The organism is Paraburkholderia sp. DHOC27 (assembly GCF_003429005.1).
Taxonomy (GTDB): domain Bacteria; phylum Pseudomonadota; class Gammaproteobacteria; order Burkholderiales; family Burkholderiaceae; genus Paraburkholderia.
Genome location: NZ_QVQV01000001.1, coordinates 1,478,141 through 1,535,811, shown reverse-complemented (window position 1 = coordinate 1,535,811; position 57,671 = coordinate 1,478,141). Strand labels below are relative to the sequence as shown.

Genomic DNA, 57,671 nt, shown 5'->3' with positions numbered 1-57,671 from the left:
TCAAGCAGGCGCTCGATCACGGCATCAACTTCTTCGATACCGCCAACGTCTACTCCGATGGCACCAGCGAAGAGATCGTAGGCCGTGCGCTCAAGGACCTCGCCAAGCGCGATGAGATCGTGCTCGCCACCAAGGTGCATGGACGCATGCATGCGGGGCCGAACGGTATGGGCCTGTCGCGCAAGGTCATCATGGCGGAAATCGACGCGAGTCTGAAGCGTCTGGGCACAGACTATGTCGATCTTTACCAGATTCACCGCTGGGACTACACCACGCCCATCGAAGAAACGATGGAGGCGCTCCACGATGTCGTGAAGGCCGGTAAGGCGCGCTACATCGGCGCATCGTCCATGTACGCGTGGCAGTTCTCGAAGGCCCTGCACGTGGCCGAACAGCACGGCTGGACCCGCTTCGTGACGATGCAGAACTACGTCAATCTGCTCTATCGCGAAGAAGAGCGCGAAATGCTGCCGCTGTGCGAAAGCGAAGGCATTGGCGTGATTCCGTGGAGCCCGCTGGCGCGTGGCCGTCTTACGCGTGACTGGAACACCAGTAGCGCCCGTTCGGAAACCGATGAATTCGGCCGCTCGCTGTATGCGAACACCGAAGATACGGATCGCCGCATCGTCGAACGCGTGGGCGAGATTGCCACGGCGCGCGGTGTGCCGCGCGCCCAGGTGGCGCTTGCATGGGTGCTGCAAAAGAGCGCGATCAGCGCGCCGATCATCGGCGCCAGCAAGCCGCATCATCTGGACGATGCGGTTGCAGCGCTCTCACTCAAGCTCAGCGACGAGGAAATCAAACAGCTCGAAGAACTGTATGTGCCGCATGAGGTGACGGGCTTCAAGTAAGCGCTTAACCTCGCGTTGTGTGTCAATGCGCAGACGCGGTCTTTGTTGAGTTGATCACTGAGTTGACCACTAAGTTGACCACTAAGTTGATCACCGAGCCCGCTCGCTGCGCGGCACGTCGGGCTCGAAAAACACCCAGCGAACCTGCGGAAACGTTTCCTGCAGGTTCGCTTCGATCACGTTGATCGCATCGACCATCGCGCGGCCGCTGTCGTATTCGATCATCTCTGCCTGCACCGCCACCACCACCTCGCGTCCCCATTGCAGCGTAATCAGATTGATGATGCTGCGGATTTCGCTGCGGGCCCGCAGATGCGCTTCGATCGCGCCCCGCACTTCCGGTCCCGCCGACTCGCCGACGATCATCGACTTCACTTCGCGCGCCACGAGGCAGGCAATCACCATCAGCAGTAGGCCCACACCAATCGAGCCGAGCGCATCGAAAAGCGGATTGCCCGTGATCATGGTGAGCAGCACCGCGACGAACGCGATGGCGAGGCCCGCGAGTGCCGCGATGTCTTCACCCGCCACCACCAGCAGATCGGATTCGCGCGTTTCGCGAAACCAGCGCCACATCGACTTGTCGGGATGCGTCTTGCGAATCTCGCGGATCGCACCCATCAGCGATAAGGTTTCGAGCACCACCGAAACGCCCAGCACCGCCAGCGCGACGAACGCATAGGTCAGCGGCTCGCGGGCGAACAGACGATGAATGCCCTCGTACACGGAAAACGCCCCGCCGACGAAAAACAGCAGCAGCGCCACCAGCAGCGAATAAAAATTGATCTCGCGCCCTGCTCCCATTGGATGCAACGGGCTAGGCGGTCGGCGCGCCTCGCGCAGACCGAACAGCAGCAGGAGTTGATTGCCGCAGTCGGCGGTAGAGTGAATGGCCTCGGCGAACATCGAACCGGACTGCGTGAACGCCGCTGCAGCGAACTTGCAGATGGCGATCCCGAGGTTGGCAGCGAGGGCGTAGAAGATGGCTTTCGGCGATTCCTCTTTCAATCAGGCCACCTCGACGCGCGGCTTGCCGTCGCTCACGTCACGCATTTCGCCGATCACCGCGACATCATCGAAACCGTCGGCGCGGAAAATGGCCAGCACGTCGTCGACGGCATCCGGTGCGCACGCCACCAGCAAACCGCCGGAAGTCTGCGGATCAGTCAGGAGTGCCTGGGCAACCGCGGGCAGGCCATCGCTCAAGCGAATGCTCTCGCCATACGAGGCCCAGTTACGCCCCGACGCGCCCGTTATCACGCCTGCGGCCGCAAAGGCTTCGACGCCCGCGATCCACGGCAAATCCGCGTAATGCAAATGCGCGCTCAAACCCGCACCGCGCGCCAGTTCCAGCGTATGGCCGAGCAGACCGAAGCCCGTCACGTCCGTCAATGCATGCACGCCTGGCAACGCGGCCAGTTCGGTGCCCGGACGATTTAGTTTGGTGGTGTGCGCAATCATCGCGGCATAGCCCGCGTCGTCCAGCTGATTTTTCTTCAACGCCGCCGACAGCACGCCCACGCCCAGCGGTTTGCCGAGCACCAGTACGTCGCCCGCCTTCGCGGCCGCGTTGCGTTTGACGCGCTGTGGATGCACCACACCGAGTGCCGCGAGTCCGTAGATGGGTTCGACCGAATCAATGGAATGACCGCCCGCCACCGGAATGCCCGCCTGGGTGCACACATCCTCGCCGCCGCGCAGCACGGCCGCAATCACGTCATGCGGCAGCACATTGATGGGCATGCCGACCAGCGCCAGGGCGAGAATCGGTTTGCCGCCCATGGCGTAGACATCCGAGAGTGCATTGGTCGCGGCGATGCGGCCGAAATCATACGGATCGTCGACGATCGGCATGAAGAAGTCGGTCGTGGCCACGATGGCCTGCTCGTCGTTCAGGCGGTAGACCGCCGCGTCGTCAGCCGTTTCGGTGCCCACCAGCAGGTCGGGGAAGGCCGGCAGCGGCACGCTGCGTTTGAGCAGATCGGACAGGACGCCCGGCGCGATCTTGCAGCCGCAGCCGCCACCATGCGAGAGGCTGGTGAGGCGCGGCACAGCGGGATTAAGGACAGCGTGGTCGGTCATGGCGGGACAAAGATGAAAGGTGAAGTGGGAAAGACAATAGCCGTATTATGGGCAATCCGGGCGACATGCGTCCAACCGGCACGCCACCCGTTCATTTTCCACCATCACAACGGGCGTTTTGACGAACGCCCTAACAGCGCTCCAAAGACGCCATTTCCCGCACGATAACCAGCAGCGTGGCCAGGCTCGCACCGCCCGTGGCGCGCAGATCTGCCAGCAAACGCGCGTAGCGCTCCAGCGGCACTGCGCGGCGTGCCTGCCAGGCTTCGACGAGTTCATCGGGCGTGGACGATTCCGTGGCGCCCGCCAGCGCACTGGTCGTCAGCGCACGCTTGAGCCGCGCGAGTTCCGCGAGCGCCGCCGCCCGCGCGAGCATGTCCCAATGCGTGGGCGCTGGCAGCGCGTTGGCGCGCTCGGCAATCCAGCCGTAGTTCAGTTGCGTGCCGAGCGCGAAATACACGCCCGCCACCAGTTCGAGACTGCGGCCACAGGTGGCGGCCACCTCGGCGATATCGAGCAGCGCCGCAGAAATTTCCCCGCTCGCCACCCGCACCGCGAGTTCGCTGTCCACGCCGGCATCCACGAGTACGCGTTGCCGCTCCGAGAGCGCGTCCAGGTCCGCGGCCGGCAGCAGCGTGGGCCATTGCGACGCGAGCCGTTGCGCGGCGTCACGGCAACGCGCCAGCAGACCCGCCACGTCCGTCACGGCACCGGATTGCAATTGCCGCAGGAACCACAGCGCCGAGCGCTCCACCAACCGCGCGACTTCGACGAACATGCGCGCCTGCACGTCGTCGGCCACGCGGTTATCCAGTGCGTCGATGCTGCACCAGACGTCGTCCAGATCGAACACGTCGCGCGCCATGATGCAGGCTCGCACGATCTCGCCTGGCTCTGCGTCCGTCTCCTCCATCAGGCGGTGCACGAATTCAAGGCCGACGCGATTCACGAGCGCATTGGTCAGATACGTGGCGAGAATTTCACGCCGCAGCGGATGACGGTGCATCGGTTCGCTGAAGCGCTCGCGCAGCGGGTTGGGGAAATACTCGATCAACATGCCGCTCACCAGCGGGTCTTCCGGCATGCTGGAGTCCAGCAGCGCGTCGTACAGCCACATCTTGCTGTAGGCGAGCAGCACGGCGCGCTCGGGCGAGGTCAAGCCCTGTTTCGCCGCCAGCCGCTCGGCGATCTCTTCGTCCGTAGGCAGAAATTCGATCACGCGATTCAACCGCCCGGCCCGTTCGAGCCAGCGCATGAAGCGTGTTTCCGCGTCAAACAGTTCGACGCTGTAGCGCCCCGCAATCGACAACGCCTGCGTCTGGTAGTAATTGTCCTGTAGCACCAGCAGGCCCACTTCATCGGTCATCGCGGCCAGTTGTGCGTTACGCTGCTTCTCGGTCATCTCGCCTTCGCTCACCACCAGCCCGAGCAGAATCTTGATGTTTACTTCGTGATCCGAACAATCGACGCCTGCCGAGTTATCAATCGCATCCGTATTGATCCGGCCACCCTTCAACGCAAACTCGATGCGGCCGAGTTGCGTGAGGCCGAGGTTGCCCCCTTCGGCCACGACCTTGCAACGCAAGTCCGCGCCGTTCACGCGCACGGCGTCATTGGCGCGATCGCCCACCTGCAAATGCGTCTCGCGGCTTGCCTTCACATACGTGCCAATGCCGCCGTTGTAGAGCAGGTCCACCGGCGCCTGCAAAATGGCGCGAATCAGTTCATTCGGCGCAAGCGCGGCCACGTTGATACCCAACACCGTTTGCATCGCGGCAGAGACCGGCACCGTCTTGGCAGCGCGCGGAAAAATACCGCCGCCCGCGGATATTACCGAAGGGTCGTAGTCCGCCCAACTGGAGCGTTCGAGCTGGAACAGGCGGGCGCGTTCCGCCAGACTCGCGGCAGGGTCCGGGTTCGGATCGAGGAAGATGTGACGGTGATCGAATGCAGCCACCAGTTTGATATGCGGCGACAGCAGCATGCCGTTGCCGAACACGTCGCCCGACATATCGCCCACGCCTACCACGGTGAAATCCGTGGTCTGGGTATCGACGCCCATCTCGCGGAAATGCCGCTTGACCGACTCCCACGCGCCACGCGCCGTGATTGCCATTTTCTTGTGGTCGTAGCCCACCGAGCCGCCCGATGCAAACGCGTCGTCGAGCCAGAAGCCGTATTCGTGGGAGATGGCGTTGGCGTAGTCGGAGAACGTTGCCGTGCCCTTGTCGGCTGCCACGACCAGATACGGATCATCCGGGTCGTGACGCACCACGTCCGGCGGTGGCACGATTTCGGTGCCGGCGAGGTTGTCGGTCAGATCGAGCAGGCCGCGCAAAAAGGTCTGATAGCAGGCAATGCCTTCGCGCATCCACGCTTCGCGGTCAGTCGGCGGCGGCGGGTTCTTCACCACGAAGCCCCCTTTCGATCCCACCGGCACGATCACCACGTTTTTCACCATCTGCGCTTTCATCAGACCCAGCACTTCCGTGCGGAAGTCTTCGCGCCGGTCCGACCAGCGCAGGCCGCCGCGCGCCACGCGTCCACCGCGCAGATGCACCCCTTCCACGCGCGGCGAATACACCCAGATCTCGAACATCGGCTTGGGTTCCGGCAAGCCCGGCACGTGTGCGGGATTGAACTTGAACGACAGGTAAGGCTTCGGCGCGCCGTGCTCATCGAGCCGGTAGTAGTTGGTGCGCTCGGTTGCCTTGATGGTGCCGAGAAACTGCCGCAGGATACGATCCTCGTCGAGGTTCGGCACCTGGTCGAGCGCGGTATCGATCCATTTCAGCAGCAGTTCGACGCGGGCATCGCGCGAATCGGCCGCTTTGGGATCGAAGCGCGCCACGAAGAGTTCGACCAGCTTGCGCGCAATTGCCGGATTGCCGGTCAGCGCACGCTCGATATACGCGTCGCTAAAGGTGGAGCCCACCTGGCGCAGATACTTGGCATACGCCCGCAGAATCGTCACCTCACGCGCCCCGAGTTGCGCGCGCAACACGAGCCGGTTGAAATCGTCGCTCTCTATTTCGCCGGTCCACACCTGCTGGAAGGCGTCCTCGAAAAGATCCTTCACGCGCTCGATATCGAACTCCGTATCGTCCGCCAGTTCGAGTCCAAAATCGTGCACCCACGCGGGCGTCGCCCCCACTGATTCGATCAGATAAGGCCGCTCTTCATCGACCCGCACGCCGAGATGTTCGAGCATCGGCAAACTGCGCGACAGCGCAATAGGATGATTGGCGCGGTACACCTTAAAGCGAAATGCGCGCGGCCCCGCTTCGATGGGACGATACAGGTTCATCGCGATGCGCTCGCTGCCCTGCAACGGTTCTATCAGTTCGATATCACGCACTGCGGTACGCGCCGGGTAATCATCGCGATAGCCGGCAGGAAACGAATCGGCGTACTGCTGCAACAGGCGGTTGCCCTGCTCTTCGCCAAACGCATCGAGCAGCGCATCGGCCAGATCGTCCTGCCAGCGTCGCGTCACCTGTACGAGCCGCGCTTCGAGTTCGCGCGTGTCCACCTCGGGCATCGCACCCGGTTCGGCATGCACGACGAAATGAATCCGCGCGAGTGTCGACTCGGAGAGGAGCGGCGTGAACTCCACACTCGCACCGTTGAACGCGCCCATCAACAGCTTCGCGATGCGCCGCCGCAAGTCGGTGTTGTACTTGTCGCGCGGCACGAACACCAGACACGACACGAAGCGGTCGAAACGATCGCGCCGCACGAAGAGCCGCGTGCGCTGATGCTCCTGCAAACGCAGCACGCCGAGTGCGATGTCGTAAAGCTGATCTTCTTCGGCCTGAAACAGTTCGTCGCGTGGATAGGTTTCGAGCACTGTCACGAGCGATTTCGCCAGATGCCCCTTCGGCAGGAAACCCGCCCGTCTGACGATGTTCGCGCATTTGCGCCGCACAATCGGAATTTCCGCAGCCGAAACGAAATACGCCGTGGACGTGTAGAGCCCAATGAAACGCCGCTCGCCGATGGTCTTGCCATCCGCGCCGGTGAGCTTGATGCCGACGTAATCCAGATAGCCCGGGCGATGCACGGTGGCGCGTGAATTCGCTTTGGTCAGGAAAATTGGCGAGGCCGCCGTGATGATCTGCGCGGCGGCGGGCGGCAGCGGCGTGATCTCCGTCGCGTTCACGGGCCGCAGCGTCTCGCGCAGAATGCCGAGTCCCGAGGCAGCCACCGCACGCAGACCAAAGCCGCCGTCATGCGAAACCAGTTCGTAGTCGCGCTGACCGAGAAACGTGAAATGGTTATCCACCATCCATTCGAGGAAGGCCCGCGCTTCAGCGCCTTCTACGCCGTGGTCGTGCGCTTTCATGTTCTTGATGGTGGCGCGCGCCATGTCGACGATTTTCGGCCAGTCCTCCACCGCTGCTCGCACATCGCCCAGCACTTTGGCGATGTCGTCTCTCAGCTCGGCGAGTTTTGCGGCATCGCCGCATCGATCCACTTCGAAGTGAATGAACGACGCCAGTTGTGAATGACCGTCGTCGCCATCCTGAACGCTCTGCGCGCCCATGCCGACGCGGACGATGCTGCCGTCGGCGCCGCGCCAGATGCGAAACACCGGATGCACGACAGAGTGCAGCGCGAGGCCGAGCCGGTTGACCGCCATCGACACCGAATCGACCAGAAACGGCATGTCGTCGTTGACGATTTCGATGACCGTATGGTCCGAATGCCAGCCGTGCTGCTCGAGGATGGGGTTGTAGACGCGCAGCCGTTCGCTGCCCGCCACGAAGCGCTGCGCCGTTTGCCAGTGCGCCAGCGCGGCGCCGTATAGATCGGCAATGGTCCGGCTTTGCAGATCGTCGGCGTCGACGAAATCGTAGTAGTGCAGCAAGAAGGGTTCGACGACAGCGAAGGCCGGCTGCGGCAATCGCTCCCGCGCGAATTCGATGACATCGTTCAGCAGGTGCGCGACGGATTCTTCGTTCTTGGCTTGCATGATCTCCTCCACTGCGGGCGGCAATCTATTGCGTCGTCAGAACCGGATTATGCGCCCGATCACTGAAACCCGATGTGCATCCGCACATCGACTCTCCTTCAGCGCGCCTCGCCTTGCAGCGCTGCGCGAACCGTCACACGGCACGGCATGCAGCACTATGCCTGCGTGCCGGTTCGATCGTTGCCTTACTCGAGAAACAGATATTCCGCGAGGTAAGGACTGCGTCCCTCCTCGCCTTCCTGCGTGCAGGGTGCGCTCGGCGCGACACCGCCACGGGTGGCGAGCCGCTGCACGTAGCGTACGTTGGCGAGCATCCCCGGACCACCCGCATTGGTGGCCTGCAACAACAACAGCGGAATGCTGTCCGCCTGATCCGTATTCGCCGCCTGCTTGAGCACCTTGCCGGTGATCTTGCTGCCGTCCGTGGCCTGCCACGAAGGTCCGGCACCGTGCTTGACGACCAGTTGTCCGGCCGCGTCGTACAGGTCCGCGCTCGGCGCCTTGAAGACCCACGCAAGCTGCTGGTTCGCGTCGCGCTTGCAGACATAGACTTGCGTGCCGCTTGCCTTGAGCGCCGCCACCACGTGGGTCGTCTCCGCAGGTGTCAGCATGTCGGGCACCACGGCTTGTGTCTGTGCCTGGGCCGCGCCAGGCAACATGACCGAACTTGCCAGCAGTGCCGATCCAATGCTGCAAACACACGCCAGCGAGCGGCGCGAAATCAAACGTAAAGCCATGCGGTGTTCTCCTTGAGGTCTGTTCATCAATCAAAACGTATTCTGTTCGGTGCCCGCCGCGTGCGGCAGTGCCGCCAGCCACGCGCCCACACGCTCACTCGTCCACACGGGATCGTCGTGCGGCAGATCGTGCCCGGCCCACTCATGCTGCGCATGCGTGGCGCCCCACGCCGCTGCCAGCTTCGCCGAGCACACCGGATTCACCAGGCGGTCTTGTGCCGACGACAGAATTAGCGTTGCGCAGCGCGGCACCACGGGCCCCGCATCGAAACGCGCGGCGGCCCATAGCTGACGCAACGCGTTGGCACGGCTCACGGGCGCGCTCTCGCGAATCGCGGCCCACTCGGCAAGATCGGCTGCCTGCGTTTCACGTTGATTGCAGGTCAGTTGATGAATCACTGCCTCGGCTTCCGGTGCGCGTGTCCATTGCGTCGCAAGGCGCAGCAGTGGCGGCCATGCAGACGGTCGCAGCCGTTCCGGTGCGCGGCTAAACGGCCGCATGCTGGTATTGATCAACACCAGCCGCTCGATTTCAGCGGGAAATTGCTGTGCCCACGCGGTCGCGACCATACCGCCCAGCGACATGGCCAGCACACGGTAAGGACCAGGCACGCCGCTCTGCAACACGCCAAGCCGTACCGACGACACCACGCGCGCCACTTCGGCAGGCGCACGCAACGCGGTGAGCGTGCCGTTGCCGGGCAGATCCAGCGGCAAGAGACGTTCTGCCTGCACCGCTTCGCGCAGCCGCGCAGGAAAAGTGCCCCAGTGACGGGTCTCACGCGTGAGTCCGCGCAGCAGTATCCACGTGCTCATACGGGCTTGGTCCGATACCAGTGTTCAATCGCGGTCTGCAGCAGTTGCAGACGTTCGGCGCCATGTGGCAGCCAGCGCTGCGAGGCAAACGCCGCGCGCGTCAGGAAATCGAGCAGGTTCGCATGACGCCGCAGCACGCGCGCCGTGCGATGCGCCTTCACCGGATTGAACATGCCCTGACGCGAAAACAGCTGGCGCGGATTCTTCTTGATCCACAACCACGAACCGAGTTCGAGCGTCATGGGCAGGAATACGTTGGGTGCCGGCGTGCGATCGTACGCGTAGTCCCATAGATCGCCATGCAGCAGATATTGATGGCTTTGCGGTTCGAACGCGTAGCCATGATGGGGATGCGCGCGTTCGAACATCGTCTTGAGCGCGTACATCTCCGGCAGATGCGGCATCAGCTTGCGCGTGCGCGCATACGGAAACCAGATGCTGTCGCTCCAGCCGTAGCCCGAGTGGCAATCGAGCGCGAAGCTGAGCGGCCGCGAGGCGAGTTCTTCCTGCACCAGCCGCACCAGCGCCGCTGCTTCCACTTCCATTGGCGCGCCGACCTTGCCGCGATACCAGGGCAACCACGGACCTACGCGCTGGCCGCCGGCCAGTGGCGGCACACGTTCATCGGCATCCTGCGGCGCGTTGCGCATCAGATCCACGCCGTTCGGATTGGCACGCGTCGCGGCCCACATGCCGCCGGGATTGCAGATGGGCATAAAGATCAGACGAATGGACTGCAGTTGGCGCATCAGCACTTCGTCCCATTCGAGCCGCGACAGCAACGCACGCATGTAGTCGAGCACGAGTTGCGTGCCGATGCGCTCCAGCCCGTGGATGCCGCCAAAGAAACCGATCGCGGGCGCGAGCGGATCGCTCGAGCCAATGCTCGCCGTCTGCACCGGGAAGGTCCGGCCGTGCACCTTCGCCTCGCACAGGGTGCGGACATCGAAACTCGCGCGCCCCGCCGCGAGAATCGTTTTGAGTTCTTCGTACTCCGCAAAGGTGTCCGGAAGAAGACTGAGAGCCTTAGCCTGCATGGCGACGCCGGATGTCCGAATGTAATTGCAAGGTTATTGGGGACGGCACGCGATCTTTTCAGCAATATAGCGTGTTCGCGGCCGATCCTAGATGACGATACGCATTTAGGTGCAGCGCGCGCATGACATGTCATGCGCGTGTCACATCGCTGCTGCAGGTGATGCGTGCAACGTCGCGCGTTTTTGCATCCTCAAAGATATAGTCGTCTAGACGTTGAGATACCTTCACTCAACCGTCACAGAGGCTTCCTAGAATGTGCAACACGTTCCGGCAGTGGCCGGATGCATCGACGGGGTACGCATGGAAGCAATCCGCATCGAACGTCTGAGCAAGACGTTCACGAACGGCCGCAAGGCACTCGACGAAATCGATCTACGCGTCGCACCCGGCGAGATGGTGGCGCTGATCGGCGCCTCGGGTTCGGGCAAATCGACCTTGCTGCGGCACATCGCGGGCTTCACCGTCTCCGATCCGCAGCCGTCGCAGATCTCGATTCTCGGCCGCCCAATTCAGCAAAACGGCCGCCTCGTGCGCGAAGTGCGGCGCATTCGCCGCGATATCGGTTTCGTGTTCCAGCAGTTCAATCTGGTCAACCGGCTCTCGGTTCAAGCCAACGTGCTGATCGGCGCGCTGTCGCGCCTGCCGTTCTGGCGGCGCGTGATTGGCCGTTTCCCGCGCGACGAACGCGCGCTTTCACTTGCCGCGCTCGGTGAAGTCGGGATTGCCGAACATGCGCAGGAACGCGCCTCGACGCTCTCCGGCGGTCAGCAGCAACGCGCGGCGCTCGCGCGTGCGCTGGTGCAGCGTGCGCGCATCGTGCTCGCGGACGAGCCGATTGCCTCGCTGGACCCGGAATCGTCGCGCCGCGTGATGGACATGCTGCGCGTACTGAATCGCGATCACGGTCTGACCGTGCTGGTTTCGCTGCATCAGGTGGACATCGCCATGCAGTATTGCCCGCGCACGGTTGCGCTGCGCCAGGGCAAGATCGTCTATGACGGTCCGTCCGCCGCGCTCACACCAGTTCTGCTCCAGCAGCTTTATGGCGACGACGTCCGCGAACTGTACGAGGAAACCGCCAACGGCACGGCAACGCCGCCCGCCAGCGCGCCGCTTGCGCAGCAGCGTTACGCGTTCGCGCTCGACCCCGTGCACTCTGCCTGATCCGTCGCGCCGTCTTTTTTCACATCAGCCCACTGGATTGACCACCATGAAATTCCTGCGCTCACTGATCGCCGGCGCGGCCGCGTTCGCCTGTCTCGCGGCCCACGCCGAAGATCTCAGCCTCGGCATCATCTCCACGGATTCGTCCGCTGTGCTCGCCCAACGCTGGCAACCGCTGGTGGACGACATGAGCAAGCAAACCGGCCTGCAAATCAAGGCCTATTTCGCCACGGACTACGCCGGCATCATCGAAGCCATGCGCTTTAACAAGGTGCAGGTCGGTTACTTCGGCAACGCCTCGGCAATGGAAGCGGTGGATCGCGCCAACGGAGAAGTCTTTGCGCGTGTGGTGTATGCAAACGGCGCGACGGGCTACAAGTCCGTGTTGATCACCAACGTCAACAGCCGCTTCAAGACGCTCGACGATGTATTCAAGAACACCAAGACGTCACGCTCGGATTTGGTGATCCGAACTCCACCTCCGGCACGCTGATTCCTGGCTACTACCTGTTCGCCAAACACAACACGCCGGTGAATACGTCGTTCAAGGCCGTGTTGCCGTCGAGCCACCAGGCCAACATGCTCGCCGTGATCAACAACAAGATCGACATTGCGACCAACAACACCGATCTGCTCGACTCGCTCAAGCGCGATCACCCGGACAAGTTCGCGCAGGTTCGCGTGCTGTGGGAATCGTCGGAGATCGCCTCGGACCCGCTGGTGTGGCGCAAGGATCTGCCGCAGGCCACCAAGGACAAGGTGCGAACGTTCTTCCTGAACTACGGCAAGAAAGATCCGCATGAAAAGGCCGTGATGATGGCGATTACGGGCTACGGCGGCTTTGCACCCTCTACCGATGCGCAGTTGCTGCCGATCCGCCAGATTTCGCTGTATCAGCAGAAGCAGAAGGTCGAGACCGACACGCATCTGTCGGACGACGATCGCAAGACGCAACTCGCCGCGCTCGACGCGAAGCTGAGCGCGTTGAACACCGCGACGCCCAAGCCATGAGCGCCGCCGACTTCGCCGCCACACGCCCGACGCCGCCGGTCGCGCCACCCGCCGCTCAGGATACGGGCAAGCGGAGCTGGTGGTCGCTGCTCGGCTGGGTTGCCGTGATCGTCGTGCTGGGCGTGGGCTGGCATGGCGCGGACATGCGGCCGCTCGATCTGTGGTCGGACGCCGGCAACATGGGCCAGTTCGCCAAGGACTTCTTCCCGCCGAATTTCGCGGAATGGCGCACGTATGTGCACGAAATGTACGTGACGATTTCGGTGGCGGTGTGGGGGACAGTGCTGTCGCTGGTGTGCGCCGTGCCGTGCGGTCTGATGTGTGCGCGCAACATGGCGCCGCAGTGGGTCGTGCAGCCGGTGCGCCGCCTGATGGACGCCTGTCGCGCCATCAATGAAATGGTGTTCGCGATGCTGTTCATCGTCGCGGTTGGACTCGGCCCGTTTGCCGGCGTACTCGCGCTGTGGGTGCATACCACCGGCGTGCTGGCCAAGCTGTTCGCCGAGGCGGTCGAAGCCATTGATCCGCGTCCCGCCGAAGGCGTGCGTGCAACCGGCGCGACCGGGCTCGACGAGATCATCTACGCCGTGCTGCCGCAGGTCATGCCGCTGTGGATTTCGTATGCGCTCTATCGCTTCGAATCGAACGTGCGCTCGGCGATGGTGGTGGGCATGGTGGGCGCGGGTGGGATCGGCGTGGTGCTGTACGAGTCGATCCGCTCGTTCGACTATGCGTCCACTGCCGCCGTGCTGATCATGGTGATCGTCGTCGTGACTGCCATCGATCTCGCCTCCGCGTGGCTGCGTGAAAAAGTAATCTGAAACCGTTCGGGCGCGAAAAAAAAGGCGCAATTCCGTAAAGAATTGCGCCGTCACGCGCCTCTCAATGCGACGTGAAAAATGGCCGGCTACGCGAGGCTAGAGCGCAGCCGGCCAATTACGTCTAATTGCATCCCATCACATTAGAACGAGTGCTGAATACCGGCATACACGCCAGTTTGCGTGTGACCCTGCACCGGGTTTTCGTTGTACACGCCATCGGTCAGGCCGCCAGGGCCTTCGCTGTTCGCATCGAGACCGAAGTTCGCCGTCGAGCTGTTACGCACCTGGGCAATCTGGATATCGAACAACGTCCGCTTGGACAGGTTATACGAGCCGCCAACCGTATAAATGGTGGCGTTGCCGCCGCCATTGTTCGTGTTGACGTGGTAAACCGCTGCGATCAACGCGGCCGCCGGCGTTGCCTGGTAGGTCACGCCGCCCCACTCCATATCCGCCGTGGTCGGTGCAGTCGGCGAACCGGCCGGCGTCACGACACCACCCGAAGTGCGCTCAGCCGTGAACGCGGCTTGTACCTTGACCTTGCCGAGGAACAGATTGGCACCGGCAAAGTATTCACGCGAAGCGGTGAACGGGTTGTCCAGTTGACCGTTGAGCGGGTCGCGGATTTCGTCGTAGATGCCGCGCAACTGGAACAGCGAATTCGTGTACGTGAGTTGCAGGCCGTCGGTGCGTCCGGTGGCTGCACCCGCCACGCCTTCGTTGAAGTTGGTCGAGTTGCCGAGACCATACTGACCGTAAACGTCGACACCATCGATCTTCGGCGACTGATACGAAATATTGTTGCTGGTGTGTTCCCAGTTACGGCCACGCACGAGCGACGCCGACGACCAGTTCGACTGGCCGAACGGATCGAAGTCCCAGTCGCCGTTGGCGATCTGCAACTGACGGCCCAACAACGCAGTACCGAAGGTGTTATTCGACAAGCCTACGTTCGCAATCCGGTCGAACAGCGATCCGGACAGCCCCAGTTGACCCGTAGCAGTACTAAACGCGCCTTCCAACTGAAAAACCGCCGCATTACCACCACCCAGATCCTCAGAGCCTTTCAAACCCCACAGGCTCGTGCCCCAGTCGCCGCTTTCCTGACGCCAGCGCGAGTTGGAACCCGTACCGTTGTTACCCGGTAAACCGCTCATATACTCGATGCCCGCATCCAGGCGGCCATACAGCGTCACGCTCGTCTGAGCCTGCGCTGCCACGCCGGCCGACATCAGCGCGACGGCCAGCAAAGTCCTTTTCATCGTCATCCTCTCCTCCATACCAATCAAAGAAAACAGCCACTACAAGTCATACAGCCAGCACCGGACCGCGCCGGGCAGGCGTCGAATTTTTATTCGGGGGTTCACAAGGGGCATGTGCGGAAGACAAAACGGTGCCCGCGCGGGCGTGCGTTCACGCCGCGTCTCTTCGCGTTTTGCGGTTCCTGGATGGCCGGATGCTTTACACCCTCTGTTTGAAGCAAAACTACTTTTAATTGGGGTTCTTTTGCTACTTTGATGGCGAGTCTACCAAAACGATTATTTGCGGGATAGGAATGGCAGTCGCGCCACAACATGCGTTAGCACTGCGCCCCGGCCGCAACTTGCAAGCCAATCGTATTAATGGTTAAGCCAAAGGACGGAAAATGCTCAAAAATGATGCACGCGGCGCCGATAAACACGCGTAATTTTCATATGGTGGCGATTGTTCGGCGATCAGGAAACAGACGTTTGTGAAAAGCGCTAACAATTGTTCGGATTTCTGCAAATTCGGTGCGAACTTTATTTCGGTTTCGAGAATAGATATTTTCTGGAACCAGAAAACTTTTAGTGGGCGGAACGCAACAATGCGGCGTTAGGGCGTCGGGAGGCGGCAGGTGCGGCCACTGCCGGCACCCGCCAACACCTCCCCGCTTGCACTCAACCGTGCAGCGTCTGCGCCGCGGCGATGTTCAGCCCGCGCGGGCGCCGCACCGGGTCGAGCCGGTAGCCATAGTTGTAGATAGGGCTTAGCGCGTATTCGCCGAACGCCCGCAGTTCCAGCTTGGAGCGGATCGTGGAAACGTGCGCCGTCATGGTGCGGGCGTTGATGCGCTCGTCGTGGCGCCACACGGTCTCGGCCAGATAGACGCGCGACACCGGCCGCGCCAGGTTGCGAAACAGCAGGAGCGCGAGCTGGTATTCCTTGTGGGTGAGCGCGATATGCACGCCGTCCATCAGCACGCCGCGCCCGTCGGGCTCGAAGCGGTAGCGGCCGAACTCCAGCGCGTCCGAAGCCGTGTAGCGCGCCCAGTTGGCGGCCAGCGTGGTCTTGACGCCGGCAATCAGCGCGCGGGCCGTAACCGGTTTGGCGAGATACGCGTCTTCCGTGCGCCCCAGCGCGGTGGGACGGCGCGTCTCGTTGCCGACGAACAGCATGGGACGGTCCGACCAGAAAGTCTGCGCCAGATAACCGATCAGCCGGCCGTCGAGTTTCATTTCCTGGGTGTCGATAATCACCAGATCGCACGCCTCGACCCACGGGCTTTCAACCAGCTCATTGATGTTGCGATAGCCGCGGCAATGATATCCGGCGGCGCGCAGCATATTGGCCAGCGACAGCGGATTATCGGCATCCTTCTCCAGCGTTACGAGTTTCATTGTCTTGCTCGCCTAAATAATGTTTCCAGTCCATAAGCTCGGAATGCGTGAAATGCGACAGCGCTTCCGCGATGTTTATTTAGGCAGATTGAGAACCGGTGTCAAGCGTATAACCCGTCAATAAGGTATTCTTTAAATCAGCATAATCAAACACCCACAAACACTGTATTGCGTGTTTTAACGGCAATCGCGGAAATTCCTGGCACGATACAATAGTGCCTTATCCCCTGGGTAATTCTGGAGCACCTGTCACAATGGACACGTTGGACACCATGCGGATGTTTGTCCGCGTCGTAGAGGCCGGCAGCTTCACGAAAGCAGCAGGACTCGCGTCCGTGACCACACCGCAGATGTCGCGTGCGATCACTGATCTCGAAGCGCGCCTGCATACGCGTCTGCTGCATCGAACCACCCGTCATATGTCGCTCACCGAAGCGGGCGAACGGTATCTACAGCACTGCGAACAGATTCTCGCGCACGTCGATCTGGCAGAGGCCGAAGCGGCCGGCGCCGGGGCCCAGCCGTCGGGCAAACTTCGCGTTCATGCCACCACGGGCTTTGGCGCGCATCATCTCGCGCCGTTAATAGCCCGCTATAACAAGCGTTTTCCTGAAGTGCTGATCGAACTCGTGCTGGCGCAGCGCGTGCCGGACATCATCGAAGAAGGTTTCGATGTCGCGGTCGTGGTAGCGCGTGAGCTGGCGGATTCCGCGCTCGTCTCGCAACGCATCGGCAGCCTGTATACGATCCTCTGCGCTTCGCCCGGCTATCTGGCGCGGCACCCGGCGCCCGCGAATATCGCCGATCTGAACCAGCACACCTGCCTGCAACTCGTGCTGCCCGACATGCCCAACGGCCAATGGCACTTCGACGCCGTGGATGAACCCGTGTTTCGTCATATGCGCCCCAGCCCGCTCACGGTCAACGTGGCGGAAGCGCTCGCGGGCAGTATCCGCGAAGGCATGGGCATCGGGCCCCTGCCCCTTTCGGTCGCTCTGCCGGGCCTGCGCGACGGCAGCCTCGTACGCGTGCTGCCCACGCACCGTCTGCGCGCCAACAATATCTACGCGCTGTACGGCTCGCGGCGTTACCTGGACGCCAAGATCAAAACGCTGGTGGAGTTTCTGCGCGAGCACACGCCACTCGCGCTGGCCGACGAGGAGCGCGAAATGATGGCGCTGTGCCCGAGCATGGCGAACGAAGCGCTCGAGCCTTAAACCTCGAGCGTTGCACGGGCGGCGCGCATCCCCCGCGCGTCCCTTTCACTCTTTCCGCCATGCAGTTCTAACGCGAGCCGTGGCTGGTCGCACGGCGCCACGCCGCGGCCCGCGTTCGTCCCGGCAAAGAGGCGTGCTATATTCATCGGATAAATAGCATACCGAGACGCCGCACCGTCCCGCCGCATATTGCTTCTGGGACCGCACCGTCTCTCTTTTTGCCGCACTGCCATGTACGACACGTCGAAAGCTGTCGGCAAGACGCCTCGCTCCCTGTCAACCGGAGTTGCTCCCATCCGGCGCGGTCTCGCGTTGCGTCTGTGGCAAGTGGCCACCCTCCTGCTCGGCCTGCTCACCCTCACCGCCTGCGCAATGCTCGGCGAGTATGTTGCCGAGCGCGCGGTCGAATCGCGTGAACGTCTGATTGGCAGCGAACTCGCGGCATCCATCGACCGCATTCTGAGCGGTGTCGTGTCGCGTCACGAATCCGATCTGGCGGCCCTCGCCGGACGTCCCTGCGATGCGGTCTGGCGGCCTTTGGTGCAGCAACAGACCTACGTCACCTACATCCGCACGATCGCGCTGGTTGCCAATGGCCGCGCGTACTGTTCATCCGGCCTCGGACCGATCGACGTGCCGCTCGCTCCGTACCTGCGGGGCGGCAGCGCACCCGTCTCGCTCAACCTGCTGCGGCAAACGCAGTTTCAGCCAGGCGCGCCGGTGATCGTCATGTATCGCGCCACCGCGAAAGACGCCGGCATTCTGTACGTCGTCGATGGCCAATATATTGCCGACACGCTGGCCCACGGCGTCGGCTATGGCGCGCAGCATTCTGCGTTTTCCGTCGCGGGTGCCGGACGGCTGACCGATCGCAATACGTTCCTGCCCGCTGAAGAGTCCGGGCATGCCGCAACCACGCAGGTTTCCTCGAGCACGTGGCCGTTTTCCGTGCAACTGGTCGCGGCGCCCGGATACGTCACGCAGACACGCTGGAAATACGGACTCCTGTTCGGTGCAATCGGCGTGTTGGTGGACGTGGTGATCGCCGCACTCTACCTGCTCGCCTTCGCGCCGCGGCGTCTGCTGCTGAGCGCCGTGCAGCGCGGTCTGCGGCAAGGCGACCTGTACGTCGTGTATCAGCCCATCGTCGACATGGCGACGCGTTCGGTGATCGGCGTGGAGGCGCTGTTGCGCTGGCAGGACCGCAAGTGGGGCGCGGTCAGCCCCGCGGTGTTCATGCCGGAAGTCGAGTCCAGTGCGTTGCTCGCCAGCGTCACGCGCTTCATGCTGCACACGGCTGTGGCGGAAATGGGCCGCTGTGCGCCGGCGTTGCCGCTGCGCATCGCCGTCAACATCGCCCCCAAAGATCTCGAACGCAAAGGCTTCGTTGCAGAGGTGCTGGCTGTCTGCAACGAACTGCCCAAGGGCACCAGCCTCGTGCTGGAATTGACCGAGCGTTTCCTGCTGATGGAGAGCCCACGCATCGTGGCGATATTCGACACGCTCAAGGCCCACGGCGTGCGCTTCGCCATCGACGACTTCGGCACGCAGCACAGCAACCTCGATCTGCTGAGCCGCTTTCCGTTCGACTTCGTCAAGATCGACCGGCAATTCGTCAGACAGGTCGATACGGGCGGCGTCGAACTGATCACGGGCATCGTTTCAGTGGCGCGGCATTTCGGCATGCAGGTGATCGCCGAGGGCGTGGAATCGGAATCGCAACACGCAGCGCTGCGTGACGCGGGCGTGCCGTACGGGCAAGGCTATCTGTACCAGCGGCCGCTGCGGGCCCATCAACTGAAGGTACGGCGCACGGCGGCGAAAGCGGCGGCCAAGGCATGAGGCGCCGCTCACACAACCGTTTACTGCACGGTAATGGTCGCCTTCATGTTGGGATGGATGCCGCAAAAAATCTTGTAGACGCCCGGCTTGTCGAAGGTGTACTGGAAGCTATCGTTCTCGTCGAGCGCACTGGAGCGGAATAGTCCCGCGTCGTTCACCACGGTATGAGGTTCGCCGTCCAGGTTCTTCCATGTGACGGTCGAGCCTGCCTTGACCGTCACGTCCATCGGCGAAAACATGAAGTTTTTGATCACGACGGTGTTCGGCGCTTCCGCCTCGGCCAATGAACACGTGCCCATGACCACCATCAGCAGCAACGCCTGCATCGAAACGCGCCACAATGATTGAATAGTATTCCTTAGCATGATGAATAGCCTTTCAAAAAATGGAAGATGGTTGGTCTCAAACGAGCGTGGAATCCTGCAGGGTTGTTCTGAGCGGCGAGTGCATTACGCTGATGCTGGTCACGCCGAGCATCTTCGGCAACTGATCGCTTGCCACCTTCAACGGGCCGGGACCGGGCCCGTCTCCGGCGGTGGGTTGCGGATAAGCCGTTGAGCGTGCCGTGTGGAAGGTGATATTGCCCTCCACCTTCGAGACAATCTGGTGAATGTGGCCGTTGATCACTGTCACCGACCCGAAACGTTGCAGATAACTCATCGCTTCGCCGGCATCACCCGTGCCCCAGCCCCACGGTTCGTAGATCGTCCACATGGGCATATGGGCAAACACCACGATGGGCGTGCTCGACGAGCGCCCCTGCAGATCGTTTTTCAGCCAGGCGAGCTGCTCGTCGCCCAGACTGCCGAGGCCATTGGGCTTGAAGTGCATCACATTGACGAGGCCGATGAAATGCACGCCGTTGTGGTCGAAGCTGTAATAGCCGCGATTATTCGAGGCCTGGCCGAAGCGGTTGAAGTATTCGGTGCCGGGGCCGTCCGTCACGTCGTGCTCGCCCGGCACCGTGTGCAGCTCGGTGATATTCAGGCCGGACAGCAACTGCGCCGCGAGATCGAACTCCTGCGGTTTCGACAGATGCGTGATGTCGCCCGTGTGAATCGTCAGCGCGGGTTTCACCGGCATGGCGTTGACCAGTTCGATGGTCTGCTTGAGCGTGCCCGCCACATCGGGATTGGCTTCCTTGCTAAAGCCAATATGCGAATCGCTGATCTGCAGAAAGAGCGGCGTACCGGCGGCATCGCCCGAAGTGGCAGCGAGCGCCAGTTCGACCGGCGCGAGCACACCGCCGCTCAGCATGAACAGCGTGCCCACGCTGCCAAAGGCAAGACATTTCAAAGCGGCGCGACGCGCCGGATCGGATGGAAGACCTGACGACATGATGACCCCTCGATTGACCGCCAGAGCGTGAGTCGCGGGATCATCCCGCGGCCCATCTGACGGATTCGAGAAGTAGACTGCCGTGTGCTGCGGTTTATTCCAGGAACTGCACGTGAGCGTGAATCAACGTACAGCGAAGTTTCGTCAGGAAGCCTGATGAGCCCGCAAGCCATTGATAAAGCCATCCAGCTCGCCTTCGCCGGCGTCGGTAATGGCCCAATAGTTCATGCCGGCCGCACTCCAGTGCGCAAGGTGATAGCCGTTGCGCACTTCCAGCTTCGGCGTGGCGCCCGAATCGTTGCCGGGCCACACATACAGATTGATGGGATGCAGCTTGTAGCGATAGATCATCACCGCCACCGCGCGTCCGTTCAGATAATCGAGCCGGCCGCCCACTAGCGGATACCCCTCCGGCGCGAGGTCGATCACCGGGGGCGCGAAATCGATCTTGCCGTCGAACCAGGGCTTCACGGTGTGCCGGTCAGTGGAGATCACGTCATACAGGTGATTGAACTGCAACGAGCGCACGTGGCTATCCACGATTTCCTCGGTGAGATGTGTGTCACCGGGCGGCGTCGACAGATACAGCCCGGCGCTCCACGCAAGCGCCGCAAAACTCACCGCCATCGCGCCGAGCGGCGCCCAGCCGAGCGATGCGCCGCCCACCTTCACCGTACCCGCCGCGCGCTCCGGCGCGCCGAACAGCCGCTGCCACAGCGAGCGCCGCAACGGCAACGCGGCGTGAATCCGCTTCACGAGTTCGGGTGGCGTCTCGACCCGCAGGTCGGCTTCGTGAATCTGCCGGCTTGCCTGCCGCTGTTGTTCGTAGACGTCCTGACAGGCGGGACAATCCGCCAGATGACGCTCCACTTCACGCGCCTCGGACAGGCTCAACTCCTCGTCGACGTAGCCCGGCAGCAATTCACACGCTTGTTCGTGATCCATCACGCCTCCTGATCCGTGGGTGCGAGCAGCGCCGCGAGTTGCTGACGGCCGCGTCCGAGACGAGACATCACGGTGCCCATCGGAATCCCCACGATGGCGGCAATTTCCTTGTACGACAATTCTTCAAGCTCCCGCAACACGATCACCTCCCGATACTCCAGCCGCAGTTGCCGCAACGCGTGACGCACGCGCTTCTGGCTCTGGCTGCGAATCAGCATCGCTTCCGGGCTATCGTCGCGCTCGGGCAGGTCCGCTTCGAGGCTATGCACGTCATCCTCGAACATCGTCACATCCGCGGACTGCGCCCGGTTCTGCTGATACCACGTATAGAAGGTGTTACGCACGATGCTCAACAGCCACGCGCGCGCATCCTCACCGCGAAAGCCGGCGAAAAACCGGAACGCGCGGACGTACGCCTCCTGGACCACGTCCTGGGCGTCGTGGTCGTTATGGGTCAGCCAACGTGCGACATTGAAGGCCGAATTCATGTGGGGCAATACGAGCGTCTCAAAGCGCCTGGCTAGAGCTGGATCGGCCATTGTCAAATCCCTTCAGTACCCGCTTTCCTGTGACCGACATCGAGCAGACTGGCGGCACGGTGTTTTTATTCCCGGGACAGTAGAAATGGATAGCGTTGCATGCCGCACAATGAACGGAACGGTTCCCGCACTGTTCATACACGGCACCAACGCGGCAGCGACCGCCGCCTTACAGCCCTATGCGGACAGCGCCACCTGATCCGCATGATACGACGAGCGCACGAGCGGGCCGGCCACGACCTCGCGAAAGCCCATCTGCAGACCGGCCGCGCGCCATGTGTCGAACATCGCTGGCGGCACGTAGCGGCGTACCGGCAAATGAAACCGCGAAGGCGCGAGGTACTGGCCAATGGTCAGCACGTCGACCTGGTGGGCACGCAAATCCGCCATCGTGTCGAGAAGTTGCGCGTCGGTTTCGCCGAGGCCCACCATCAGGCCGGATTTGGTCACGAGCGCGGGATTGGCTGCCTTGACCTGCGCCAGCAATGCGAGCGAGCCGTGATAATCCGCGCCCGCTCGCGCGGCCCGATACAGCGCGGGCACGGTTTCGATGTTGTGGTTGAACACGTCGGGCCATGCGTTTGCCAGCGCATCGAGCGCCCGTTCGATGCGGCCACGGAAGTCCGGCGTCAGCACTTCGACGCGAATGCCCGGCACACGCTCGCGCAACAACGTAATGCACTTCGCGAAGTGCGAGGCGCCGCCGTCACGCAGATCGTCGCGGTCCACTGAAGTGATCACCACGTAGCGCAAGCCGAGTGCGGCGACGGCGTCAGCGAGCCGCTCCGGTTCGTGCGCATCCAGCGGCTCGGGCCGCCCATGCGCCACGTCGCAAAACGCGCAGCGCCGCGTACAGATCCCTCCCATGATCATGAACGTCGCGGTACGTTGCGCGAAACACTCGCCGATGTTCGGGCACATCGCTTCCTCGCACACCGAATGCAAACGGTGCGCGCGCAAAATCGCCGCCATGCCGGCCACCGTCTCGCTCATCATCGGTTTGGCGTGCAACCAGGGCGGCTTCGCCAGGCCCGCGCCATCCACGGGCACGATCTTCACCGGAATGCGCGCGAGCTTGTCACGGCTGCGCAGGCCGTGCTGGCCCAAAGCCGTGACGCTCTCACCATGCAGGGCGGCGTCCACGCTCACGCTCCGAGGAAGTCGTTGAGCAGCCGGTTCACTTCAGACGCGGCCTCCATCTGCACCATGTGCCCCTTGCCTTCAATCACGTGCACGCGGATGTCGCCCGTCAAACCCTGTGCGTGCGCAGCGGGAATGATCTGGTCCTGCGCGCCCCAGATCACCAGCGTACGCGGCGCGAGGCTTGCCACGCGGTCACGGTAGAGCTTGCGCTGCGTGCTGCCGTCGAACGCAGAAGTGGCCACCTTCTGCAGCGTTTCGTCGACGCCCTCCAGACGTTTGTATTTGACGATGTCCTCGATCAACTGCCGCGTCACTAGCGACGGGTCCGCGAACAGCTTGCCGAGATGGGGCTTGAGCGCATTGCGGCTGCTGCCGGTGGCGAAGCCGTCGATATACTCGCGATTGATCTCCGGCCCGAGGCCCGCACCGGCAATCAACGACAACGAAGCCACCCGTTGCGGGCTTTTCTCTGCCACGGTCATGGCGACGAGGCTGCCCATCGAATGCCCGATCAGATGCGCGCGCTCGATGTTCTGGTCGTCGAGAAACGCGATCACGGCCGCGGCGAGTTCGTCGGCGTCGCCCCGCTCCACTGCCTTGCCGGACTCGCCGTGGCCCGGCAGATCCAGCGCCCAGACCGTGCGATGCGCCGCAAGATCCGCGTGATTGAAGAGCCAGTTGTTCAGATCGCCGCCAAAGCCGTGAATCAACACGGCCGGCGTGCCGCCTTCGCCCATCTTCAGAAAGCGCACCGTGCGGCCGTTGATCTGCTTCTTCTCAGGCTGCGGGCCAGCGTCGGAGGTGTCCGCGGTGAGCGGCACGAAATCACGCTGGAAGGCGGCCACCGCGTCCTCGATGTCCGCGTCGGACGTTTCGGCGTCCGCCACCACGCCCAGCAACGCGCCGATGGGCAGGGTGTCGCCTTCCTGCGCGACCTGCTTGCGCAGCGTGCCATCGAAGGCGCACTCGACGCCGGACGAAATCTTGTCCGTTTCCACGTCGAGCACCTCGTCGCCTTTGCCCACTTTATCGCCCACTGCCTTGAGCCAGCCGTTCACCTGACCCTGCTCCATCGACAGGCCCCACTTGGGCATCGTAATCATATGAATCGGCATTGCTTAGCTCCTCGTTTTCAGCACGGCGGCGGCGATCTGGTCGGCGGACGGGATATACAGGTCTTCCAGCACGCTCGCGAATGGCGCGGGCGTGTGCGGCGCGGTCACGAGTTCGATGGGCGCTTTCAATGAGTGGAAGGCACGCTGCGCCACGAGCGCGGCGATGTCCGTGGCGATCGAACAACGCGGGTTGGCTTCATCCACGGCAACGAGGCGGCCGGTGCGCTCCACGCTTTCGAGGATCGTGTCTTCGTCGAGCGGCGAGGTGGTGCGCAGGTCGATCACTTCCGCCTGAATGCCGTCCTTCGCGAGCTGCTGCGCGGCTTCCATCGCGGTGTGGACCATCCGTCCGTAAGTGACGATGGTGACATCGTCGCCTTCGCGCACCACGTTCGCTTCGCCGAAAGGAATCGCATACGACTCTTCCGGCACGTCGCCTTCGCGGCTGTAGAGCATTTTGTGTTCGCAGAAGATGACCGGATCGTTGTCGCGGATCGCCTGGATCAGCAGCCCCTTGGCATCGTACGGGGAAGACGGGCACACCACCTTCAAGCCCGGAATGTGCGTGAACAGCGAGGTCAGCATTTGCGAGTGCTGTGCCGCCGCGCGCAACCCCGCACCCTGCATTGCGCGAATCACGACCGGCGTGACCGCCTTGCCGCCAAACATGTAGCGAAACTTCGCCGCCTGATTGAAGATCTGATCGAAGCACACGCCCATGAAGTCGATGAACATCAACTCCGCCACCGGGCGCATGCCGCACGCCGCCGCGCCCACTGCGGCGCCAATGTAGCCGCCTTCCGAGAGTGGCGTATCCAGCACGCGCCCCGGATATTTGTGGAAGAGGCCCTTCGTCACGCCGAGCACGCCGCCCCACGCGTCCTGCTCACCGGGCGAACCGGCGCCGCCCGCATTGTCTTCACCCATTACGATGACGCTTTCGTCGCGCGCCATCTCCTGACTCAGTGCTTCGTTGATCGCCTGAGAAAACGTGATTTTCCGTGCCATGTCTGTCTCCAGAATCGGTTAGGTATGCTGTGTATATCCCTTTGCGCTGTTCGGGCTTTACGGGTAGGACACGTACACGTCGGTCAGCAGATCTTCGGCGGTGGGTAGCGGCGCCGCTTTGGCCTCGCTCACCGCAGCGTCGATCAGTTGCTTGACCTCCGCGTCGATACTGCGCAGATCACTGGAGTTCAGCATTTCGGCACGCACCACGCGCTCTTCGAAGCGCTTCAGGCAGTCCTTTTCGTCACGCAGCTTCTGCACCTCACCGGGTGCGCGATAAGTCTGCGCATCGCCTTCGAAGTGGCCGAAATAGCGGGAAAACTTCACTTCCACGAGCGTCGGGCCGCCGCCGTTGCGGGCCCGTTCGATCGCCTCGCCTAGCGCTTCGTGCACCGCGAAGAAATCGAAACCGTCGACGATCACGCCGGGCATGCCGAACCCGCTGGCGCGATCGGCGATGTTGTCGGTCGCCACCGACCACGTCGACGACGTAGCTTCGGCGTAGCCGTTGTTTTCCGCCACGAAGATCACCGGCAGGCGCCATACCGAAGCGAGATTCATCGATTCGAAGATCACTCCCTGGTTGGACGCGCCATCGCCGAAGAAGCACACGCCGACGCCGCCGTTCTTCTTGTACTTCGCTGCGAGCGCCGCGCCGCACACCAGCGGGCCGCCCGCACCCACGATGCCGTTGGCGCCGAGCATGCCCCTGGACAGGTCCGCGATGTGCATGGAGCCACCCTTGCCATGACACACGCCAGTCTTGCGGCCATAGATTTCGGCCATCATGCCGCGCACATCCACGCCCTTGGCAATGCAATGACCGTGGCCACGGTGGGTGGTGGCGACGTAGTCCGCATCGTTCAGATGCATCATCGTGCCGACCGCCGAGGCTTCTTCACCCGCATACAGGTGCACGAAGCCGGGAATTTCGCCGGTGGCGAATTCCACATGCAGACGCTCCTCGAATTCGCGGATCGTGCGCATCATCCGGTACGCCTCCAGCAGCTTTTCCTTGCTCAACTGACTCGAAACCGACATGGTGTGTCTCCTTGAAAATGGACTCAAATGCACTGCCTGCTTCTGTGGACCTGCTTCATTGCTCCTGCCTGATTTATTTGGATCAACCGCGCGTCGTGCCGTGGCGGCGCGCGGACATTCACAGCTATCCGTTGACGGCCGCCATCGCACCGCTGGCGAGAGCCGGTGCAAGCGCCGCTTCACGCATCAACTGATGTGACGCGCTGTAACGCAGCGTGCGTTCGACATCCACCGTCAACGGGCCGTGCCAGTCGAGCGAAATCTCGTAGCGGTCGTCGCGCTCGAGTTCGATCTCACGCTCGCCGTCGAACGCGAGCGTGCCGTGCTCGGTATGCAGCGGTGTCCAGACGCCCACTTCGAAGCGCTCGCAGGTACGCATCGTGATGCGCTCGACGCGGCCCGGCGCAATGGGCGCCACCAGCGGCACGCCGGATTCACCTGGCCGCGCGAAGCACAGATGCAACCCGTGCGATGCGGTGCGCTCCACCGGCGCCCACGCGCCGCCAATCGACGACAGGCCGATGCCATCCGGCGCAGCGAAGGTGAGAAACAGCGTTTCGATGTCGGCCGGTTCCGAAACCGCGCGTGCGCCCACGAAGCGTTGCCGGCTCACGCACACGTCGACCAGCGCAATCTCCTCGCGGCCACGATTGGGACCCGCGACGCAGCGCACCACGAGCCGCTTGTTGCGGGTCAGCGCCACTTCAGCGGGAACCGCACCCGAAGCCACCAGTGCGCCGGCCAGACCTGCCACGGTCGCCTCGCGCAGATCGGGAAAGGCATTGTTGGTGCCGGTGGAAAGCGTCAATAGCGGCACGTCACCGCAGTGCGCCGCGACCGCGCGATGCGTGCCGTCGCCGCCCAGCACGGCGATGAGCCGCACGCCGGCGCGGATCATCGCCGCCACGCCGGCATGGGTATCGGTCACGCTGTCAGTAATGGGTTGCTCGATGAAGTCCACCTGAGGCCAGCGCTGCGGCTCGCCGACGGTCGTGTGCGTGTCGAGCGCGCGCAGCAGTAGCGCGGCGACGCCGGTGCGGTCGCGCAGCGCAAGCACTCGATCCACGCCCAATACGCCGAGGCCAGCGAGCAAACGCACGACCATGTTGGCTTTTTCCGAAGTTGGAAACACCGAGGCGTGGCTGGTAAGACGGCGAATGTCGCGGCCCGATGCGGGGTTTGCGATCACGCCGACCGTGATAGGCGATGACACTGGCTTGTCTCCTGACCGCCATGCGGCGGCGTCTCCGATGTCGCGCCGTGCCGATGACACGACGCTTTGTGTTGCGGCAGACACTGCAAAGGCTGTGCCAAAACGCGCGCGCATCTTGTCAGTGAGAAAAAAGCGCTTGTTTACAGGGGTTCCAGCAGGTTTTCGCGTTCAGCTGAAGAACCGCCACGCGGTGTGACGCGCTTCGTGAGACGTCTCACTGTCACGTCGCAGGAGACGGGTGGCGTCTCATCGCAACGCGTTCAAAGCGCGCTGAGCCTTACCGGAAGGCAATTTGCGCGCGCTCACAGAGGCCTCACCCATGCATGAGACAAACGTCTCACGCGTCTCGCATGCTGCATTGCGGTGTGATTCGCTCGCGCGGATGTGCTACAAGAACAGCCTGCACTGAGCGCGTCGTTCGACGGGAGCCAGACATGCCCTACGTCACTCAAACCCAGCACGTGGACCGGGTGCGCGGCGCCATCGAAGGGCGCCTGCCCGCCCCGGCGGGCTCGCCACGTCTCGTCTCGTCGTGGCAGCGTTCGTTCGAGGAATACCGTCTCGACCCAGGCTCCGCGATTGGCCCACGCGTGCTCACATCTGCCGAATTGCGCGAAATCCAAGGGAAAGAAGAGGCCTTTTTGCGCGCCTCCGGTCAATGTCTCGCGCGCCTGCACGACATGATTCGGGTTGCCGATTATTGCGTGATGCTGACGGACGCGCATGGCGTGACGATCGACTACCGGATCGACCGCGACCGTCGCAGCGATTTCAAGCATGCGGGCTTGTACATCGGCTCATGCTGGTCCGAGCGTGAGGAAGGCACGTGTGGCGTCGCCAACGTGTTGACCGATCTCGCGCCGATCACCGTCCACAAGACCGATCATTTTCGCGCGGCGTTCACGACGCTCACCTGCAGCGCCGCGCCCATCTTCGCACCCACTGGCGAGATGATCGGCGTGCTCGACGCATCGGCCGTGCAGTCGCCGGATAACCGCGACAGTCAGCGCCTCGTGTTTCAACTGGTCCGGCAAAGTGCGGGGCTGATCGAGGATGGCTACTTCCTGAACCAGACCACGCATTGCTGGATTCTCTTCGCTCACGCGAGCCGCAATTTCGTCGAAGCGCAACCCGAAGTGCTGATCGCATTCGACGAATGCGGCAACCTGGTAGCGGCGAATCGCAAGGCGCACGAGTGCATTCCTGGGTTGAATGGTCCGCGTCATGTCGACGACGTGTTCGACACTTCGAGCGTGAATCTGCACGACCTCGCGCGGACCGATGCCATCATCGGCCTGCGCCTGCGTGCCACCGGCGCGACGCTGCATGCACGCGTGCGCGCGCCGCTCAAACGCGCGACGCGTGGCAGCGCCACCGCTTCTGCCGGTGCTGCGAATGATGCCAACGAAACACGCCAGCCACGCGACGCAAGGGCCGACCATCACCTCGGTGCGCTCAGCCGTTTCCTGAACAGTGCCGATCCACGCATCGCGCAAAACGCCCAGGTGGCGCTGAAACTGGCCGGCAAGCGTTTGCCGCTACTGATCCTTGGCGAGACCGGCGTGGGCAAAGAAGTATTCGCGCGCGCCGTGCACGATTCCGGTGGACGATGCAGCCGTCCGTTCGTGGCGGTGAACTGTGGCGCGATACCCGAATCGCTGATCGAAAGCGAACTGTTCGGCTACGCGCCCGGCGCGTTTACGGGCGCGCGTAGCCGCGGCGCGCGCGGCAAGATTGCACTGGCGCACACGGGGACCTTGTTTCTCGACGAAATCGGCGACATGCCGTTGAATCTGCAGACGCGCCTGTTGCGTGTACTGGCAGAGGGTGAAGTGTTGCCACTGGGCGGCGAAACGCCGGTACGTGTGGACATTGACGTGATTTGCGCCACGCACCGCGATCCGGCGCAAATGGTGGCACAAGGCGCGTTTCGCGAGGACCTGTATTACCGGCTAAGCGGTGCGACGCTGCAGATGCCGCCGCTGCGCGAACGCGCCGATATTCGTGACGTCATCGAAGCGGTGTTCGACGAAGAGGCGCAAAGCGCCGGCCATGTGCTCACGCTCGATCCGCAACTCACGGCGCGTCTGTGCGAATTCGCGTGGCCGGGCAACATCCGTCAGTTGCGCAACGTTTTGCGCTACGCCTGCGCCGTATGCAATTCGAGCCGGGTGGAACTGCGTCATGTTTCGCCGGACATTGCCGTTCTGCTGGCCCCCGACGTCGGCCAGGCGCAAACACCGTTACTCGTCGAAGCGGGCGACGAGCGGGCACGCATCGTCGCCGCGCTGACGCGGCATCAGTGGCGACCCAACGCAGCAGCACAGGCGCTCGGCATGTCACGCGCTACGTTATACCGGCGCATGACGAAGCTGCACATCGTCGGACCGCACCGGCGTTAGCACTATTGCGACCGGGCGACCGTGCGATTACTGCGCCACGGCGTCTTTGGGCGTGATCTGCACGGCAGCAGCCGAAACGAAAACAGCGTGAACGGTATCGCCGACCTTGACGTCTTTGAGATCGACATCGGGGCCGACCTGAAGCGTGCGCGTTTGATGGGCGCCGCGCAACGTGACGAGACGGTGCGCGCGATCGATCTTGCGCACGGTGGCGAGAATTTCGATCTGCCGGGCCGACTCGAAGCCACCCGAGGCAGGCGCGTAGACCTGCGTATCGACGCGTGTGCGAATGCCGTTGCTGGCGGCAGCGACCTTGTCGGCTTTGACGAGCATGGCGTTTTTATAGAGCACGTCGACACGGTCGCCGACCTGCAGCTTGTCGAAGCCGGCCACTTGCTGACCGACGAGCACGTCGACGGTATTGCCATCGGTGCCTTCGAGAATGAGAGTACGTGCGCCCGCATCGATGCCGACGATTCTGGCGGTGATATGAACCGGCTGCACGATATTGACGACACCGCGCGTCGCGCTGGCAAGCTCGTCCTGAGCCCAGCCAGCGGGACAGACAGCGAGCGCCACGAGTAGAACCGTACCCAGCGTTGCCGCTTTCATGGAAGTTCTCCTAATTATTCAGCCCGACATAGCACAACGAACAGAAGTAATGCCGCAACCTCAGGCGGCAGTGATGTTTGATTAATGACCGAATCCCGTAGCAAGACAATTGTAGATGCGAGCTTCAAAAATTCCAGCACAGGAAAAGCGATAGACGCTAAAAAGCCAAAGTGCGGATGAAATGATGATCGCGATTATTGCGGCAGGTCCGTTCCAAGAAGGCGAGCAAAAAAATGTTATGCCCAACGGCGGAGCGCGCAGCGCAACGCTGGAGCGGATGACGGCTTTGTCAAAGAGATGAAGGGTGCGAGAGACGAACTCGTCTCGCACCACTCCGATTGAACACCTTAGGGGGACACCTACGGGCTAGCGGTGTGAGCCGCTTTCTTTTGCCTACTTTTCTTTGCGGCGGGCAAAGAAAAGTAGGTGCCGCCCCGCACAGGGGCGACGCCAATAGACCAATAAGAAATGAAAGCAAATAAGAATGCAAGAAAAGGCCAAAACAAAAAACTCAAACCCTCTCAATAGCAATAGCAATCCCCTGCCCCACCCCAATACACATGGTACAAAGCGCAAACCTGCCACCGGTACGATGCAACTGATACATAGCGGTCGTCACGAGCCGCGCCCCGCTCATTCCAAGCGGATGCCCCAGCGCAATAGCGCCGCCATTAGGATTGACACGCGCATCGTCGTCAGCAACCCCAAGCTCACGCAACACAGCGAGGCCCTGCGAGGCAAATGCCTCATTCAACTCGATCACATCGAACTGCCCGATATTCATCTTGAGACGTGCAAGCAGTTTTTGCGTAGCAGGCGCCGGTCCAATGCCCATCACGCGTGGCGCAACACCAGCCGTGGCCACGCCGAGCACCCGCGCACGCGGCGTCAGCCCATAGCGCTTCGCGGTCTCTTCATTGGCGAGCAGCAAGGCCGCAGCGCCATCGTTCACACCCGACGCGTTTCCGGCTGTCACCGTACCATCAGGTCGCACCACGCCCTTGAGCTTGGCCAGCGCTTCGAGGCTCGTTTCCCGCGGATGCTCGTCCAGCGAGACCACCACCGGATCGCCCTTCTTCTGCGCGATCGTCACGGACGTGATTTCCTGCGCGAGCGTTCCGTCACGCTGGGCACGCGCCGCCTTCTGTTGACTGCGCAGCGCGAAAGCGTCCTGATCTGCGCGGCTGATCCTGTAGTCGGTGGCGACGTTCTCGCCCGTTTCGGGCATAGAGTCCACGCCGTACATCTGCTTCATCAGCGGATTCACGAAACGCCAGCCAATCGTCGTATCGTAGATATCGGCTTGCCGCGAGAACGCGCTGGTGGCCTTGCTCATCACAAACGGCGCACGGCTCATGCTTTCGACACCGCCGGCCACCATCAACGCCGCCTCGCCCGATTTGATCGCGCGTGCCGCAATGCCCACGGCATCCATGCCCGAACCGCACAGCCGGTTCACGGTCGAACCGGGCACCGCTTGCGGCAAGCCCGCCAGCAACAGCGACATGCGCGCAACGTTGCGGTTGTCCTCGCCGGCCTGATTCGCGCAACCGTAGATGACGTCGTCAATGGCGCTCCAGTCGACGTCCTTGTTGCGCTCCATGAGCGCCTTGAGCGGCACCGCGCCCAGATCGTCGGCACGCACTGACGACAACGAACCCGCGTAGCGGCCAATCGGGGTGCGAATCGCGTCGCACAGGAAAGCTTCAGTCATGTGATGTCTCCAGTTGAATACTGCGCGGCTTGCGGCGCCAGTCGAACCGGCGCGAGGGGCACGTTCGGCAACAGGACGGCAGCCTGTGACCAGCGGCGCTCACAGCAAGCGTGGGGAGCCTCGAAACCATTGCCACGGCGTCATCGTGAACGCCCACACCCCGGGTCGAGGATAGCAGCAACGGCTTTCAGGCCAAGGTCCAATTTGTTCTTTATACGAACATTAGATCGAATAACGAACATTCAGGCCTGATGATAGGCGCGGGCGGGAAAGTGTGTCAAGCGTGGCAGCCAGCCGTCAGGGAATACCAGCAGGGGGAATGCGTGCCTTCGAAGGTCTGAAGAAACGCAGCAGGTGCTTCAACGCACCTGAATATGCTCGTCCTCGATATAACTGCGGATCACATCCGCGAAACTGCGTTCGCCCACCAGCCCGAGGCGTTCCGCGCGCGTCGTATCCCAGGCTCCCGGCCAACTGGTGACGAGTTTGTCGATGCGCGGATCCATCTTCCATTCGACGCGCTTCGCCACCTCATCGCCCGCCACTTCGCGCAGGGCGTCCACCATTTCATCGACGCTCACCGAGATGCCGGGCAGATTCAAGGCCCGCTGCATGCCAAACAAGGCGGCGTCGAGTTCGAGTCCGGCGATCAGCGAAGCGATTGCCCTGCGTGGCGACAGCAGCCACACGCGCGTGCTGCCCGCCACCGGACACACACTCGTTTCGCCATTCAATGGTTCGCGAATGATGCCGCTCGCAAACGAAGACGCCGCCGCATTCGGCTTGCCCGGCCGTACGCTGATGGTGGGCAAGCGCATGATCCGGCCGTCGACGAAACCGCGTCGCGTGTAATCGTTCAGCAGCAGTTCCGCGATCGCCTTCTGCGTGCCATATGACGACTGCGGATTGAGCGCAGTATCGTTCTGCACGACCTCCGGCATGTCGCCGCCATACACCGCGACCGAACTGGTGAACACCACCCGCGGCCGGTGCCCACGCGCGCGGCACGCTTCCAGCAACACGCGCGACGCATCGAGATTGATGCGCATGCCGAGATCGAAATCCGCTTCGGCCTGGCCGCTGACAATCGCCGCCAGATGGAAAATCACGGACGTCTCGCTGTCGATCAAACGTTCCAGCACACTGCGCTCGGCAATGTCGCCTGTTTCAACACGCACCCGCTTGTCGGTAAAACCGCTGGCCGGCACGACGTCGAGCAGCACAAGCTCGGTGATGGTCTGCGGCTGGCCGTCCACCCCTTTCACCTCGCCGCGCACCAGCAGTTCGCGCGCCAGGCGTTGACCGAGAAAACCCGCACCACCCGTGATCAGTATTTTCATAACGTTCGTTATCCTGAAGATCGTTTGTCAAAGCCGAAACGCGATTCGCTCACGCATTACCCTGCAAATACGACTTGAGCCAAGCCAGCCCTTCGGACGTGCCTGCACGCGGCCAGTATTCGCAGCCCACCCAGCCGTCGTAACCGAGTTTGTCGATGATGTCGAACAGGTAGGGATAATTCACTTCGCCGCTATCCGGTTCGTGCCGTTCAGGCACGCCCGCAACCTGGATATGGCCGATGCCTGCCATGTCGCGTTCGAGTTTCTTCGTGAGGTCGCCTTCCATGATCTGGCAGTGGTAACAGTCGAACTGCACTTTCAGATTCGGCGCGCCGATTTCCGCGCAGATAGCCTGCGCATCGTCCTGCCGGTTGAGCAGATAACCGGGCATGTCACGCGTATTGATCGGTTCGATCACGATCGTGATGTCATCTGCCTGCGCGAGTCGCGCGGCGTAGGCGAGGTGCTCGATATACAGTGCCCGATGCCGCTCGCGCGACTGATCCGCGCCGAGCACGCCGGCCATCACGTGCAACTTGCGATTGCCGAGCACCCGCGTGTATTCCAACGCGCGCTCGATGCCGCGCCGGAATTCGTCCTCGCGCCCCGGCAACGAGGCAATGCCGCGTTCGCCCGCGGCCCAGTCGCCCGGAGGCGCGTTGAACAGCGCCTGCGTGAGGTCGTGGGCGTCGAGACGCGCCCTGATTTCCGAAGCAGGAAAGTCGTAGGGAAACAGATACTCCACGGCCTTGAAACCATCGCGCGCCGCGGCGGCGAAGCGATCCAGAAAGCCGTGTTCGTTGTACAGCATGGTCAGATTCGCAGCGAAACGAGGCATGGCAGCCCCTCCCTTTCATTGTTGAAGCGCGACGCGCATCGCGCATCAGTTAAGCCTCGAGAACAAACCACTGGGCCAGCATCCATTCGCAATGCGCGGCTCACCAGCGCGCGCCGAATACCTTGCGCAAGGTGTCGATTGCCGCGTCATCCAGCGGCGCCGGTCGCGGCTGCGTCATCAGCCACAGGCGCGCGGTTTCTTCCAACTCTTCGAGTGCATACGACGCGTGCGCCACTGACCGCTCCCACACCACCGGACCCAGCCGTTCGAGCAGCACGCCGCGCACGCTGTTGGCCAGCGCGGCGATGCGTTGCGCGACCTCGGGATCCCCCGGACGTTCGTAGCGAATCAACGGAATGTGGCCCACTTTCATCACGTAGTAAGGCGTGATGGGCGGCAGCACATCGGTCTCGCTCCACACACCGGCGAGACTCAACGCCACGAGATGCGTCGAATGCGTGTGGACGATGCCGCGCGTCTGCGGATTGCTGGCATAGATGCCGCGATGCAGCGCCAGCGTTTTCGACGGCTGACCGCCTGACACCAACTGCCCCTCCGCGTTGACCTTCGCAATTGCGGCGGGATCCAGGCGGCCAAGGCACGCATCGGTTGGCGTAATGAGCCAGCCATCGTCGAGACGCGCGCTGATATTGCCCGCCGTGCCCACCGTATAGCCGCGCTGATACAGGCTCGCGCCAACCGTGCAGATCTCTTCGCGGACCCGTGCTTCGTCACCTGAAACGCTAACCGCGCTCATGATGCGGCTCCGTCCAGATGACGCAGCGCCTTGCTGAAGAAATCGGGGCCGCCGAAATTGCCGGACTTCAGTGCCAGCGCAAGCGGCGCCTCGCCGTGCGTCGCAATCGTCGCGGTCGCGGGCACACCGGGATCGATCTGCGCGCCGATGCGCAGCGCGCGAACGTCGAGCGCCTGCACGACCGCTCCTGATGTCTCGCCGCCCGCCACCACGAACTTGCGCACGCCGAGTTCGTGCAAGCCGCGCGCGATCGACGCGAGCGTACGTTCCACCAGTTGCCCCGCCGCTTCCACGCCGAGTGCCTGCTGCACCGCCTTCACTTCATCGGGCGTGGCGGTGGCGTAGATCAACATGGCTTGTGCGTGGCTCAACTGCTCGCGCGCGAAGCCGAGCGCCTGATCGACCACCGGCTCGCCACGCGCCACCGCCAGCGGATCGATGCGGAACGCGGGCCGCGTGGCGCACCATGCCGCGACTTGCGCGTTGGTGGCCTTCGACGCGCTGCCGGCCAGCACCGCCGCATGGCCTTCGACTGACGGCAGTTTGCCGGCGTCCGCTGCTTCCGGCAGCAAGCCCGCCTGGCGGAAGTTCTCCGGCAAGCCGAGGGCAATGCCCGAGCCGCCCGTGATCAGCGCAAGATCGGCGCAGGCTTCGCCGAGCGTGTAGAGGTCGGCGTCGGAAAGCGCATCGGCGATGGCGACGCGCACGCCGTCGCGACGTAACGCGTCGAACGATTCACGCACGGCGGCCGGTCCTCGCGCCACCGTGTCGTAGCGCACCAGCCCTACCTTGGACGCGGTCTGTCGCTGCAACACGCGCACGAGATTCGCGTCGGTCATCGGCGTCAGAGGATGGTGCTCCATGCCCGACTCGTTCAACGGCACGTCACCCACGAACAGATGACCGCGATAGATCGTGCGGCCGTTCTCGGGGAAAGCCGGACAGGCAATCGTGAACGCGCCGGTATTTGCATGCGGCAGCGCATCGAGCAACGCATCGGCCACTGGACCGATATTGCCCGCATCGGTGGAATCGAAGGTCGAGCAATACTTGAAGAAGAACTGCCGGCATCCTTGCGCGCGCAACCAGTCGAGCGCGGCCAGCGATTGCTTCACGGCATCTGCCGCTGCGATGGTGCGCGATTTGAGCGCCACCACCAGCGCGTCCGCTTCGAGCGGCGCATCGCCCTGCGGCACGCCGATGGTCTGCACGGTACGCATGCCGCCACGCACCAGCATGTTGGCCAGATCCGTTGCGCCGGTGAAATCGTCGGCAATGCAGCCGAGCAAGGCTCGTTTCGTGGAATTCGTCATAGCGTCTCTGCTCCGCTCATGACTTTGAAGCCGGAATGTCGATGCCGGGGAAAATCTTGATCACCGCGGCATCGTCCTCGCCGCCGTGCCCCGCCGACGACGCCATCATGAACATCTGATGCGCCGCCGCCGACAAGGGCAGCGGGAATTTCGAGCGACGCGCCGTATCGAGCACGAGTCCCAGATCCTTGACGAAGATATCCACCGCCGAGAGCGGCGTGTAATCGCCCTTCAGGATATGCGGCACGCGGTTTTCGAACATCCACGAATTGCCGGCGCTGTGCGTGATTACGTCATACAGTGCCTCCGCGTCGACGCCTTCGCGCAAACCCAGCGCCAGCGCTTCCGCAGCCGCTGCGATATGCACGCCGGCCAGCAACTGATTGATGATCTTCACTTTCGAGCCCGCGCCGTGCGCATCGCTGAGCCGGTAGACCTTGCCGGCGATCGCCGTCAGCACGTCCTCGCACGCGGCATACGCGGCGGCAGGGCCGGACGTCATCATGGTCATCTCGCCGGATGCCGCACGCGCCGCGCCACCCGAGAGCGGCGCATCGAGCATCTGCAAACCGGCCGCTTCGACGCGCTGTCCGAGTGCGATCGCGAAGTCCGGCGCGACCGTTGCGCTCGCAATCACGACGCTACCCGGTTTCATGCTGGCCACTGCGCCGTGCTCACCGAACAACACGCTTTCCGTCTGCGCCGCGTTGACCACCACCGTGATCACCACTTCGCATTGCGCGCCCAGTTCAGCGGGATTCGCGCAGGCCACGCCGCCTTCCGCGGCGAAATTGTCCAGCACGGCGCGGCGCAGATCGCAGGCATGCACCCGAAACCCGGCCCGCAATAGTGAACGGGCCACGCCCAGTCCCATCGCGCCGAGGCCAATCACTCCCACGTTTCTCGACATGCTTCGCTCCTGATCGAATCCGCAACGACGTTTCGAGGTTCCGCACCCGCCGCTGGGTCTGCCGCTCAACAGATGCCCGCCTCCGACAAACGGCGCGCAGCGTTATACATATGCGTGCAGGCCGCGTTGCGCGCGGCCATTGGATCTCGCGCGCGAATCGCGGCGGCGATCGCCGCGTGCTCTTCGCGCACCTGACGTGAAAAGTCCTCGCGCAGTGCCTCGTTGCGACGCGTGATCATGGTTCCTGCCTCCAGATATTGGTTCAGGAACGTCAGGGTCTTGAGGAAATAAGGATTGCCGGTTGCCGCGGCGATGGCGCGATGAAAGGCCACGTCTTCCGCCACGCCGTCCTCGCCTGCGGCGGCGGCCGCGTCGATCTCCGCGAGCGCGGTCTCGATTGACAGCATGTCGGCGTCGCTGCGGTGCATCGCGGCTTCGGAGGCCACCTCGGCTTCGATGGCGCGGCGCAGCGCCAGAATCTGCAGCACCGATCCGGCCTCGACGGCTTCCGCGTAGTCGATGCGCAGCGGCCTGATCGTGCCGTGCCCGGCGATAAACACGCCGCTTCCCTGACGCGGTTCGACGACACCCTCGTTTTTCAGCCGCGAAATCGCCTCGCGGATGACCGTGCGGCTCACGCCGAACTGCTCCGCCAGCACCGCCTCGGTCGGCAGCTTGGCGCCGCGCGCAAAGGCGCCTTTGTCGATCTGCTTGAGCAGTTGCTGGGCCACCGTGTCGCTCAACGCGCGGGCGGGAATCTTCTCGAACATGCTGGCTCGATTAGTCAGGTGATCGGGTCATCATACAAATTTAGCGCAACGCTTGCATCCAGCAAAACCCTGGTGCGGTTGCTTTGACGGACAGGCGAGACGGGGTAATGACGGCCTCCTGCCGCATCGTGGCAGCGCGGCGGGTCGTCACCTGAACAGCGGCCGCGAGCCCCGCGCGAAATTCGGCAAGGTTGGCGAAACGCAGGGCATAAGCTATCTTCACGGCTTTCCGCGTGCCTGCATGTGGTCTGCGGGTGGTTCGCGCCGCGCGTCATGCACGACGTGATCCCAGGCAGCACGAGGAGCAACGGGTCACGCAGCAGCACACAGGTCAGCCCGCCATTTCACGCAATCCCGAAGAGTCTCGATGAGCAAAGTCTCCCAAGCGTCTCCCGATGATCCGGCCAGCGCCGCCGACGCGCCGGACCGGCCGGGCGATTCCTACGTGCAGTCGTTTGCGCGTGGCCTCGCGGTGATTCGCGCGTTCAACGCGCAGCGCCCCGAGCAGACGCTCACCGACGTGGCCGCCGCCACCGGCCTCACGCGCGCGGGCGCGCGGCGCATTCTGCTGACCTTGCAGACGCTCGGGTATGTCGAAGCGGAAGGACGTCTGTTCCGCCTCACGCCCAAGATTCTCGATCTCGGCTTTGCGTATCTGACCTCGATGCCGTTCTGGAATCTCGCCGAGCCGGTGATGGAAGAACTGGTGGCCCAGGTGCATGAAAGCTGTTCCGCCGCGGTGCTGGATCGTACGGAGATCGTCTACGTGCTGCGCGTGCCGACCCACAAGATCATGACCATCAACCTGTCGATTGGCAGCCGCTTGCCGGCGTACTGCACGTCGATGGGCCGCGTGCTGCTCGCCGCGCTCGACGACGAAACGCTCGACGCCACGCTCAATTCCGCGCCGCTCTATGCGCACACGCCGCGCACCATCACGGATAAGGAAGAGCTGAAGAAAGTGCTGGCCCAGGTGCGCCGCCAGGGCTGGGCCATCGTCGATCAGGAACTGGAAGGCGGTCTGATTTCGCTGTCCGCGCCGATTCGCAACCGGCAAGGACGCGTGATCGCCGCCATGAACATCAGCGGCAACGCACAGCGCAATTCGGCCAGGCAGATGGTGAAGGCGTTTCTCGAACCGCTGCAGCAAGCCGCGCAAAACGTGTCGGATCTGGTGGCACGGCGAGGGTGACACGGGGGCGAAGCTCGCGGCGGTTCTGCTGACTCAAGCGCCTGAGCGGCTTTTAAACCCCGAAACCCGCCGCGCCCCGCACCACGTCCACGAACACGCGCCCCGCGTCTTCGAGCGCGCCGGAATTGTCGATCCGCGTCAAGCGCACGCCAGCGGGCAACGAGAACGGCGCTTGCCGGGCGAGCCTCGCGGCCACCTGCTCCGCGGTCTCGCGGGCCCGCGAGCCGAGGCGCGCCGCCAGCACTTCTGGCGCGGCTTCGACATGCACCACATCCATGAACGGATAGCGTTGCAGCGCGTGTTGCAGATGCTGACGCGAGCCGTTGACGACCACCGTGCAGCCTCGCTCGAGCCACGCATCCAGTTCGACGCCGATGCCATAGCGCAAACCGTGGCTCGACCATTCCAGTGCAAACAGTCCCAACGCGGAGCGCGCCGCGAACTCTTCGTCCGTCAGCGCGACGTGGTCTTCGCCGTTGCCGCTAGGCCGCGTGATGTAACGATGCGCGAACAGAACAGGCTCCTGCGTGACGCGCTGCCGGGCGAATCCGAGCAGCGCATCCTTGCCTGCACCGGACGGCCCCATCACATAGATCAAACGGCCCTTCATGGCGTCTCCACCTTGTCTGCATGAAACGGCAGGCGTTGCCACAGCACGAATGGTTGACCTGGGGCCGGTTCGACGAAGAGCGCAGCACTGTCGATGACGAGCGCGCCCAGCTCCGCGATCCGCGCCTGCCACCAGGCGACCAGCGCCGCGCGCTCCTCGGCGCCGTCGAGCGAACTGGACAGCGTCATGTGGAAGCGAAACTCGTCGAACACGTACGGATAGCCCCATTCGATCAGCAAGCTGCGCTGGCGCTCGGTCAACGGCGCGGCGAGCCGGCGGCCCAGATCGTCGGCGGAAGGCCTCGCGCGCAAATCGCCCAGCGTTCGCAACGCGCTCGCTGCGAGCGCACGCATGGCTGTTTCGCCGTCCGTTTCGGCTGGCCGTAGCGCGACGAAGTCACCGAGCGTGGCAGCTTCAACGGGTAGTACGAAGGGTGTCTGGTCGTGAGCCCAGTTGCGCGCTTCGTCCAGCACGGCGCGCGAACTCACGCCGTCAGCCAGACGAAAGGGCGCGACCAGCGTGCCATGCCAGCCGTAACGGCGCGGCGCCTGCGTCAACTCTGCAACCGTGCGTGCCACAGCGGGCGGCTGCGGCGCGGTATATGCCGCGCCTGTTTCCACGTCGCCACCCAGCCATTCACAGCCCGCCTGCCACCAGGGCGAAACGCGGGACGGCGCGTAGTACACCGCAAAACGCGCATCGGCGGCCCATCGCACGTCGTCGTTGCCCGCCCAGGCGCCGGCATCCAGCGCGACGCTCATACGTCGTGCTCCACCATCAGTTGCACGCGGTCCGCTGCGAAATGCGTCACACCGTATTTGATCGGCGTGCCGGCCAGATCGACATCCACGTTTTCGACCCACAGCACCGGCTGCTGCCGGTTGATGTTCAGACGCCGCGCCACCTCCGGCTCAGGCAGCACGCTGCCAATGCGGCTCCACTTGCGCAGATAGTCCGCCACGCCAAATTCCGCCAGCGTTTTGGTGATGCCGCCGGTCCGTTCCAGGACCTGCGGCAGATCCACGAAACGCGCGGCCGGATACCAGTTGCGCGCGAAGGTCAGCGGCACGCCGTCGGACTCATGCAGCGATTCGATCCGGTACACCAGCGCGCCGGCGCGCAGGCCCAGCGCTTTCGCGACATTCGGCTCGGCCTTCACGCGCAGGGCCGACAGCATCGAGCCACCCGCCGCGTGATGTTGCTGGCGCAGGTTTTCGGTGAAGCGGGTGCGGCGCCCAATCGTATAGTCGATCGCGCCGGGTTGCACGAAGGTGCCACGCCCCTGCTCCACACTGACGAGCCCGAGCGCCGCGAGCCCGAGCATGGCGCGCCGCACGGTATGGCGATTGACGTCGAAGCGTTTGGCCAGTTCTCCTTCGCTTGGCAGACGGCCGTCTTCCCCGAAACCACTGGCCGCGATCTCGGCGGCGAGGATCTGCTCGATCTGCCGCCACACGGCAACGCCCGCACCACGTTCGAGCTGCGTGCCCGGCGCGGCGGTATCGTTCGATGTCATGGTGCTGTCATTCCCTTCAGTTCAAATATTCGCTGTGACGTGCATTGTAGTGCGCATGCTGTGATGGAAATATGAAAACACGGCCTGCGCCACGGATGCAACCCGTTTACTTCTAAACGTCTAGACGTTTAGATGAATAGATGGTCAAATGACCTTTCGCCGGACCAACAGGAATCACGATGAGCGCCTCATCTGCGTCTTCAGCTGCGTCATCAGCTCCCTCCGCCGCAGCCACTGCCACCGCCGACGCGCCACCGCACGCCGCCACGCGGCGCGCATGGATGGCCGTCCTCGCGCACACGCCGCGCGCCGAACTCGAAGCTGCCTTGAACCGCGCGCTGCACGGCACCACCCCACCCGCCTATGACTGGCTGCGCGCCCCCGAAACCGGGCTGGCGATGGTGCGCGGCCGCGTCGGCGGCAGCGGCGACGCGTTCAATCTGGGCGAGGCCACCGTCACGCGCGCCACGCTGCGTCTGCGTGAGCCCGCTGAACATGCGCCCGTGGGCGTTGCCTGTCACCTGGGCCGCGATCGCAAACGCGCCGAACTCGCGGCGCTGGCCGACGCCATGTTGCAGTTGCCGGGACATGCCCGTCTGTATGCCGACCTGATCGAACCGCTCTCCACGCGGCTCGACGAGGAGCGCAGTGCAAAACGCGCGGAAGCGGCTAGCACGCGCGTCGAATTCTTCACGATGGTGCGAGGCGACTGATGACTCATCCAATGGAAAACGGTGCGAGCGCTGCGCAGATCGCGCTCTCCACGCTGGCCCCTGGCTTCGCCGATCCGGTACATGACACGCAAGCCGTGTTTCGCACCTTGCTCGATGCGCTGGCGCGGCCCGGCACGACCGGTCTGATCGAGCATGTGCTGCCCGCTTCGCGCGCTGGCGGCGCGCATCACTCGCGCGCGGAGCTGGCGGCCCTCGCCGCGTTGTTGACCTTGTGCGATTACTCGACCCCTGTGTGGCTCGCGCAACCCGATCCGGCACTCGCCTCCGCGCTGCGGTTTCATACGGGCGCGCCGCTCGTCGACGCCGCACAAGAGGCCGCGTTTGCGTATATCCACGACGCCAACGAGTTGCCCGAGCTGGCGCAGTTTGCGCTCGGCACTGCGGAATCGCCGGAGCACTCCGTCACGCTGCTGATACGCGTCGAGGCGCTCACGGGCGGCACGCCTGTCGTGCTGAGCGGTCCCGGTATCGAACACACCGCGACCATCGCGCCGGTTGGTCTACCCGAGCACTTCTGGCGTGAACGCGCCGGACTCGCGCCGCTCTTTCCGTGCGGCATTGATTGCTATCTTGTCTGCGGCCATGCGCTGATCGGTCTGCCGCGCACTACCCACGCCATACACGCCGCAAACGCCACACACGCCGAGGTGAACTGATGTACGTTGCCGTCAAAGGGGGCGAACGCGCGATCGAAGCATCGTGGCGTTTGCTCGACAAATCGCGCCGCGGCGACACGCAACTCGCCGAATTGAGCGTGGCACAGATCCGCGAGCAATTGCGCCTCGCCGTGGCCCGTGTGATGACAGAAGGCTCGGTATACGACGAGGAACTCGCCGCGCTCGCCATCAAGCAGGCGGCCGGCGATCTGGTCGAAGCCATCTTTCTGCTGCGCGCGTACCGCACCACGCTGCCGCGTTTTGGCTACACACAGCCGCTCGATAGCGAAGCGATGCGCGTGGAACGCCGTATTTCCGCGACGTTCAAGGACGTGCCCGGTGGCCAGTTGCTTGGCGCGACGTACGATTACACGCAACGTCTGCTCGATTTCGCCTTGCTGGCCGACGCGCACGCATCAGGCAACGCCACCGGCGAGCCGGCAACCGTTGCTCCACGCGATGCCGTCGACGCCACACCCGAAGCCATGCCGCGCGTCGTCTCGCTGCTCAACAAGGAAGGTCTGATCGAGCAGGAAAGGCCCACGCCCGAGGCCGCCGAACCCGGCGACCTGACCCGCGAGCCGCTCGCCTTTCCGGCCAGCCGCGCCACGCGTCTACAGAATCTGGCGCGCGGTGACGAAGGTTTCCTGCTGGCAATGGGCTACGCCACGCAACGCGGCTACGCGCATTCGCATCCGTTCGCAGGTGAGATTCGCTTCGGCTCCGTGACGCTCGAAATGGAACTCGACGAACTCGGCGAAGCAGTGGAAATCGGTGAGATCGATATCACCGAATGCCAGATGATCAATCAGTTCGCCGGCAGCGGCGAGGTGCCGCCCACCTTCACGCAAGGCTACGGTCTCACGTTCGGCCATTGCGAACGCAAGGCAATGGCGATGGCGCTGGTCGACCGCGCATTGCGTGCCGAGGAGCTGGGCGAAACCATCGCGTCGCCCACCCAGGACATCGAATTCATGCTCTCGCATAGCGACAGCGTCGAAGCCTCCGGTTTCGTCCAGCATCTGAAGCTGCCCCACTACGTCGACTTTCAGGCTGAACTCGAACTGGTCCGCCGTCTGCGCGCGCAGCATGTGGCAACCTCTTCGAGCATTGATTCGGCATCCTCATCACCCGATGCAACTGAAACCGCCCCATCCCAGCAGGAGCAAGCGGCATGAACGCGCCAGAAGCCAACCTTGCCCCTCAGGCATTCGATAGCGCCGCCGAGGGCTACAACTTCGCCTACCTCGACGAACAGACCAAGCGGATGATTCGCCGTTCGCTGCTGAAAGCGGTGGCCGTGCCTGGCTATCAGGTGCCGTTTGCATCGCGCGAAATGCCCTTGCCGTTTGGCTGGGGCACGGGCGGGATTCAGGTCACGTCGGCCATCATCGGTCGCGACGACACCCTCAAGGTGATCGACCAGGGTTCCGACGAAACCACCAACGCCGTGAACATTCGCCGCTTCTTCGCGCGCACTGCCGGCGTGAAAACCACGCGCCGCACCGTGGACGCGACGATCGTGCAGACCCGTCACCGCATTCCCGAAACACCGCTCACCGACAAGCAGATTCTCGTCTATCAGGTGCCGATGCCCGAGCCGCTGTACCGTCTCGAACCGCGCGCCGCCGAGTGCAAGAAGCTGCACGCGCTGGCCGATTACGGCCTGATCAGCGTGAAGCTCTACGAGGACATCGTGCATCACGGCAGCATCGCCACCACGTACGACTACCCGGTGATCGTCAACGAGCGTTATCTGAGTTCCCCTTCGCCGATCCCGAAGTTCGACAATCCGAAGATGCATATGAATCCCGCGCTGCAATTGTTCGGCGCGGGGCGCGAGCGGCGCATCCACGCCATTCCGCCCTATACGCCCGTGCGCAGTCTCGACTTCGACGATCATCCGTTCGAGATCCAGCGCTGGGAGCACGCCTGCGCGTTGTGCGGTTCCAAAGAAAGCTTCCTCGATGAAATGATCGTGGACGATGCGGGCACGCGCATGTTCGTCTGCTCCGACAGCGATTACTGCCACGACCGCCGCGAAGCACAGCAGCCCGCTCACGCCGAAGGAGAATCCGCATGACCCCGCTGCTGCAGGCGCATAACATCACGAAGCAATACGGTGGCCGCAACGGCTGCCGCAACGTCAGCTTCGATCTGTATCCGGGCGAGGTGCTGTGCATCGTCGGTGAGTCGGGCTCGGGCAAGACCACCCTGCTCAATACGCTCGCGCTGCGCACCGAGGCCGACAGCGGCACGCTGCATTACACCGCCGCGCACGGCGATACGCTCGATCTGCGCGCGTTGTCCGAACCGCGCCGCCGTCTGTTGATGCGCACCGAGTGGGGCTTCGTGCAGCAGAATCCGCGCGACGGTCTGCGCAGCGGTGTCTCGGCAGGCGCCAACATCGGCGAGCCGTTGATGGCCGTGGGCGCGCGTCACTATGGACAGATTCGCCACACCGCAACCCAATGGATGGAGCGCGTCGAACTGGACACCGCGCGCATCGACGAACTGCCGGCGGCGTTTTCTGGCGGCATGCAGCAACGTCTGCAGATTGCGCGCAATCTCGTCACCGGTCCGCGCCTCGTCTTCATGGACGAACCCACGGCCGGTCTCGACGTTTCAGTGCAGGCGCGTTTGCTCGATCTGCTGCGCACGCTGACCACCACGCTGCATCTATCGGTGCTGATCGTGACGCACGATATCGGCGTGGCGCGACTGCTCGCGCATCGGCTGATGGTGATGCAAGGTGGCGAAGTGGTCGAATCAGGTCTCACCGACCAGGTGCTCGACGATCCGCAGCATCCCTATACGCAAACGCTGGTTTCTTCGGTTCTGCCGGTTTGAGGCTCACATGTCATCCATCGAACCTCGCGCGTTTGAACGCGCGTTTCTCGACGACGCAGCGCTTATGCTGCGCGCGGTCAATATTGGCAAGACCTTTACGCTGCACGCGCAGGGCGGCGTGCAGATCGACGCGCTCGCCGATGTCTCGCTCGACGTGGCACGCGGCGAGTGCGTCGTGCTGGTCGGGCCGTCCGGTGCGGGCAAAAGCACACTGCTGCGCTGCCTGTACGGCAATTATCTGGCGAGTAGCGGCGCCATCGCGATCCGCTCTGCGCAGCACGACGTGCAGCATGTGGACATCACGGCGGCCGAACCGCACGACGTGCTGCGTTTGCGACGTGACGTGGTGGGCTACGTCAGCCAGTTTCTGCGCGTGATTCCGCGCGTGAGCACACACACCCTGGTGGCCGAGCCGCTGGTCTCGCGCGGTGTACCGGAAGACGAGGCGCGTGAACGCGGCGCCGCGTTGCTGGCGCGCCTCAATGTGCCCGAGCGTTTGTGGTCGCTTGCGCCCGCCACGTTTTCCGGCGGTGAACAGCAGCGCGTGAACATCGCGCGTGGGCTGATTGCGGGGCATCCGCTGCTGCTGCTCGATGAGCCGACCGCTTCGCTCGACGCGGAAAACCGCGCCGTGGTGGCCGAGCTGATCATCGAAGCACGCGAGCGTGGCGCGGCGATCGTCGGCATTTTCCATGACGAAGACACCCGTGCGAGAGTGGCGACGCGCCGCCTCGAACTGCAACCGCCGCTGCGTCGTCAAGCAGCGCTACACTGACGTATAGATCGAATACGGAGCATGTCGATGTTGATCAGGAACGCTCGCATCGTGACGCGAGACGAAGTATTTACCGGCGTGGTGCGCGTCGAGGACGGCACGATCCGCGACGTGGAACGCGGTACGACCTCCGCGCCCGAAGCCGAAGACTGGAACGGCGATTATCTGTTGCCCGGTTTGATCGAACTGCACACGGATAATCTGGAAAAGCACCTCGTGCCCCGGCCAGGCGTGCAATGGAATACGGATGCCGCGTTCGTGATTCACGACGCGCAAGTGGCGGCGGCAGGCATCACCACGGTGTTCGACGCGCTCTCGATCGGCTCGCGCACCAACGCCGGTCTGCGTGGCCGCGAGCAGCAAACGCAATGCGCGCGGGCGCTATCACGTTTCTCCGAGCGGCAGTTGCTGCGCGCCGAGCACTTCCTGCATCTGCGCTGCGAGATCGCGACGGCCGACGTGGTCGAAATTTTCGATTCGCTGTGCGCGCATCCTTTGTTGCGGCTCGCCTCGGTGATGGATCACACGCCTGGTCAGCGGCAATGGCACGACCGCGAACAATGGCGCCGCTTCCAGGAACGCAACGGCAAGCTGAGCGACGAGCACGTGACCACGGCGCTCGCTGAACTCGCCGACGAACAGGAACGCTACGCCGACGCGCATCGCCGCGAGATCGTCGCGCGCTGCAAGACGCTTGGTCTGCCGGTGGCGAGTCACGACGACACGCTCGTCGAACACGTCGAACAGGCGGCGGCGGAAGGGATCGTGCTGGCCGAGTTTCCGACCACGCGCGTCGCAGCCGTTGCCGCGCACGAGCATGGCATTGCCACCATCATGGGCGCACCGAATATCGTGCGAGGCGGCTCGCACTCGGGCAACGTGTCGGCGCTGGAACTGGCGCGTGCCGATCTGCTGGATATTCTCTCGTCGGATTACGTGCCGTCGAGCCTGCTCACGGCCGTGTTCGAACTGGTCGACAAGGCGGGCTGGAGTTTGCCGCGCGCAATGGCTACCGTTTCAGCGGAACCGGCGCGCACCGCCGGGCTGCATGATCGTGGCTCGATCACGCCGGGCCTGCGGGCGGATTTCGTGCGGGTGACGATGCTGGACGCGCTGCCCGTGCCGCGCGCCACGTATCGAGCCGGCGCGCGCGTGGTCTGAAAGACAGGACCGAGACTCAAACCGAAAGCGGCACGCGCTCCGGCTCGTCCGCTTCGAACCAGTCCGGATTGCGTGCTGCAATCGGACCCAGCGACACCAGAATTTCGCGCAGATGGTGCCGCATGGCTTCCTCGGCCGCGCTCGCGTCGTGCGCGCGCAGGCCGGCGAGAATCTTCGCGTGCTGGCGGATCAGCAGATCCAGCGGCGACACATCCGGCAGGCTCAGATAGCGCACGCGATCCATCTGCGCCTTGATGTCCTGAATGGTTTCCCAGGCCGCCGTGCAGTCGATGGACTGCGCGATGCCATAGTGAAACGCCTCATCCAGCGCGAGAAATGCGGCCGTGTCGTTCGCCCTGGCGGCGAGCCGCTGATCGCGCAGGTTGTCGGTCAGGCTTTGCAGTTGCGCGTCGGTAATCGCAACGGCCGCTTTGCGCACCACGGCGGTCTCAACCGCTTCACGAATGAAGCGCCCTTCGCGCACCTTGCGCGGCGAAATACGCTTGACCAGCGTGCCACGCTGCGGCAACACCTGCAGCACGCCCGCTTCCACCAGTTTGATGAAGGCCTCGCGTACCGGCTGACGCGAGACCTGAAACATGTCCGACACTTCCTTTTCCGACAGCGGCGTGCCCGGCACCATCTGGCCAACGAAAATCGCTTCGCGCAGCGCACGGAAAATCTGCTTGCTGATGGGTTCGTGTGAATCGAACGAGACGCTCTCGGTGAGATCGGGCAACGGAGCGCGCGATTCAGCTGTGGCACGGATACGCTGACGGCCGCCAGCAGAGGCGCGCGGTGCGTCGGCGGCGAGCGCTACAGGCAGCGGCAGCGCGATATCGGGAGACTTTCTGGTCGGCATGGCAGCGATAAGGCAAAGCAAACGGATGGATTCGCGCGGTGCCCGTGACGAGGGTGCCAAAGGTGCATGCCACCGTAGCCATACACCTCGACAAGCATTCGCGTGGGCGCCACACCATACTACCATGCACGTTTCATCTGCACCTTGGGTCGCGGCTCGCGAATCCACACCAGCGAACACAGCGCGCCGAGCACGGCAATCGCACCTGCCAGCACGAACGCACTGCCGTACGCGCCATGCGTGGCCTGGATCATGAAGCCCGTCACGGCAGGCCCGATGACGCCCGCCAGATTCGCTAGCAAATGCACGAAGCCGCCCACACCGCCAACGTGTTCACGCGGCACGGTGTCCTGAATCACGGCCCAATACACCGAGCCGGTCACGTACAGAAAGAAGATCGACACCGACATCAGCGCGACCGCGCTTTGCGTGCTGGCGACGCGCCCCGCCAGCGCCACGCAGACCGCCGCCGCGCCGAGACATACGGCCAGCACCAGCTTGCGTGACAGCAACGGCTTGCCGGTCAGACGCAGGATGCCGTCGGAGACGAAGCCGCCAATTGCCAGCCCGATGCTGCCCAGCAGCCACGGAATCACTGTGGCAAAGCTCATGTCGCGCAAGCTCAGGTGGTGCGCCTCGGTGAGGTAGGTGGGAAACCACGAGAGGAAGAAGAACAGCACGTAGTTGTAGGCGAAGAACGCAAATGCCGTGGCGAGAATCATCGGTTGGCGCAGGAAGTGTCCAAGCCCAAGGCGCGCTCCATCCACCGCGTGCGAGAGGGTCTGCTCTTCGCCCTGCCCGGCCGCGATGAAGTCCACTTCCTCGCGTGAAATACGCGGGTGATCCTGTGGATGCTCGGTCGTGGTCATGGCCCACAAAACGAGCCACGCGAGACCCAGCAGCATGATTGCCACGAACGCCCAGCGCCAGCCGAAGCGCACCGCCATATAGCCCACCACGGGACCGGCGAGCGCGCCGCCTAACGGCGTGCCCGAACTGATCACGCCAATGGCGCTGGCCACCTCCTTGCGGGGAAACCAGTTGTTCACCATCTTGCTGTTGGTCGAACTGAACGGACCTTCGCCCATCCCAAACAGCACACGCAGCACGATCAGCGAGCCGATACCGCTGGCGAGCGCCGTGGCCCCGCAGAACACGGACCACACGCCCATTGCCACGCCGAACACGCGCTTCGCGCCGACCCGGTCCGACAACACGCCACCGACGAAGTTGAACAGCGCATAGCCGACGAAGAAACTGCTGAACACGATGCCCATCTGCGCATGGGAAAACTGCAGGTCTTTCTGGATCAGCGGCGCCGCGATGGACAGCGCCGAGCGGTCGAGATAATTGATGACGCCAGCGAGAAAAAACAAAGCAACCACGTACCAGCGTTGACTCTTGATCATGAAGTGTCTCCTACATGGCGCCTCTTGACGGGCGATAGATAACGGCAGCGGCGGGTGTGGTGGCTGGGGCACCCGTGCACGGGTGAAACGTGATGTCGCTATGCGCGTCTTGTGACACGAGGCGCGCGAGGTATCCGCGGGCGCGGCCGACCTGACCGGCCAACCTCAGGGCCAACCCCTGAAGGCTCAACCCCGGGGCCAACCTCAGGGCCAACGCCGCATACGGATTACCCTTAGAGGCATCGTATTTCAGTGTTGAACGATGCTACCATACAAGTATAGTAAAGCGTCAAATGCGGGTTTCCCCTGCTTTTATTGGCCCGCTGCTGATTTCTCGTTGCCCGTTCCGTTCGTGCTGTACCTTGCTCCGTATCCGGATCCCACGCTCATGATGCCTTTGCCCACGCCTTTCATTTCCGTGCCGCTTCTGACCCGCGACGCGCTCCCCACGCTCGGCACCCATGTGCTGCCCGGGTCGTGGCGTGAGCCGCGCATCGGCATCGTGCACCTCGGGATCGGCAACTTTCATCGTGCGCACGAGGCGCTGTACACCGAGGAAGCCATGCTGACGGCCGGCGGCGACTGGGGTATCTGCGGCGTCACGTTGCAAGGCGATGTGAGCAAGCGCGATGCCTTGATGGCGCAACAAGGCTTGTACGGTGTCGTCGAACGGGGTGCCGAGGGCGAAAAAGTCACCGTGGCGCGCGCCCTGCTCGAAGTGCTCGCCATGCCGCACGATCACGATACGCTGTTCGCGCGCCTCGCTGACCCGCTCGTGCGGATCGTCTCGCTTACCGTCACGGAAAAGGGCTATTGCCGCGATCCCCGCACGGGAGATGTCGATCTTAACGATGCGCTGGTGGCGCATGATCTGGCGCATCCCGACGCGCCGCGCAGCGTGCCCGGCATTCTGGTGGCCGCCTTGCGGCGCCGCCGCGCCAATCCGTTCACCGTCCTTTCTTGCGACAACCTCGCCCACAATGGCGCGGCCTTGCGTCAGGCGGTATGTTCGTTCGCGCGGCAACTCGACCCGGAACTGGCCGATTGGATCGAAAGCAAGGTGGCGTTTCCTTCGACGATGGTCGATCGCATCGTGCCCGCGACGACTGATAGCGAGCGGGCGTCCGTGATCGGCGCCTTGGGCTATCGCGACGCCGCGCCGGTGCCGTGCGAGCCCTTCCGCCAGTGGGTGATCGAAGATCGTTTTCCGGCGGGACGTCCCGCCTGGGATCGCGTGGGCGCGCAACTCGTGGACGACGTCACGCCCTTCGAGCTGGCCAAGCTGCGCATGCTGAACGGCACGCATTCCACGCTCGCGTATCTGTCGATGCTGGCGGGCTTCGAAACCATCGACGCTGCGATCAGCGACCCTGACATGCATCATCTGATCCACACGATGATGACCGAAGAAATCGCGCCGACGCTCAGCGTGCCCGCTTCGTTCGACGTGCTCGCCTATCGCGACGCCCTGCTCGCACGCTACGCCAACCCGGCGCTCAAACACCGCTGCGCGCAGATCGCAATGGACGGCAGCCAGAAAATCCCGCCGCGCCTGCTCGGCACCATCGCCGCGCGCATCTGCGCGGGGCAGCCCTTCGCGCGGCTCGCGCTGGCAGTCGCCGCCTGGATGACGTTCCTGCGCGGCCACGCCGACGACGGCTCGCGCTACGAGATCAAGGACCCGCTGGCCACGAAGCTGCAGGCGCTTGCCGCCACGGCAAACGGCGAGCCGGAGATGCTGCTCGCCGCGCTGCTGCCGGTCCGCGAAATCTTCCCCGCCGCGCTCGCCAGCGAGCCGCGCTTCGTGCGTGCGTTGCAGAACGCGTTGCAGTCACTGGCCCACGGCGCCCGCGCCGCGATTGCGGCCCAATCGCCCGGCACAGCAGGCTGACGCCAGGTTTGCAGACATCTGCGTCCGGATGTGGTTGATTTAGTTAAAAAACTTCGTACAATCCCGACTGCCTTGCGCTGTGCACACGTGCCCGCCTTTAGAGGCGGCCGTCGGACACCATCCGGTGTTTCACTGAGCACGTAATCTTTTTGACCTGATAAGCTTTGCGCGCGCTGCTGGCCGGTAAGGCTCGCGGCCGTTCAACCTGCCCGGTCGTGAGTCGCGCCGGGCACGATCTCGCGGCGGCACAACCGCATGCGGGAGCAATACGAACTACCACCGAGGAGTAAAACAGTGAAAAAACTGCTAGCGGCTTTGACGATCGCTCTGCTTGCCACCGTTTCGATTGGCGCACATGCGAAAGACTGGACGACCATCCGTTTCGGCGTTGACGCCAGCTATCCCCCGTTCGAATCCAAAGGCACGGATGGCAAGCTCGTCGGTTTCGATATCGACCTCGGCAATGAAATCTGCAAGCGCCTGAACGCGAAGTGCGTGTGGGTCGAAAACGACTTCGACGGCATGATTCCCGCGCTGAAGGCGAAGAAGTTCGACGGCGTGCTGTCGTCCATGTCGATGACGCCGCAACGTGCTGAACAGATTGCCTTCTCGGCCAAGCTGTTCAACACGCCAACCCGTCTCGTGACGAAGAAGGGTTCGGGTCTGCAACCGACGCCGGAATCGCTGACGGGCAAGTCGGTGGGCGTCGAACAGGGCACCATCCAGGAAACGTACGCCAAGACCTACTGGGAGCCGAAGGGCGCCAAGGTAATCTCGTACCAGAACCAGGATCAGGTCTACACCGACCTGCTGTCGGGCCGTCTCGACGCATCGCTGCAAGATGCAGTGGAAGCGGACATCGGCTTCCTGAAGACCCCGCGCGGCGCTGGCTATGAATTCGCCGGCAAGGACATCGTCGACGAGAAGATCCTCGGCAACGGTGCAGGCATCGGCATGCGTAAGGAAGACACCGATCTGAAGACGAAGGTCGACAAGGCCATCGCCGACATGATCAAGGACGGCACGTACAAGAAGCTCGAGAAGAAGTACTTCGACTTCGACGTGTACGGCAGCTAAGCAGCAGCCAGTACGCAGTCGGCGCGGCTTGCCGCGCCACCGTGTGATCGAAACGGGCCCCGCCATATGCGGGGCCCGTTTTGTTTCCAGATCGGCTAAGATCGTGCGATCCGGTCTTGCCACGCGGCACGCGGGCGGCCCCTCAAGGGCGCAGCCGGATTCCGTTTTTCATTCTGCAATCAACCACATAGCGCGGTTTTTCGCTGACTTCGCGCAGCGTCCACGCGCTTTCCGACATCATGCAAACCCAAACCCATCCGTTGATTTCACCGACGCTCGGCACCTCGCGTAGCCTGACGAGTTTTCACTACGGTCCAGGCGGCGGGCAGAAAATCTACATCCAGTCCTCGCTGCATGCCGACGAACTGCCGGGCATGCTGGTGTCGTGGGCGCTGCGCCGCAAGCTCGCCGCGCTCGAGGCGGCCGGCAAGATCAAGGGCGAAATCGTGGTGGTGCCGGTGGCCAACCCGATCGGGCTGAACCAGCATTTCCTCGGTCATCTGACGGGGCGCTTCGAAACCAACAGCGCGCAGAATTTCAACCGCAATTTCCACGATCTCGCCGCGCTCGTGCAGCCCGTTATCGAGTCGCGTCTCACGGACGACGTCGATCACAATCGCACGGCGATCCGTCAGGCAATGCGCGAAGCACTCGAAGCGCAAAAGCCCGAAACGGAACTGGGCTCGCAACGTCTCGCGCTGCAACTGCTTTCGTATGATGCGGACGTCGTGCTCGATCTGCATTGCGACTGGGAAGCCGCGTTGCATCTCTACACCAATCCTGACCTGTGGGCCGACGTCGAGCCGCTCGCCTGCTATCTGGATGCGAAGGCGTCGCTGCTCGCGCTCAATTCCGTGGGCAATCCGTTCGATGAGATTCACAGCTTCTGCTGGTCGGATCTGCGCGGCCGTTATGGCGACCGTTTTCCGATTCCGAACGGCTCGATCTCCGTCACCATCGAACTGCGCAGCCAGCGTGACGTCAGCTATGAATTCGCCGAGCACGATGCGCAGGCGATCATCGAGTATCTGACGCTGCGTGGCGTGATCGACGGCACGCCGGCACCGCTGCCGGCGCTCGAATTCGCCGCGACGCCGCTCGCGGGCGCCGAGCCGATCGTCGCGCCGATCAGCGGCGTGCTGGTGTATCGCACCGAACCGGGCGCGTGGGTCGACGTGGGGCACCCCATCGCGGATATCGTCGATCCGTTGACGGATCAGGTCGTCACGCTCAAGAGCACGGTGGCGGGGGTGATGTACGCGCGCCATCTGACGCGCTTTGCGACTGCGGGGCTGGAGTTTGCGCGGATTGCCGGCGCGAAGGCGTTCCGCTCGGGGTCGCTGCTGTCTAACTGATTGTGTCGTGCGGCGAGCGGTGCGTAGCTACTCGCTCGCACCGCCCGCTTTGACTTGACTGGCTGCGTTTAACCACGCTGGCGTTTTACTGCGTCTTTGCTGCCACGGCGAGTTTGTCCGCGGCCTGCTGCGCGGTTTCGCTGTCGTCGTTCCAGTAGTTGCCGATCACGTCGTAGAACGCGCCTTCAACCGCCGGGCTCACGACCATGTCATGCGCCCACGAGGGCACCAGCGTGCCTTTGCTCTGCGCGCTGGTGAAATCAGCGGCGGACTTCTTCGCGCAGTCGTCGAACTTCGACAGATCCATGCCCTGGCGCACCGGAATCGATCCCTTGTTCAGGTTGAAAATCTCCTGGAATTTCGGGCTCAACAGCAGGCTCGCGAGATCCTTCTGCCCCTTCTCGACATCCGCGCTCTTCACCTTGAAGAACGCAAAGCTATCCACGTTGAAGGTGTATGAACCCTGCGAACCCGGACCAGGAACACACAGATAATCCTGACCGGGCACCTTGTTGGCAACAGTGAATTCGCCCTTCGCCCAGTCGCCCATGAACTGCATCGCAGCCTTGCCGGAAATCACCATGCCGGTGGCCATGTTCCAGTCGCGGCCCGTCTGACCCTTGTCAGTGTACGCCTTGATCTTCTTGAACGTCTCCAGCGCCTTCACCATGGTCGGCCCTTTGAGCGTGGCCTGATCGAGCTGGACGAAGGCCTTCTTGTAGAACGCCGCACCCCCGACACCGAGCGCCACGGTTTCGAAGGTTTCCGCTTCCTGCCACGACTGGCCGCCAATCGCCACCGGTGTGATGCCGGCTTTTTGCAGCGCGTCGGCGGTCTTGAAGAAGGCGTCCCATGTGGTCGGCGCCTGGGCATTGACCTTTTTCAGGGCATCGGCGTTGATCCACAGCCAGTTGACGCGATGCACGTTGACCGGCGCCGCCACATATTGCCCCTTGTACTTCATGATGCTCGAGATCTGCGAGGGAATCAGCTTGTCCCAGCCTTCGCTTTTGGCGACATCGTCGATCGAGACCAGTACGCCTTCATCGCCCCACTCCTGAATCGCTGGCCCTTTGATCTGCGCGGCAGCGGGCGGATTGCCGGCGATCACGCGGGTCTTCAGCGCGGTCATGGCGTTGCCGCCGCCACCGCCCGCGACCGCAAAGTCCTTCCACGTGTCGCCCTTCTCTTCGAGCATCTGCTTGAGAACCTGGGCGGATTTTGCCTCGCCACCGGAGGTCCAGTAATGCAGCACTTCGACTTCGGCCGGGCGCGCGACGTTCGCGGCAAACAGTGCGGCGACGCCCAACGCACAAGCGGTGAACCGGGCAGTCTGGCTGGCGCGTTTCGCCAGGATGGTGGATTGCGTTCGCATGGCACTGTCTCCTGATGGGTCGTAGCTATTTTCGTTCTGAACCGCCGGCGATGGTAGCGCTACCAGCACCATTCACCCTATCCGGGTGAACCCTGCCTCAAAGGAGCGCCTTGCAGGACTTCCTTTCGGTAGTGCGCGAGGCGATACTCGCAGCATGAACAGAAAACCGACCCAGGCGACGCGGCAAGTATCGAAAGCACCCCACGACACGCCTGCCGATCCTGCTGACGCGCGCGAGCGGTCTGCACGCCGGCGTCCCAGTGGACGTGTGACGATTGCCGATGTCGCGCGTCATGCGCAGGTCAGCCCGATGACCGTTTCGCGCGCGCTCAAGAATCCCGCGCAGATCCTGCCGGAAGCGCGCGAACGGGTCGAGGCGGCGGTTGCCGCGCTGGGCTACGTGCCAAGCCACGCAGCGCGCACGCTCGCGTCATCGCGCTCGCGCCTGGTGGCGGTGCTGGTGCCGTCGCTGTCGAACGCCGTGTTCGTCGATACGCTCGCCGGTATTCAGGATTGCCTCGGTCCCGCGGGTTATCAGTTTTTGATTGGCAATACGAACTATTCTGCCGACAAGCAGGCGGAACTGGTCTCGACCTACCTCGCGCATGCACCGGACGGTTTTCTCGTGACGGGAATCGACGGCTCGGGAACCCTGCTACAGCGACTTGCGACAGCGCGCGTGCCGGTCGTACGCATGTACGACCTGAGCCGCGCCGCTGATGAATGGTCAGTGGGATTCTCGCAGCAGAGCGCGGGGTTCACGCTCACACGCTATCTGCTGGAGCGCGGCTACCGGCGCCCGGGTTTCATTGCTGCACAACTGGACCCGCGCACCATGCAGCGCCGCGCCGGCTTTCGCCGCGCGTTGCGCGAGGCCGGGCTGAACCCGGACGTCGAGATTCTGACGAAGGAACCGTCGAGCGTCGGCCTGGGTTCGGCGCTGCTCGCGCGCATGCTGGAACATGCGCCGGATTGCGACGCGATCTTTTGCAACAACGACGATCTGGCGCTGGGTGCGCTGTTCGAATGTCAGCGTCGCGGGCTCGCCGTGCCGGGACGTATCGCGATTGCAGGCTTCAACGATTTGCCGCCTTCGGCATGGTCGAGGCCGTCACTTACTACGATCACGACGCCGCGCTACGAGATCGGCTTCCAGGCGGCACAACTGCTGCTGCAGGTTCTGGATGGACAGCCGCCCGACCGAAACCACATCGACCTGCGTTTTACGCTGACGCCGCGCGAGAGTGCCTAGGCGTTGATTGCGCAGAAATGAAAACGACCCGGTCGGGGAAGCGACCGGGTCGTTGGGTGTGCTGCGTTTTCGGGTTGTGTTGGGGCTCGTCCAGGTTACGCCCAGGTTGCGCTCCGTAGCGCCGAGGTTTCTTTGCGCTTTAGCGCTGGGCGCAGTTGAACAACGCTTGATGCTGGATGTGGTCATCTGGGTTGGAGCACCTTCGCGCGGGTTACACGCGAAGGTGCTCCAACGATCCGCACTTCTTGCGTTGCGCGGATCGCTTGCCCGGATCGCTTGCCCTAGTGGCCGCCGTGGCCGCCGCCGCAACCACCACCGCTCGAACCGCCGCCGTGGCCACCACCCATGCCGCCGCCCATACCACCGCCATGACCGCCCATGCCGCCACCCATACCACCGCCGTGACCACCCATGCCGCCGCCATGACCGCTGCCGCTGCTGCCACCGGAGCCGCTGCCACTGCCGGAATCGCCGCCGCTACCGTGGCCACTGCCGCCACCGGCGCCGCTGCCGCTTCCGGGGCCGCCAGGGCCGCTGCCGTTGCCGCCCCCGGGGCCACTACCGCCTCCGGGGCCACTACCGCCTCCGGGGCCACTACCGCCTCCGGGGCCACTACCGCCGCCGTGGCCGCTTCCGCCACCGTGGCCGCTTCCGCCGCCATTGCCAGGACCGCTACCGCCAGGGCCACTGCCACCACCATTGCCGGGACCGCTGCCGCCGGGGCCACTACCACCGCCTGATCCGCTGCCGCCTCCGGGGCCACTA

The 57,671-nt window shown here is 63.3% G+C and carries 50 protein-coding genes and 1 pseudogene (1 of these 51 cut by a window edge); 19 read left to right on the top strand and 32 right to left on the bottom strand.

Annotation, left to right across the window (positions count from 1 at the left end):
* Positions 1 to 851 carry the 3' portion of an aldo/keto reductase gene (locus D0B32_RS06730; RefSeq protein WP_117332952.1) on the top strand. 130 nt of this gene lie to the left of the window's left edge, so 851 of the gene's 981 nt are visible here — the last part of the coding sequence; its start codon lies off the left edge, out of view; the stop codon is at positions 849 to 851.
* Positions 852 to 941: 90 nt separating this feature from the next.
* Here the strand turns inward: D0B32_RS06730 and D0B32_RS06725 are convergent, their stop codons facing one another.
* From D0B32_RS06725 to D0B32_RS06700, 6 genes are all read right to left on the bottom strand, one after another.
* A complete protein-coding gene (locus tag D0B32_RS06725) occupies positions 942 to 1,859 on the bottom strand; it encodes a cation diffusion facilitator family transporter (protein WP_117332950.1) in 918 nt (305 codons plus the stop codon).
* Positions 1,860 to 2,933, bottom strand: coding sequence for a selenide, water dikinase SelD (selD, locus tag D0B32_RS06720; protein WP_117332948.1), 1,074 nt, complete (start codon positions 2,931 to 2,933; stop codon positions 1,860 to 1,862). It lies immediately after the preceding gene.
* 130 nt (positions 2,934 to 3,063) lie between these two features.
* Complete coding sequence (locus D0B32_RS06715; protein ID WP_117332946.1) at positions 3,064 to 7,908, bottom strand: NAD-glutamate dehydrogenase; 4,845 nt, start codon at positions 7,906 to 7,908, stop codon at positions 3,064 to 3,066.
* Between the two features lie 185 nt (positions 7,909 to 8,093).
* Positions 8,094 to 8,645 carry a DUF3455 domain-containing protein gene (locus D0B32_RS06710; protein ID WP_310591180.1) on the bottom strand — a complete coding sequence of 184 codons (552 nt, stop codon included), beginning with the start codon at positions 8,643 to 8,645 and terminating at the stop codon, positions 8,094 to 8,096.
* Positions 8,646 to 8,675: 30 nt separating this feature from the next.
* Positions 8,676 to 9,461: an alpha/beta fold hydrolase gene (locus D0B32_RS06705; protein WP_117332944.1), complete on the bottom strand. Its 786-nt coding sequence runs from the start codon at positions 9,459 to 9,461 to the stop codon at positions 8,676 to 8,678.
* Positions 9,458 to 10,498 carry a M14 family zinc carboxypeptidase gene (locus D0B32_RS06700; protein WP_117332942.1) on the bottom strand — a complete coding sequence of 347 codons (1,041 nt, stop codon included), beginning with the start codon at positions 10,496 to 10,498 and terminating at the stop codon, positions 9,458 to 9,460. Before D0B32_RS06700 ends, D0B32_RS06705 begins: the two co-directional genes overlap by 4 nt.
* 286 nt (positions 10,499 to 10,784) lie before the next feature.
* On the opposite strand from D0B32_RS06700, the gene phnC reads away from it, so the two are divergent.
* The 3 genes and pseudogenes from phnC to phnE all read left to right on the top strand — a co-directional run bounded on the left by phnC (position 10,785) and on the right by phnE (position 13,495).
* On the top strand, positions 10,785 to 11,663 hold the full coding sequence (gene phnC, locus D0B32_RS06695) for a phosphonate ABC transporter ATP-binding protein (RefSeq protein WP_181969755.1): 879 nt from the start codon (positions 10,785 to 10,787) through the stop codon (positions 11,661 to 11,663).
* 46 nt (positions 11,664 to 11,709) lie between these two features.
* Positions 11,710 to 12,674: pseudogene (gene phnD / locus D0B32_RS06690) on the top strand (phosphonate ABC transporter substrate-binding protein).
* Positions 12,671 to 13,495 carry a phosphonate ABC transporter, permease protein PhnE gene (phnE, locus tag D0B32_RS06685; protein ID WP_117332938.1) on the top strand — a complete coding sequence of 275 codons (825 nt, stop codon included), beginning with the start codon at positions 12,671 to 12,673 and terminating at the stop codon, positions 13,493 to 13,495. Before phnD ends, phnE begins: the two are co-directional and overlap by 4 nt.
* Positions 13,496 to 13,635: 140 nt before the next feature.
* On the opposite strand, the gene D0B32_RS06680 is transcribed toward phnE, so the two are convergent.
* Entirely contained in the window at positions 13,636 to 14,757 is a 1,122-nt protein-coding gene (locus D0B32_RS06680; RefSeq protein WP_117333494.1) for a porin, read from the bottom strand.
* A 657-nt stretch (positions 14,758 to 15,414) separates the two neighbouring features.
* The gene (locus tag D0B32_RS06675) at positions 15,415 to 16,134 is read right to left on the bottom strand and encodes a response regulator transcription factor (RefSeq protein WP_117332936.1); all 720 of its coding nucleotides are present in this window, start codon (positions 16,132 to 16,134) and stop codon (positions 15,415 to 15,417) included.
* Positions 16,135 to 16,388: 254 nt separating this feature from the next.
* Between D0B32_RS06675 and D0B32_RS06670 the strand changes: the two genes are divergently transcribed.
* Positions 16,389 to 17,351: a LysR family transcriptional regulator gene (locus D0B32_RS06670; RefSeq protein ID WP_117332934.1), complete on the top strand. Its 963-nt coding sequence runs from the start codon at positions 16,389 to 16,391 to the stop codon at positions 17,349 to 17,351.
* 231 nt (positions 17,352 to 17,582) lie between these two features.
* Positions 17,583 to 19,193 (top strand): cyclic diguanylate phosphodiesterase, encoded by a 1,611-nt coding sequence (locus D0B32_RS06665; RefSeq protein WP_117332932.1) that lies wholly within the window; start codon positions 17,583 to 17,585, stop codon positions 19,191 to 19,193.
* Positions 19,194 to 19,213: 20 nt separating this feature from the next.
* Here D0B32_RS06665 and D0B32_RS06660 read toward each other — a convergent pair whose 3' ends face one another.
* From D0B32_RS06660 to D0B32_RS06620, 9 genes are all read right to left on the bottom strand, one after another.
* Positions 19,214 to 19,501, bottom strand: coding sequence for a cupredoxin family copper-binding protein (locus D0B32_RS06660; protein WP_259294933.1), 288 nt, complete (start codon positions 19,499 to 19,501; stop codon positions 19,214 to 19,216).
* A gap of 94 nt (positions 19,502 to 19,595) precedes the next feature.
* Positions 19,596 to 20,531: a metallophosphoesterase gene (locus D0B32_RS06655; RefSeq protein ID WP_117332929.1), complete on the bottom strand. Its 936-nt coding sequence runs from the start codon at positions 20,529 to 20,531 to the stop codon at positions 19,596 to 19,598.
* A gap of 144 nt (positions 20,532 to 20,675) precedes the next feature.
* A complete protein-coding gene (locus D0B32_RS06650; protein WP_117332927.1) occupies positions 20,676 to 21,476 on the bottom strand; it encodes an anti-sigma factor in 801 nt (266 codons plus the stop codon).
* Positions 21,476 to 22,015, bottom strand: coding sequence for a sigma-70 family RNA polymerase sigma factor (locus D0B32_RS06645; protein WP_117332925.1), 540 nt, complete (start codon positions 22,013 to 22,015; stop codon positions 21,476 to 21,478). The genes D0B32_RS06650 and D0B32_RS06645 overlap by 1 nt, the downstream gene beginning before the upstream one ends.
* 177 nt (positions 22,016 to 22,192) lie before the next feature.
* Entirely contained in the window at positions 22,193 to 23,158 is a 966-nt protein-coding gene (gene lipA / locus D0B32_RS06640) for a lipoyl synthase (protein WP_117332923.1), read from the bottom strand.
* Between the two features lie 2 nt (positions 23,159 to 23,160).
* Positions 23,161 to 24,273: an acetoin dehydrogenase dihydrolipoyllysine-residue acetyltransferase subunit gene (locus tag D0B32_RS06635; protein ID WP_117332921.1), complete on the bottom strand. Its 1,113-nt coding sequence runs from the start codon at positions 24,271 to 24,273 to the stop codon at positions 23,161 to 23,163.
* A 3-nt stretch (positions 24,274 to 24,276) separates the two neighbouring features.
* Complete coding sequence (locus D0B32_RS06630; RefSeq protein WP_117332919.1) at positions 24,277 to 25,281, bottom strand: alpha-ketoacid dehydrogenase subunit beta; 1,005 nt, start codon at positions 25,279 to 25,281, stop codon at positions 24,277 to 24,279.
* Positions 25,282 to 25,338: 57 nt separating this feature from the next.
* Complete coding sequence (locus D0B32_RS06625; protein WP_117332918.1) at positions 25,339 to 26,322, bottom strand: thiamine pyrophosphate-dependent dehydrogenase E1 component subunit alpha; 984 nt, start codon at positions 26,320 to 26,322, stop codon at positions 25,339 to 25,341.
* Positions 26,323 to 26,446: 124 nt separating this feature from the next.
* Positions 26,447 to 27,535, bottom strand: coding sequence for an ATP-NAD kinase family protein (locus tag D0B32_RS06620; RefSeq protein WP_117332916.1), 1,089 nt, complete (start codon positions 27,533 to 27,535; stop codon positions 26,447 to 26,449).
* A gap of 434 nt (positions 27,536 to 27,969) precedes the next feature.
* On the opposite strand from D0B32_RS06620, the gene D0B32_RS06615 reads away from it, so the two are divergent.
* On the top strand, positions 27,970 to 29,937 hold the full coding sequence (locus D0B32_RS06615) for a sigma-54-dependent Fis family transcriptional regulator (protein ID WP_117332914.1): 1,968 nt from the start codon (positions 27,970 to 27,972) through the stop codon (positions 29,935 to 29,937).
* A gap of 27 nt (positions 29,938 to 29,964) precedes the next feature.
* Here D0B32_RS06615 and D0B32_RS06610 read toward each other — a convergent pair whose 3' ends face one another.
* The 8 genes from D0B32_RS06610 to D0B32_RS06575 all read right to left on the bottom strand — a co-directional run bounded on the left by D0B32_RS06610 (position 29,965) and on the right by D0B32_RS06575 (position 38,191).
* Entirely contained in the window at positions 29,965 to 30,549 is a 585-nt protein-coding gene (locus D0B32_RS06610) for a hypothetical protein (protein ID WP_117332912.1), read from the bottom strand.
* Positions 30,550 to 31,060: 511 nt separating this feature from the next.
* Positions 31,061 to 32,263 (bottom strand): 3-oxoadipyl-CoA thiolase, encoded by a 1,203-nt coding sequence (gene pcaF, locus D0B32_RS06605; protein WP_117332911.1) that lies wholly within the window; start codon positions 32,261 to 32,263, stop codon positions 31,061 to 31,063.
* Positions 32,264 to 32,622: 359 nt separating this feature from the next.
* Positions 32,623 to 33,603, bottom strand: a complete 981-nt coding sequence (gene denD / locus D0B32_RS06600) for a D-erythronate dehydrogenase (RefSeq protein ID WP_117332909.1) — start codon at positions 33,601 to 33,603, stop codon at positions 32,623 to 32,625.
* 49 nt (positions 33,604 to 33,652) lie between these two features.
* Complete coding sequence (gene otnI, locus D0B32_RS06595; protein WP_117332907.1) at positions 33,653 to 34,441, bottom strand: 2-oxo-tetronate isomerase; 789 nt, start codon at positions 34,439 to 34,441, stop codon at positions 33,653 to 33,655.
* 100 nt (positions 34,442 to 34,541) lie between these two features.
* Positions 34,542 to 35,198 (bottom strand): aldolase, encoded by a 657-nt coding sequence (locus tag D0B32_RS06590; RefSeq protein WP_117332905.1) that lies wholly within the window; start codon positions 35,196 to 35,198, stop codon positions 34,542 to 34,544.
* Positions 35,195 to 36,511 (bottom strand): 3-oxo-tetronate kinase, encoded by a 1,317-nt coding sequence (otnK, locus tag D0B32_RS06585; protein WP_117332903.1) that lies wholly within the window; start codon positions 36,509 to 36,511, stop codon positions 35,195 to 35,197. The genes D0B32_RS06590 and otnK overlap by 4 nt, the downstream gene beginning before the upstream one ends.
* A gap of 16 nt (positions 36,512 to 36,527) precedes the next feature.
* Positions 36,528 to 37,421, bottom strand: a complete 894-nt coding sequence (gene ltnD / locus D0B32_RS06580; RefSeq protein ID WP_117332901.1) for an L-threonate dehydrogenase — start codon at positions 37,419 to 37,421, stop codon at positions 36,528 to 36,530.
* A 65-nt stretch (positions 37,422 to 37,486) separates the two neighbouring features.
* On the bottom strand, positions 37,487 to 38,191 hold the full coding sequence (locus tag D0B32_RS06575; RefSeq protein ID WP_117332899.1) for a FadR/GntR family transcriptional regulator: 705 nt from the start codon (positions 38,189 to 38,191) through the stop codon (positions 37,487 to 37,489).
* A gap of 367 nt (positions 38,192 to 38,558) precedes the next feature.
* Here D0B32_RS06575 and D0B32_RS06565 point away from each other — a divergent pair, with 367 nt between their 5' ends.
* On the top strand, positions 38,559 to 39,383 hold the full coding sequence (locus tag D0B32_RS06565; protein ID WP_117332895.1) for an IclR family transcriptional regulator: 825 nt from the start codon (positions 38,559 to 38,561) through the stop codon (positions 39,381 to 39,383).
* Between the two features lie 52 nt (positions 39,384 to 39,435).
* Here the strand turns inward: D0B32_RS06565 and phnN are convergent, their stop codons facing one another.
* From phnN to phnF, 3 genes are read right to left on the bottom strand one after another with little or no spacing between them, the layout of a single operon-like run.
* A complete protein-coding gene (gene phnN, locus D0B32_RS06560) occupies positions 39,436 to 39,993 on the bottom strand; it encodes a phosphonate metabolism protein/1,5-bisphosphokinase (PRPP-forming) PhnN (protein ID WP_117332893.1) in 558 nt (185 codons plus the stop codon).
* On the bottom strand, positions 39,990 to 40,754 hold the full coding sequence (locus tag D0B32_RS06555; protein WP_117332892.1) for a DUF1045 domain-containing protein: 765 nt from the start codon (positions 40,752 to 40,754) through the stop codon (positions 39,990 to 39,992). The genes phnN and D0B32_RS06555 overlap by 4 nt, the downstream gene beginning before the upstream one ends.
* Entirely contained in the window at positions 40,751 to 41,509 is a 759-nt protein-coding gene (gene phnF / locus D0B32_RS06550) for a phosphonate metabolism transcriptional regulator PhnF (protein ID WP_117332890.1), read from the bottom strand. Before phnF ends, D0B32_RS06555 begins: the two co-directional genes overlap by 4 nt.
* A gap of 179 nt (positions 41,510 to 41,688) precedes the next feature.
* Between phnF and phnG the strand changes: the two genes are divergently transcribed.
* Genes phnG through D0B32_RS06515 form a run of 7 tightly spaced genes read left to right on the top strand, consistent with a single transcriptional unit; the run spans position 41,689 to position 47,685 of the window.
* Positions 41,689 to 42,222, top strand: coding sequence for a phosphonate C-P lyase system protein PhnG (phnG, locus tag D0B32_RS06545; RefSeq protein WP_117332888.1), 534 nt, complete (start codon positions 41,689 to 41,691; stop codon positions 42,220 to 42,222).
* Complete coding sequence (gene phnH / locus D0B32_RS06540) at positions 42,222 to 42,899, top strand: phosphonate C-P lyase system protein PhnH (protein WP_404935523.1); 678 nt, start codon at positions 42,222 to 42,224, stop codon at positions 42,897 to 42,899. Before phnG ends, phnH begins: the two co-directional genes overlap by 1 nt.
* Positions 42,899 to 44,077 carry a carbon-phosphorus lyase complex subunit PhnI gene (locus D0B32_RS06535; protein WP_117332884.1) on the top strand — a complete coding sequence of 393 codons (1,179 nt, stop codon included), beginning with the start codon at positions 42,899 to 42,901 and terminating at the stop codon, positions 44,075 to 44,077. The genes phnH and D0B32_RS06535 overlap by 1 nt, the downstream gene beginning before the upstream one ends.
* The gene (locus D0B32_RS06530; RefSeq protein ID WP_117332883.1) at positions 44,074 to 44,982 is read left to right on the top strand and encodes an alpha-D-ribose 1-methylphosphonate 5-phosphate C-P-lyase PhnJ; all 909 of its coding nucleotides are present in this window, start codon (positions 44,074 to 44,076) and stop codon (positions 44,980 to 44,982) included. Before D0B32_RS06535 ends, D0B32_RS06530 begins: the two co-directional genes overlap by 4 nt.
* Complete coding sequence (phnK, locus tag D0B32_RS06525; protein WP_117332881.1) at positions 44,979 to 45,749, top strand: phosphonate C-P lyase system protein PhnK; 771 nt, start codon at positions 44,979 to 44,981, stop codon at positions 45,747 to 45,749. Before D0B32_RS06530 ends, phnK begins: the two co-directional genes overlap by 4 nt.
* Before the next feature lie 7 nt (positions 45,750 to 45,756).
* Complete coding sequence (gene phnL / locus D0B32_RS06520) at positions 45,757 to 46,524, top strand: phosphonate C-P lyase system protein PhnL (RefSeq protein WP_117332879.1); 768 nt, start codon at positions 45,757 to 45,759, stop codon at positions 46,522 to 46,524.
* Positions 46,525 to 46,551: 27 nt separating this feature from the next.
* Positions 46,552 to 47,685 carry an alpha-D-ribose 1-methylphosphonate 5-triphosphate diphosphatase gene (locus D0B32_RS06515; RefSeq protein WP_117333493.1) on the top strand — a complete coding sequence of 378 codons (1,134 nt, stop codon included), beginning with the start codon at positions 46,552 to 46,554 and terminating at the stop codon, positions 47,683 to 47,685.
* A gap of 16 nt (positions 47,686 to 47,701) precedes the next feature.
* Here the strand turns inward: D0B32_RS06515 and D0B32_RS06510 are convergent, their stop codons facing one another.
* Entirely contained in the window at positions 47,702 to 48,547 is an 846-nt protein-coding gene (locus tag D0B32_RS06510; RefSeq protein WP_117332877.1) for a GntR family transcriptional regulator, read from the bottom strand.
* A gap of 119 nt (positions 48,548 to 48,666) precedes the next feature.
* On the bottom strand, positions 48,667 to 49,956 hold the full coding sequence (locus D0B32_RS06505; protein WP_117332875.1) for an MFS transporter: 1,290 nt from the start codon (positions 49,954 to 49,956) through the stop codon (positions 48,667 to 48,669).
* 391 nt (positions 49,957 to 50,347) lie between these two features.
* Here D0B32_RS06505 and D0B32_RS06500 point away from each other — a divergent pair, with 391 nt between their 5' ends.
* The 3 genes from D0B32_RS06500 to D0B32_RS06490 all read left to right on the top strand — a co-directional run bounded on the left by D0B32_RS06500 (position 50,348) and on the right by D0B32_RS06490 (position 54,279).
* On the top strand, positions 50,348 to 51,847 hold the full coding sequence (locus tag D0B32_RS06500) for a mannitol dehydrogenase family protein (protein WP_117333492.1): 1,500 nt from the start codon (positions 50,348 to 50,350) through the stop codon (positions 51,845 to 51,847).
* Positions 51,848 to 52,141: 294 nt separating this feature from the next.
* The gene (locus tag D0B32_RS06495; RefSeq protein WP_117332873.1) at positions 52,142 to 52,924 is read left to right on the top strand and encodes an ABC transporter substrate-binding protein; all 783 of its coding nucleotides are present in this window, start codon (positions 52,142 to 52,144) and stop codon (positions 52,922 to 52,924) included.
* A 239-nt stretch (positions 52,925 to 53,163) separates the two neighbouring features.
* On the top strand, positions 53,164 to 54,279 hold the full coding sequence (locus tag D0B32_RS06490; RefSeq protein WP_117332871.1) for a succinylglutamate desuccinylase/aspartoacylase family protein: 1,116 nt from the start codon (positions 53,164 to 53,166) through the stop codon (positions 54,277 to 54,279).
* 85 nt (positions 54,280 to 54,364) lie between these two features.
* Here D0B32_RS06490 and D0B32_RS06485 read toward each other — a convergent pair whose 3' ends face one another.
* Positions 54,365 to 55,654 carry an ABC transporter substrate-binding protein gene (locus D0B32_RS06485; RefSeq protein ID WP_117332869.1) on the bottom strand — a complete coding sequence of 430 codons (1,290 nt, stop codon included), beginning with the start codon at positions 55,652 to 55,654 and terminating at the stop codon, positions 54,365 to 54,367.
* Between the two features lie 154 nt (positions 55,655 to 55,808).
* Between D0B32_RS06485 and D0B32_RS06480 the strand changes: the two genes are divergently transcribed.
* Entirely contained in the window at positions 55,809 to 56,906 is a 1,098-nt protein-coding gene (locus D0B32_RS06480) for a LacI family DNA-binding transcriptional regulator (protein ID WP_117332867.1), read from the top strand.
* Between the two features lie 211 nt (positions 56,907 to 57,117).
* Here D0B32_RS06480 and D0B32_RS33090 read toward each other — a convergent pair.
* Positions 57,118 to 57,671: hypothetical protein (locus tag D0B32_RS33090; protein ID WP_220444908.1), on the bottom strand; the 554-nt coding region annotated here is incomplete at its 5' end.

Excerpts from the sequence above, each read along its gene's own strand:
- denD (WP_117332909.1), bottom strand. The coding sequence starts at position 33,603 with ATGAAAATACTGATCACGGGTGGTGCGGGTTTTCTCGGTCAACGCCTG.
- D0B32_RS06625 (WP_117332918.1), bottom strand. The coding sequence starts at position 26,322 with ATGTCGGTTTCGAGTCAGTTGAGCAAGGAAAAGCTGCTGGAGGCGTAC.
- phnL (WP_117332879.1), top strand. The coding sequence starts at position 45,757 with ATGTCATCCATCGAACCTCGCGCGTTTGAACGCGCGTTTCTCGACGAC.
- D0B32_RS06555 (WP_117332892.1), bottom strand. The coding sequence starts at position 40,754 with ATGAGCGTCGCGCTGGATGCCGGCGCCTGGGCGGGCAACGACGACGTG.
- D0B32_RS06615 (WP_117332914.1), top strand. The coding sequence starts at position 27,970 with ATGCCCTACGTCACTCAAACCCAGCACGTGGACCGGGTGCGCGGCGCC.
- D0B32_RS06710 (WP_310591180.1), bottom strand. The coding sequence starts at position 8,645 with ATGGCTTTACGTTTGATTTCGCGCCGCTCGCTGGCGTGTGTTTGCAGC.
- D0B32_RS06655 (WP_117332929.1), bottom strand. The coding sequence starts at position 20,531 with ATGTCGTCAGGTCTTCCATCCGATCCGGCGCGTCGCGCCGCTTTGAAA.
- D0B32_RS06680 (WP_117333494.1), bottom strand. The coding sequence starts at position 14,757 with ATGAAAAGGACTTTGCTGGCCGTCGCGCTGATGTCGGCCGGCGTGGCA.
- D0B32_RS06490 (WP_117332871.1), top strand. The coding sequence starts at position 53,164 with ATGCAAACCCAAACCCATCCGTTGATTTCACCGACGCTCGGCACCTCG.
- D0B32_RS06715 (WP_117332946.1), bottom strand. The coding sequence starts at position 7,908 with ATGCAAGCCAAGAACGAAGAATCCGTCGCGCACCTGCTGAACGATGTC.
- phnF (WP_117332890.1), bottom strand. The coding sequence starts at position 41,509 with ATGACATCGAACGATACCGCCGCGCCGGGCACGCAGCTCGAACGTGGT.
- D0B32_RS06480 (WP_117332867.1), top strand. The coding sequence starts at position 55,809 with ATGAACAGAAAACCGACCCAGGCGACGCGGCAAGTATCGAAAGCACCC.
- phnH (WP_404935523.1), top strand. The coding sequence starts at position 42,222 with ATGACTCATCCAATGGAAAACGGTGCGAGCGCTGCGCAGATCGCGCTC.
- ltnD (WP_117332901.1), bottom strand. The coding sequence starts at position 37,421 with ATGTCGAGAAACGTGGGAGTGATTGGCCTCGGCGCGATGGGACTGGGC.
- pcaF (WP_117332911.1), bottom strand. The coding sequence starts at position 32,263 with ATGACTGAAGCTTTCCTGTGCGACGCGATTCGCACCCCGATTGGCCGC.
- D0B32_RS06590 (WP_117332905.1), bottom strand. The coding sequence starts at position 35,198 with ATGAGCGCGGTTAGCGTTTCAGGTGACGAAGCACGGGTCCGCGAAGAG.
- phnK (WP_117332881.1), top strand. The coding sequence starts at position 44,979 with ATGACCCCGCTGCTGCAGGCGCATAACATCACGAAGCAATACGGTGGC.
- D0B32_RS06610 (WP_117332912.1), bottom strand. The coding sequence starts at position 30,549 with ATGAAAGCGGCAACGCTGGGTACGGTTCTACTCGTGGCGCTCGCTGTC.
- D0B32_RS06485 (WP_117332869.1), bottom strand. The coding sequence starts at position 55,654 with ATGCGAACGCAATCCACCATCCTGGCGAAACGCGCCAGCCAGACTGCC.
- D0B32_RS06700 (WP_117332942.1), bottom strand. The coding sequence starts at position 10,498 with ATGCAGGCTAAGGCTCTCAGTCTTCTTCCGGACACCTTTGCGGAGTAC.
- D0B32_RS06630 (WP_117332919.1), bottom strand. The coding sequence starts at position 25,281 with ATGGCACGGAAAATCACGTTTTCTCAGGCGATCAACGAAGCACTGAGT.
- selD (WP_117332948.1), bottom strand. The coding sequence starts at position 2,933 with ATGACCGACCACGCTGTCCTTAATCCCGCTGTGCCGCGCCTCACCAGC.
- D0B32_RS06665 (WP_117332932.1), top strand. The coding sequence starts at position 17,583 with ATGTACGACACGTCGAAAGCTGTCGGCAAGACGCCTCGCTCCCTGTCA.
- D0B32_RS06670 (WP_117332934.1), top strand. The coding sequence starts at position 16,389 with ATGGACACGTTGGACACCATGCGGATGTTTGTCCGCGTCGTAGAGGCC.
- phnE (WP_117332938.1), top strand. The coding sequence starts at position 12,671 with ATGAGCGCCGCCGACTTCGCCGCCACACGCCCGACGCCGCCGGTCGCG.
- D0B32_RS06575 (WP_117332899.1), bottom strand. The coding sequence starts at position 38,191 with ATGTTCGAGAAGATTCCCGCCCGCGCGTTGAGCGACACGGTGGCCCAG.
- phnN (WP_117332893.1), bottom strand. The coding sequence starts at position 39,993 with ATGAAGGGCCGTTTGATCTATGTGATGGGGCCGTCCGGTGCAGGCAAG.
- D0B32_RS06505 (WP_117332875.1), bottom strand. The coding sequence starts at position 49,956 with ATGATCAAGAGTCAACGCTGGTACGTGGTTGCTTTGTTTTTTCTCGCT.
- D0B32_RS06500 (WP_117333492.1), top strand. The coding sequence starts at position 50,348 with ATGCCTTTGCCCACGCCTTTCATTTCCGTGCCGCTTCTGACCCGCGAC.
- D0B32_RS06650 (WP_117332927.1), bottom strand. The coding sequence starts at position 21,476 with ATGGATCACGAACAAGCGTGTGAATTGCTGCCGGGCTACGTCGACGAG.
- D0B32_RS06535 (WP_117332884.1), top strand. The coding sequence starts at position 42,899 with ATGTACGTTGCCGTCAAAGGGGGCGAACGCGCGATCGAAGCATCGTGG.
- phnG (WP_117332888.1), top strand. The coding sequence starts at position 41,689 with ATGAGCGCCTCATCTGCGTCTTCAGCTGCGTCATCAGCTCCCTCCGCC.
- D0B32_RS06515 (WP_117333493.1), top strand. The coding sequence starts at position 46,552 with ATGTTGATCAGGAACGCTCGCATCGTGACGCGAGACGAAGTATTTACC.
- D0B32_RS06660 (WP_259294933.1), bottom strand. The coding sequence starts at position 19,501 with ATGGTGGTCATGGGCACGTGTTCATTGGCCGAGGCGGAAGCGCCGAAC.
- D0B32_RS06675 (WP_117332936.1), bottom strand. The coding sequence starts at position 16,134 with ATGAAACTCGTAACGCTGGAGAAGGATGCCGATAATCCGCTGTCGCTG.
- otnI (WP_117332907.1), bottom strand. The coding sequence starts at position 34,441 with ATGCCTCGTTTCGCTGCGAATCTGACCATGCTGTACAACGAACACGGC.
- D0B32_RS06635 (WP_117332921.1), bottom strand. The coding sequence starts at position 24,273 with ATGCCGATTCATATGATTACGATGCCCAAGTGGGGCCTGTCGATGGAG.
- D0B32_RS06565 (WP_117332895.1), top strand. The coding sequence starts at position 38,559 with ATGAGCAAAGTCTCCCAAGCGTCTCCCGATGATCCGGCCAGCGCCGCC.
- D0B32_RS06645 (WP_117332925.1), bottom strand. The coding sequence starts at position 22,015 with ATGGCCGATCCAGCTCTAGCCAGGCGCTTTGAGACGCTCGTATTGCCC.
- D0B32_RS06530 (WP_117332883.1), top strand. The coding sequence starts at position 44,074 with ATGAACGCGCCAGAAGCCAACCTTGCCCCTCAGGCATTCGATAGCGCC.
- D0B32_RS06705 (WP_117332944.1), bottom strand. The coding sequence starts at position 9,461 with ATGAGCACGTGGATACTGCTGCGCGGACTCACGCGTGAGACCCGTCAC.
- D0B32_RS06510 (WP_117332877.1), bottom strand. The coding sequence starts at position 48,547 with ATGCCGACCAGAAAGTCTCCCGATATCGCGCTGCCGCTGCCTGTAGCG.
- otnK (WP_117332903.1), bottom strand. The coding sequence starts at position 36,511 with ATGACGAATTCCACGAAACGAGCCTTGCTCGGCTGCATTGCCGACGAT.